We start from the raw sequence: 43176 nt of genomic DNA on the forward strand, positions 1-43176 counted from the left end.
ACAACGTCGCCGCCGCCGAATGGGTTCTTCAGACTGGCCTCGTCGACCCGAAGAAGATCGTCATCATGGGCGGCAGCTACGGTGGCTACATGACCATGATGGGCGTGACCAAGCAGCCCGAACTCTGGGCCGCCGGTGTCGCCGTCGTGCCCTTCGTCAACTGGTTCACCGAGATCAAGAACGAAGACCCGCTGCTGCGCGAGTACGACATCGCCACCATGGGGGACCCCGACGATCCAAAGAATCGGAAGCTCTTCGAGGATCGCTCACCCGCCTTCCACGTTGACCAGATCAAGGCGCCGCTGCTCATGCTCGCCGGCGGACACGACCCGCGCTGCCCGGCTTCCGAGACCCGCCAGGTCGAGCAGGCCATCAAGAAACGCGGCGGCAAGGTCGAGGTGAAGATCTACGAGAACGAGGGCCACGGCTTCTCGAAGGTCGAGAACCAGATCGACGCCTACACGCGCGTGGCGAATTTCCTGCGCCTGCACGTCCCGCCCGCCGACTGTGGCTGCACGCTGCCGTAAAGCACCAACGCAGTTGTGGCGAGGCCTAGCCCGCCCCGAGCAGGTCGAGGAGGCCTCGAACGCGCAGCCCGAAGGGCGGCATTTGTTCGAGCCCAGGCCGTTAGGCCTGGGGGCCGAGCGTTCTTTTTCGTTATGAGCCCGCTTTAGCGGGCGGCACTGACGATCGCCTTCACCAGCCCCGCCATCGTGTACTCCTTCGCTTCGATGGCGGGCTTCAGGCCGGCCTCGCGCAGCGTCCCCGACGTCACCGGCCCGATCGACGCGAGCTTGATCCCCCGCAGCAGTTCCCTACGGCGCACCAGTGCCATGAAGTTCCTCACCGTCGAGGAGCTGGTAAACGTGATCACGTCCGGCAGGCGCTTCGCGCTTAGAGCAGCTCGCAACCGTCGCTCGGAATCTCGCGGGATCACCGTCTCGTACGCCTCCACCACGTCCACCAGCGCTCCGGCGCGCCGCAGCTCCCGCGGGATCACGTCGCGTGCCACTTTCGCGCGCACCAGCAGGACGCGCTTGCCCCGCACCTTGCCGCGCAGGGCCCGCACCACCGACTCGGCCACGTATTCCCGCGGCATCACCGCGACCCGCAACCCGCGCTCCTCGAGCGCGCGCCCGGTCGCCGGGCCGATCGCCGCGATCTTCAGCCGGCGCAGCGCTGCCGGCTTGACTCGCAGCCTACGCGCCCGCGCGAACATCGCTTCCACGCCGTTCACGCTGGTGAGGATGAGCCACTCGTAGCGCTCGAGTTCCTGCAAAGCCTCGTCCAGCGGACGGTAGCTGCGGGGCCGCCGGATCTCGATGCAGGGGATGGTCTGGACGGTCGCGCCCTCGTTCCGCAGCAGTACTGCCAGGCTCCCTGCCTGCTTGCGGGCGCGCGTGGTCAGCACTCGCCGGCCGGCGAGCGGCTTTCGCGCTCTGGTTGCGCGGCTCACGGCTGCTGCGGCACCGCGACGCTTTTTCCGTACACCTGCTCCAGGATCTTCGCCGCGCCCCGCTTCAGCAGCGTCTCTCCGACGCTGCGCCCCAGCTTCTCCGGGTCCGGACCCGTCCCGCCTTCGCGCATCACATTCGTGCCTGCGGGATCCGCTACCACGGCGATCACGTTCACCTCACCATGCTCCACCCGAGCGTGCGCCCCGATCGGCACCTGGCAGCCGCCGCCCAGGCAGCGCAGCACCGCGCGTTCGCAGTCTGTCGCGGCGCGGTCATCCGGCGAATCGAGGAATGCCAGCGCCTCGCTCATCTTGCTGTTCCCCAGCCGGATCTCGATCGCCAGCGCTCCTTGCCCCACCGCGGGACACATCTGGCTCGTCTCGAAGTATCCCTTGATGCGCTGCGTCAGCCCGAGCCGCTTCAGCCCCGCAGCGGCCAGGATGATCGCGTCGTACTGCCCCTCTTCCAGCTTGCGCAGCCGCGTGTCCACGTTCCCGCGCAGCGGGTGGACATCCAGGTCGCCCCGCATCTGCTTGAGCTGCGCCTGCCGTCGCAAGCTGCTCGTCCCGACCTTCCCGCCCTGCGGCAACTCCGCTAGCGAGCCATACTTCACCGAGAGGAACGCGTCCCGCGCATCTTGCCGCTTCGTGATCGCGGCGACCTCGAACCCCGGCGGCAGCTCCGTGGGCAGGTCCTTCAGCGAATGCACTGCCAAGTCGACCTCGCCGGCCGCCAGCGCCTCCTCGATCTCCTTGGTGAACATCCCCTTGGTGCCGACTTGCGCCAGCGCGACGTCGGTGATCTTGTCGCCCGTGGTCTTGATGACCTGGATCTCGACCTCGTGCCCCTTCGCGCGCAGTTCCGCCGCGATGTGGTTCGCCTGCCAGAGCGCCAGTTGCGAGCCGCGCGAGCCGATGCGCATGCGGGCCATCAGCGGCCCTCGCCTGCCTTTTTCTCGGATAGATTGAAGACCCGTCGGATCAGGTCGATCACGGTAGTCGCTTCCGGGTCCTTCGCGGCCGACTTCAGCGTGCTGATAGGCGCGTGCATGATCTTGTTCACGATGCCGCGTGTCATCGCCTCCACCGCTAGCTCCTGCTCCGGCGTCAGCTTGCCCAGCCGCCCGCGCACGCGGTCAATCTCCGCCTGCCGGATGGTCTCCAGTTGCTCTTGCAGTGAGACGATCGTCGGCACCACCGAGAGCGTCTGGAGCCGCGCCTCGAACTTCCGCACCTCTTCCTCGACGATCTGCTCCGCCCGGTCCGCCTCGCGCTTCCGGTCCTCGACGTGCTCCCCCACCACCTGCTGCAGGTCGTCGATGTCGTAGACGAAGATGCCTTCCAGCTTCGCCATCTCCGCATCCACGTCGCGTGGTACCGCGATGTCGATGAAGAACATCGGGCGGTTCTTCCGGCGCTCCAGGAACAGCCTTCCGTGCTCCTTGCGGAAGATGGCGAACGGCGCACCCGTCGACGTGATTACGATGTCCGCTTTGTCGGCGGTCTCGTACAACTGTTCGAACAGGATGGCCTGGCCCTCGAATTCCTTCGCCAGCTTCTCGGCACGCTCGAACGTGCGGTTCGCCACGAAGATGGTTCCCGCGCCGTGCGCGATCAGGTGCCGCGCCGCCAGCTCGCTCATCTTGCCCGCGCCCACCAGGTACACCGCCTTGCCCTGCAGCGAACCGAAGATCTTCTTCGCCAGCTCGACCGCCACCGACGCCACCGACACCGCCGAGCTCCCGACCGCCGTCTCGCTCCGCACTCGCTTCGCCACCGCGAACGACCGCGACACCAGCGCGTCGAGCTGCGAGCTCACCGCGCCGACCGCGCGCGCGGTGGCGTACGCTTCCTTCACCTGGCCCAGGATCTGCGGCTCACCCACTACCAGCGAATCCAGCGACGAGGTCACGCGGAACAGGTGCCGTACCGCTTCCTTCCCGTCTTTCTCGTACAGGCACCCGTTCAGCGCCGAGGCCTCGGCTCCGAACTGCGTCTTCAGGAATCCGCGCAGGTCGCTCGTGCCGTTCGTGCACCGCGCCAGCAACTCCACCCGGTTGCAGGTGGAGAGGATCATCGCCTCCTCCACGCCGGGATGCTTCGCCAGCTTCGCGGTCACCTCCGGCAGGCGCGATTCCGGGATGGCGAGCTTCTCCCTCACCTCGATGGGTGCACTCTTGTGGTTCACGCCGATGAGCCGGAAGTTCATTGCCCCACGAACCTGTGCACGCCGCTCACGTAATTCGCCGCCCACGCTGCCAGCGCCGCCACAAAGGCGAACGCCACCAGGTACGCTGCCTTTCTTCCGCGCCATCCGGAGCTCCAGCGCGTGTACAGCAGCACCATGTAGACCGCCCACATCAGCACCGACAGCACGATCTTCGGGTCCAGGAAGAACCGCGGCCCGAAGGTCGCGCTTGCCACCACCGCGCCCGCGATCAGGCCGAACGTCATGAACGGGAAACCCAGCAGCAGCGAGCGATAGCCGATCTCGTCCAGCGTCTCGAGCGCCGGCAACCACCCCAACAGCCCGCCCGCACGCTTCGCCTTCAGGTTCCGCTCCTGCAACAGGTACAGCACGCTGGCGGCGAAGGCGAAGAACAGCGCCGCGTATCCGGCCAGGATCAACGCGATGTGCACGATGATCCAGCTCGACCGCAGCAGCGCGTTCGTGAACTGCGGCGGCTCCTGCGCGATGTTCGCCGAAAACGTCAGAACGAACACCACCGGGAACACGAAGATCCCCGGCGACGTCACCCGGTACCGCACGTAGATCACGAAGAAGAACAGCATCACCAGGAAGGCGAGCAGCGATTCGGTCTGGTGGATCGTCACCGGCGCGATGTGTCCCACCTGGATGGCGAACTCCGTGATGGCCACGAAGTGGAACGCCAGCCCCAGGCCTGCCAGGGGCATCAGGACCTTCCCCGCGCCCTCGCTGCGGCGGGTCAGCGCGCCCAGGGCGTACAGCATCCCCGCCCCGTAGAAGACCAGCGCGACCTTGAGCCACAGCATCGGCATTACTTGTTCGGCGTCTCCGAGCCTCTCCCGACCGCATCAATCGCGGTCGAGAGCCAGATTATAGGCCAGCCGGTTTCCCGCCTGTGACGTACGTCACAATCGGCTGTTCGGCTGTAACTTGCTGAAAATACCCGCGAATTAATCCACCCCGAGTTGCTCGAGCAGCGCCAGGATGGCGTCGCCGCTGATGGCCAGCCGCCGTCCCTGCTCGCGCATGTCGGGGATCTCGTCGAAGCCCTGGAACAGCCGCATCTTGGCCGCAGCGTACTGCTCGGGCTCGGTCAATGCGCGGCCGTGCGCGTGCGCCCAGGCCTCGGCCGCGTCCTTCTGCAGGAAGACGCTCACCGAGAACATCACCGTGCGGTCGGCGGTCGCGTCGAAGATGAACTCAGTCGCCGGCGCTAAGGGGTCGCCGGCCATCGCCTCGCGCTTCCCGACGAAGTAGTACTGGTACACGTAGCCGGTCTGTCCGGTGTACGCCTTCATGCGGCGCGTGGTCACTTCGGCTGCTCCGTGCCGCTGTTCGCCGGCGAGACCACCCGCCCGTACGGCGACGTCTTGCCCAGCATCGAGAAGTGCCGCCACGCCGCCAGCGCCACCTCGCCTATCGCCGCCTCGGCCGCTCGCTCGTCGCGGTCGTAGGCCGTCATCACGCAGAAGACGAACGGCCGCCCCGGCGCGAAGATCACGCCCGACGAGTTCCGCACCGCCTCCAGCGACCCGGGTTTGGTCGCCGTCTTCGCGTCGTCCGGCAGCGCGCGCGCCGCGTAGTCGTCTTTGTGCGTCGCCAGCATCGCGAAGAACGCATCCGTGTGCGTCTTGTCGAGCAGCTTGCCGCGATAGATGGCGGCCAGCAGCGCCATCATCTCGCGCGGCGTGGCAACGTTCTCTCGCCCCTCGCTCGCGGCCTTCACATCCATCATCTTGCGCCGCAGCGCCGTCTGCTTCAGGCCGAGCGAGCGCAGCATCGCGTTCACGTTCTCCATCCCGACGCGCTCGATCAGCACGTTGGTCGCCGCGTTGTCGCTCACCGCGATCATCATGGTCGCCAGGTCGCGGTTCGTTACCGTCGTCTTCCCCGGCGTCAGCCCAAGCATGATGTCGCTGTCCGCGACCAGGTCTTCCTTGCGGACGACATAGGTGTCGTCGAGCTTCGCGCCCTTCCCCGATTGGTCCTGTCGGTACAGCTCCGCCAGCACCGCGATCTTGATCGAGCTCGCCTGTGCGAACACGTCGTCCGGATGCATCAGGACGGCATCGCCGCTCGTCAGGTCCAGGATCGCGACGCCCATCACGCCATCGAGCGACTCCGCGATGCGCCGCACCTCGCCCTCGAATCTCGCGCGCAGTGCATGCTGCTTCTCGGTGGTCGGCTTCTCCGGACAGCATCCGGGCTCCTGCGCCGTGAGTGCTCCGCCCAGCGCCAGCGCGCACAGCAACACCCGCAGCCTCATTGTCCCCTCGGGTTGAGCCAGATCTCCGGCGGATTCGACTCCGGCCCCGGTGACAGGATGTGCGGCGTCACCATCAGCATGATCTCCGTCTCCTGCACGTCCTTCCCCCGCGTGCTCGTCAGCAGCGCCAGCCCGGGGATCTGCGAGAGCCCGGGCAGCCCGCGCAGCGACTTGGTCTCCGACGCCGCCACGTACCCCAGGATGATCGCGCTCTCCCCCGCCTTCAGCCGCACGCTTCCGTTGTACTCGCGATTCGTCAGCACCGGCACGCTGTTGAACACCTGCCCGCCCAGCGCCTTGATCGACGTTTCCAGCTTCAGGCTCACGTCCTTGGACCCATGCACTTCCGGCGTCGCCTTCACCGTCAGTCCCAGGTCCTCGAACGTGAACGAGGGGAACGGCGCCTGGAACGACTGGTTCTGGATGACCTGTGAGATCGCCGGCGTATTGAAGATGGGCGCAAAGCTCGCGTTCAAGATGGGAAAACGCGAACCGACGCGGAACGTGGCCGCATTCCCGTCGGAGGCGCGCAGCGTCATGTGCTCGAGCGTCCGCACCTGCGACTCGCTGTGGCTGAAGTTCGCCGTGACCGGCGGGATGCTGATGCCGGTCAGCGAAAGTCCGCCGCCGAAGGTCGCGAACGGCTGCGAGAAGATTCCTGTCTGCTGCGACTGCAGCGCTGCCAGGAGCGCGGCCAGGTCGCCGCTGCCCGCCTGGTTGATGCCGCCCGACGCGATCAGCCGGTTGATTAGGTCCTGGATGTTCGGGTTCTGCTGCAGCACCAGCGCCGACGACGGGATGTTGAAGATGCGGAACTGCAGCGGCAGGTCCACGCCCAACTGCCGCAGCAGCCGGTGGTCGACCTCGTACACCTTTACTTCCAGCATCACCTGCGGCTTGCGCTGCGCGGTGACCTCCACCAGCTTCGCGGCCGCGTCAAGCGCGCCCTTCGGTCCGCGCACCTGGATCAGCGAGTGCGCCGGGTGGATGGAGACGAACCGGATGTCGAACAGTCCGCGGAACACGCCCGCGATCTGGTTCATCTCCTCCGCGCTCGTCGCGCCGGAGACGTAGTACGTGCGCACCGACATCCGCTCGTACTGCCGCCGGTTCTCCTGCGAATCGGCCGCCACCAGGATCTCGTCGGCCGCCAGCGGCACCCAGAACGCCTTCGACATCTGCATCGCGGTGGTCATCGCCTGTGCGAACGTGATGCCGTCGGCGTGGAACTTCACCGGCCGCAAGGCGAACGACTGGTCGAACCCCACCCGCACGCCGAAGCGGCGCCCGATCTCCTCCACCAGCGCGCGCGTGTCGCCGCGGAAGTGGATGTCCTGTGTCCCGCCGCGGGGCGCCAGCTCCGTCTCGCTCGACTCCTCCACCAGTCGCAGCGACGCCGCGATCCGCGGCGCGTCGTCCCCCAGGGCGTCGCGCAGTCGCTGCTGCGCGAATTCGTTCGCCGGATCCAGGTCCAGCGCCCCGCGGAACTCCGCCAGCGCCTCCACCTGCCGCTTGTCGGCGAGATAGAGGTTGCCGCGCTGCAGGTGCGCCATCACCAACCGCTGCCGCACGATCTCGTGGGCGCTTGCGTATTCGACATTTGCCGGGGTCAGCCTTTGCGCCAGGGCGAAGGCGTCAAATGCCCTGTCCAGCTTGCCTTGTTGTTCGAACTTCAAGCCTTGGTTGAAGACGTGCTTGGCCTCGCGGATGTCGTCGCTCGAAGGCGTGCAGCCCGTGACGCCCGCGAATTCCCCGGCCGCGCACACCGGCGCCGCCGGCGGGTCGGCCGCCCATCCGAAGACCGCGAGCAGCAGCACAGCGATGAGTAAGCGCAGCGCCATGGAAGCTTCCGATTGTACTCGCCTCAGACCGCAGCCAGCAGCTCCGCGCAGCAGTCGAAGCAGGCGTCCGGCCCGTGTTCGGCGAGCTGCGCCGCGGAGTAGACCCCGGTCGCGAGCGCGATGATAGGAGTATGCGTCGCTCGCGCCGCCCGGATGTCGGCCGGTGTATCGCCCACGATCACGATGTCCGCGTCGTCCCTGCCCAGCCGCCGCCGCGCCTCCGCGATCCCGGCGCGGAAGATGTCTTCCCGCTTCTCGTTGCGGTCGCTGAAGCTGCCGAAGGCGAAGAACGGACGCAGCCCGCCCGCCTCCAGCTTCAGCCATCCGATGCGCTCCAGGTTCCCCGACGCCACACCCAGCAGCTTCCCACGACTCGCCAGCAGCGACAGCAGGTCGGCCACGCCGTCGCAGACCTGGGGCGCCAAGCCACTCGCGTTCCGTTCGACCTCGGCACACATCACTTCCAGCGCCCGCGCGAGCTCGCCGGCGCCGTCGTCCGCGCGCCCCGCATGCGCGAGCACCGCGCGCAGGATCCCCGGGTCGGTGCTGCCGTGCACCGGGACTTCGTCGATGCGCGTCTCGATCTCAAACACCTCGCGCAGCGCGGCATGAAACGCGTCGTAATGCACGCCGTCGCGGCTGTTGAGCAGCGTGCCGTCGATGTCGAAAAGGTAGGCGTCCGCCTCGATCCAACGGTCGGCGCCATTCGTGCGGGAACTCACTTCTTCTGGGATGCTCCGCCGGCCGGTTGCGGCTGGTCCTTCAGGATGATGTGCCGGATGCTCCTTGCCTTTCCGGTGTGCTCGTCGGCCTCGACCAGCACGGCGCACAGCCACGGGTCGCCCGTTGCCGGCGAGAACTTGCCCGGCATGCTGGTGAGGAAGCGCTGCAGCACCTGCTCTTTCTCCACGCCGATCACGCTGTCGTACGGCCCCGTCATCCCGACGTCGGTGCAGAACGCGGTCCCGCCCGGCAGCACGCGCTCGTCCGCCGTCGGCACGTGCGTGTGCGTCCCGACCACCGCGGTGACCCGCCCGTCGAGGTACCAGCCCATGGCCATCTTCTCGGAGGTCACTTCGGCGTGCATGTCCACGAATACGATCTTGGCCTTCGCCTTCTGAAGCAGCGCGTCGACGGTGCGGAACGGGTCATCGTTGTCCACCATGAACACGCGCCCCTGCACGTTGATCACCGCGTACGGCACGCCCCCGCGCGTCTTCCCCTCGAACATGCCCGTCCCCGGGCTCTTCTCCGGATAGTTCGCCGGACGCAGCAGCCGCCGCGCGTTGGGCGTGTCGCCGTTCGTCGACGCCAGGTAGTCGTAGATCTCCTTCTTATCCCAGATGTGGTTGCCGGTCGTGACCACGTCTACGCCCAGCTCGAAGAAGTCTTCCGCGATCTGCGGCGTGATGCCGAAGCCGGCGGCCGCGTTCTCGCCGTTCACGATCGTCAGGTCGACCGCGTGCTCGCGCACCAGCGCCGCCAGGTGCTTGTAGAGCAGGTCGCGGCCCGCCCGGCCGAACACGTCGCCGACGAAAAGGATGCGCACGTCTTGATGGTAGCAGAGCGCTAGCGGAGTTCGGCGGCGCGCAGAAACTCGTAATTCCCCGAGGGATTCAGCCGGATGTTCGCCACCCGCCGCGAGTGCACCGCCACGTTGTCGAAGTACCACAGATCGATGTACGGCAGGTCTTCCGCCAGCACCTGCTGCAGTTCGGCGTAGATTTGCTTGCGCTTCCCCTGGTCGAGCTCGCGCCGCCCGGCGTCGATCAGCGCATCCGCCCGTGGACTCGAGTAGTAGCCGCGGTTCGCGCGCTTGGGCGGCGTGCTCGTCGAGTAGAACACGTACTCGAAGATGTCCGGGTCTTCGTTCCCGCCGATCCACCGCAGCGAGAACAGCTGGAAAGACCCCTTCGTCACGTCCGAGTAGAACGTGGCAAACTCGAACGTCCGGATGTCGAGCGCGATCCCCGCCGCGCGCAATTGCTGCTGCAGCACCGCCGCCATCAGCCGCGTCGATTCCTCCGTCGAGGTCTTGATCGTCAGGTGAAACCGGATGCCGTCCGCGCCGCGCTTGTATCCCGCTGCGTCCAGCAGCGCGTTCGCCTTCTCGGGATCATGTTCGTACTTCGCGACCTCGCCGTTGTATGCCCAGTGCTGCGGCGGCAACACGCTGTCCGCCGGTCGCGCCAGCCCCCGCCACAAGTATTCGATCAGCGGCCGCCGGTCGATGGCGTGCGCGATCGCGCGCCGCACGCGCACGTCCTTCAGGATGGGGTCGCGCAGGTTGAATGCGAGATACGCCAGCGTCGTTCCCGGCTCGGCCTCTACCACCAGCTTCTTCTGGCTCTCGACCGTCTTCACCATGTCGGCAGTGAGCGCGTTGATGGCGATGTCAGCCGAGCCCTTGTCGAGCTCGAGCGCGCGCGTCGTCGTGTCCGGCACGACCGCGAAGCGCACCCGCCGCAGCTTCGGCTTCTCACCCCAGTACTGCTCGTTGCGCTCGATCACGACCTCTTTATCCAGCTCCGCGCGCACGAATTGGAACGGACCCGACCCGACCAGCGACCGGTTGAAGTCCTTGCCGCTGCCGTACGGTACGATCCCCATTGAGCCGTTCGACAGGTTCCAGAGCAGGGGTGCGAACGGTTCCTTCAGGCGAAAGACCACGGTCGCTTCGTCCGGCGACTCCACGGCGGCCACCAGCCGGTACGCCCCGGCGCGGGCGCTGACCACCGTCCCGTTCAGCAGCGAATCGAACGTCCACTTCACATCCCGGGCCGTCAGCCGCCGCCCGTCGTGAAACTTCACGTCCCGCCGCAGGTGGAAGATGTAGGTGAGCGGGTCGGGGATCTCCCAGCGCTCGGCCAGCGCCGGCTGCATGTTGAAGTGCTCGTCGCGCCGCACCAGCGAGTCGAACAGCAGTGTCCCGATCCGCTCGGAAGCCGCATCCGTCCCGATCCGCGGGTCGAGGTTCGCCGGGCTCGACTCGATGATCATGACCAGCGTGTCTCCCTCGGGCTTGCGCGCGCACGCCACCAGCGGCAACAGCACGAGGAGTGGCAGCAGCTTATGCATGTGAGATCTTGCCCAGGATCGCCGGACGCCGCGCCCCGGTGGCGGACGGCAGGTTCGAGGGCTGGTGTTGCCAGGTCTGATAGGCGAGCACCGCGAACGCCGCCGCTTCCTTCGCTTCCGCCGGCATGCCCAGGTCGGCCGAGGTCCGCACCGCCACTCCCAGCGGCTTCAGGCGTTGCGCGAGCATCCGCATCAGGCTGCGGTTCTTCGTCCCGCCGCCGGCGGCGATCATCTCCGCCTTCGTTCCCCGGAAGCGCGGCAGCGCAAAGTGCTCCACGGCGTCTCCGATCGAACGGGCCGTCAGCGCGGTCGCTGTCGCGATGATGTCGGCCTTGCTCGCTCCGCGGCAGCGCTGCAGGAACTGGCCCACGAACTCCCGACCGAATTCCTCCCGGCCCGCAGTCTTCGGCGGACGCTGCCCGAAGAACGGCTGCCGCAGGATGTCGCGCAGCACGCGGTCCATCGCCTGACCGGTCGCGGCGACACGCCCGCCGCGGTCGCAGTCTTCGCCGTACAGCCGCTGCATGCACGCGTCGATCACCATGTTGCCCGGTCCGGTATCGAACGCGATCACCCGCTCCGGCTTCGCGCCTGCCGGGATCGCCGTAAGATTCGCGATCCCGCCGATGTTTTGCGCGATGCGAGCCCGCGTGCGGTGACGGAACAGCATGTAATCGAGGAACGGCACCAGCGGGGCGCCTTTGCCACCTTGGGCCACGTCCGCCGTCCTCAGGTCACTGACCACCGGTACGCCGGTCCGCGCCGCCACCACCGCGCCCTCCCCCGTCTGCCAGGTGCACGCCACGTCGTACCCCAGGAAGCGCTGCGGGTCGCCCTGGTGATAGATCGTCTGGCCGTGACAGCCCACCAGTTGCAGCCCCGCGCCGAACTTCTTGCGCGCCGCGTTCACCGCCTCCGCATACAGCTCCCCCAAGGTGAAGTTCAGCCGGGCAAGGTCCGCCACGCTCGCCGTCCCCGCGTTCATCGTCGCCAGCACCGCAGCCCGCACCTGCCTCGGGTATGGGACGTGCAGGTGCCCTAGCAGCCGGAGCCGGGTCGTTACCCCGCGTCCCAGCAGCCGCACCACTGCGACGTCGATGCCGTCGGCCGATGTCCCGCTCATCACGCCCGCTACGATCAACTCTGCCTCGCTAGTACGCCAGCTGTCGATGCACGATGTCCGTGAACTTCTGCAAGCGCGCGCGCAACTCCCGCACCGTTACCGCGCTCGGCGCCGGTGCTGTCCGCAACCACGCTCGCATCTTCTTCTTATACGCGAGCACGCGCTTCGCCCGCTGTTCCACCAGCGCGGCGAACCTCGCGTCGCGCTCTGCTTCCCGCACCACCGCCTCGAACGTGCCGCTCACGTGCGCCTCGTTATGGCAGACCAAGTAGACGTCCGCGCCCGCGCGCAGCGTCTCGACCGCGGCCTCCTCGATCGGCGCCGCCGCTAGGACCCCGCCCATCTCCAGGTCGTCCGAGAGCACCAGCCCGCGATAGCCCAACTTCTTCCGCAGGACCTCGCCCATCCACTGCGCCGACAGCGACGCCGGCTTGCGGTCACCGGTGACCTCCGGATACGCCGCGTGCGCCACCATCACGAACGGCAACTGCGCTCGCAGCGCGCGATACGGCGCCAGGTCCTCGTCCCAAAGCCGCTTCCACGGCTTCGCGATCGCCGGCAGCTCGTGATGCGTGTCGAGGTTCGCCTCGCCCAGCCCGGGAAAATGCTTCCCGCAGCCGATCACGCGCGCCTCCCGCAGCCCGCGCAGGAACTCCCGAGCGTAGCCCACGGCTTCGCTCGGCTTGGCGGAGACTGCCCGGGACCCCAGCACCGTGCGCGACGGCGCGAAACCCAGGTCCAGCACCGGCGCGAAGTCCGTATTGAATCCCAAGGCCCGGCACTCCTCGCCGATGAGCTTGCCATGCTCGCGGAACAGCTTCTTGTCTCCCGTCGCGAACACATCCGCTGCCGCCGGCGCCGGGTGAACTACACCCTTCAACCGGTCGACCGTGCCGCCCTCCATGTCCACGCACAGGAATGCCGGCCTAGGCATCAGCCTTTGGCAGCCGGTAACCAGCGCGTGCGTCTGCCGCGCGCTCTCGATGTTGCGCGCGAACAGGATCACGCCGCCCGGCTGCGTCTCGCCCACCAGCTTGCGCAGGCGCGGTCCGACGGAGGCCCCGTCGAATCCCATGATCAGCAGTTGTCCGGCGGCGCGGCGCAGAGAGGCGCTCTTCCCTCGCATGTCAGTCGATCTGCTTCTTCAGGTCGTGAAGCAGGTTCAGGGCTTCGAGTGGCGTCAGTCGGTCGACGTCGGCCGCGCGCAACCGGTCGACGACTTTCTGCGAGAGCGGCGTGAAGATGGTCAGCTGGGTCTGGCCCGCGGCGGCGGCCGCCGCCGCCCCGCGCGGCTCCTGCGTCAGCCCGTCAGACACCTGTTGCTCGGCGCTCTCATGCAACGCCAGCACCTCGCGCGCCCGTCCGATGACCTCCGGTGGCAGTCCCGCCAGCTTCGCCACCTCGATGCCGTAGCTCTTGTCCGCCGCCCCCGGCTCCACCCTCCGCAAGAAGACGATCCCGCCCGCCGACTCCTTGACCGACACGTGGTAGTTCTTCACCCCCGGCAGGTGGTCAGCCAACTCCGTCAGTTCGTGGTAGTGCGTCGCGAACAGCGTTTTGGCCCGCGTCCGCGCGTGCAGGTATTCGATCGCCGCCCACGCCAGCGCCAGCCCGTCGTACGTTGCGGTGCCGCGCCCCATTTCGTCCAGCAGCACCAGGGACCGCGCCGTCGCCGTGTTCAGGATGGCCGCCGTCTCGGTCATCTCCACCATGAACGTCGAGCGCCCCCGCGCCAGGTTGTCGCTCGCTCCGATGCGCGTGAACACGCGGTCGATCACGCTCAGCCGCGCCGCCCGCGCCGGCACGAAGCTCCCCATCTGCGCCATGATCGCGATCAGCGCCGTCTGCCGCAGGTAGGTGGACTTGCCGCCCATGTTCGGTCCGGTCAGCACCACGATGCTGTGCGTGCTCCCGTTCAGAAAGCAGTCGTTCGGGACGAACCGCTCCGCCGTCTGCATCAGCTCCTGGCGCTCGACCACCGGGTGCCGCCCCTCGACGATCTCCAGGTCGCCCGACTCGTCCAGCCTGGGCCGGCAGTAGTCGCGCGTCGCCGCCAGGTGCGCGAAGCACGCCAGCACGTCGACTTCGGCCAGCGCCAGCGCCGTCTGCCGGATCCGTTTTGCCTCCGCGCCCACCGCCGCGCGCAACTCCGCAAACAACCGGCGCTCGATCTCGACGATCTTCTCCTGCGCCTCCAGTATCTTGGCCTCGTACTGCTTCAGCTCCGGCGTGGTAAAGCGCTCCGCGTTCACCAGCGTCTGCTTGCGCTCGTAGTCCGTCGGCGCAAGATGCAGGTTGGCCTTCGAGATCTCGATGTAGTACCCGAAGATGGAATTGAATTTGACCTTCAGCGACCCGATCCCCGTCCGCTGCCGCTCACGCTCCTCGATCTGCGCCAGGTACTGCTTGCTGTTGCGGCTGATGTCGCGTAACTCGTCGAGCTCCGCTTCCACGCCCTCGCGCACTACGCCGCCGTCGGCAAAGCTCAGCGGCGGCTCCTCCACCAGCGTCTTCTCGATGCGCTCGCGAACATCCGTCAGCTCGTCCAGCAAGCCGTGCAGCCTCGCGAGCCGCGCCGCCCCGAACTTCCCCACGCCGGCGCGCACGCCGGGGATCTTCCCCACCGACACTGCGAACGCCAGCAGGTCGCGCGGGTTCGCGATCTCCAGGGTCACGCGGCTCAGCAGACGCTCCAGGTCGAGGATGCCGTCGAGTGAGCGCCGCAGCTCTTCCCGGCCGACCAGGTCGCCGGCCATCGCCTCCACCGCGTCGAGCCTGCCGTTGATCTCGGCCGGCGCGATCGATGGCCGTAGCATCCACGCCCGCAGCAAGCGCTTCCCCATCGGCGTCGCCGTCTCGTCGAGCGCGAGGAAGAGCGTTACCTCGTCGCCCGCGCTCGCGAACAGCGGCTCGATCAGTTCGAGGTTGCGCACCGTGACGGCGTCGAGCACCAGGCACTCGGCGCGCTCGTAGTACCCGATGCGGTCGACGTGCGCCAGCGTCCCGCGCTGCGTCGAGCGTACGTAGTGCAGGATCGCGCCCGCCGCCGACGCCGCCGCCGCCCGCCCCGCCAACCCGAATCCCTCGAGCGACAGCACGCCAAAATGGTTCTCGACCTGCGGGATGGCGTAATCCGGCGCGAAGATCCAGTCCTCGAGCGGCGTCTCGGTCAGCTTGGTCTCGCCTGCCGACTGGCGTTCGAACAGCGGCAGCGACGTCCCGAACAACACCTCGCGCGGTCGCAGCTGCTGCAATTCGTCGAGCACGCGCCGCTCCGCGCCCTCGCCCAGGAACTCCGTCGCACGGAACTCGCCGGTCGAAAGGTCGAGCGCGGCGAAGCCGACCGTGTCGCCCACCGTCGCGTACGCCGCCAGGAAGTTGTTCTCCTCCGACGCCAGCGACGCATCCGCCGTCGTTCCCGGCGTCAGGACGCGCGTCACCTCCCGCCGCACCAGCGTCTTGACCTTCTTCGGGTCCTCCATCTGCTCGCAGATCGCGACCTTGAATCCCTTCCGCAACAGCTTCGAGAGATACCCCTCGGCCGAGTGGTACGGCACGCCGCACATCGGCACTGCCTGCCCCTTCTCTTTGTTGCGGGAGGTCAGCGTGATCTGCAGCTCGCGCGCCGCGACCACCGCGTCCTCGAAAAACAATTCATAGAAATCGCCCAGCCGGAAGAACAGCAGCGCGGTCGGATGCTCCTTCTTGATGGCGGCGTACTGCCGCATCAGCGGCGTGGAAGCGGAGATCGGCTCGGTCATGCGCTCGGGCTCGTGAGTGCTGCGGATTATAGTCCCTGGCCCGCGGCCTCTCTGCTGTGGATTTCAGCGCGTTGACGCGGACTCCGCAAGGTGGTCTCCTAGGGTGCCGTCTCCCGCGCTCCCACAATGGAACTGCGCAAAGATCCCATCACGCGCTCCTGGGTCATCACCGGCGACGAGCCGATGGAAACGCCGCGCCAGGAAGGCTGCACCTTCTGCGCCAACTCCCCGCATCCCGCCCAGGTCATCGCGTCGGCGGGCTCTGCGGAAGGCTACGGCTGGAGCGCCCGTGCCGTCGTCCATCCCTCACCCACATACCGCATCGAGGGCGATCCCTCCCGCCGCGGCGACGGCCTGTACGACAAGATGCGTGCCGTCGGCGCCCACGAAGTCCTGGTCGAGAATCCTCGCCACGATCGCCAGATGTGGGACGCCCCAGACGCCGAGGTCGAGAACTTTCTCCTCCTGGTGGCGCAGCGCGTGCAGGACCTGAAGAAAGACCGCCGCTTCAAGTACATCACCGTCTTCAAGAACCACGGCGCGGTCGCCGGCCAGGAGTTCGAGCACCCGACCGCCCAGCTCACCGCCACCACCTTCGTCCCGCGTCGCGTGCTTTACGAGCTTCGCTCCGGGCGCGAGTACTACGCGCAGAAGGAGCGTTGCGTCTTCTGCGACATCCTCGCGCAGGAGGAACGCCAGGCCGTGCGCCTGGTCGAGTCCATCGGCGACTACGTCGCCTCCTGCCCCTATGCGCCGCGCGTTCCGTATGAGACCTGGATCATGGCGCGCACACACGCGGCTTCGTTCGAGCACGGCGTGCTTACCCGCCATCACCCCCTCGGCGATCTCGCCCGCCTGCTCAAGCGCACGCTCCGCCGCATTCGCGCCATCACCGAGGACTTTCACCTCGTGCTGCACACCACTCCCAACACCCTCCACAAATCGGATGTGCTGGAGTATTGGCGGACCATCGACGACGACTACCACTGGCACATCGAGATCCTGCCCATCCTCGCCCGCAAGGCGAAGTCCTACACCTTCAAGGAGGTGTACTTCACCCCGGTCACGAGCGAGACGGCCGCGCAGCGCCTGCGCGAAGCCAATATCGGTTAGCGACTGGTAGGCGCCGGCGAGACCTGCCGGCGCGGAATGCGTCTACTTCTTCCCCGCCATCTCGGCCTCGAAGTCCACCATGGCCTTCAGCTCTTCATACGGCAGGCTCCCGAGCGACGAGATCCGCCGCCCGTTCACGAACACCGTCGGCGTGCCACTCACGTCGAGCTGCCGGCCGAGATCGAACGATTGCTTCACGCGCTGCGACGTCGCCGGCAGCGCCGAGCAAGCCTTCATCGCCGCGCCGTCCGCGCCCGCCGCCGTGGCCAGCTGCATGAGCTTCTCGTCGGCGTTCGCCGCCGTGATGCTCTGCTGCGCCTCGAAGATCGAGCCTGCGAACTTCCAGAACTGCTCGCTGCTCTTCTGCCCAACGCAGTCGGCGTACTGCGCCGCCTTCTGCGCCCAGTCATGGTTCGGCAGCGGGAAGTTCTGGAACACCAGCCGCGCCTGCGGCTCCTCGCTCATCAGTCGTTCCAGGATGGGGTGCGCCGCCTTGCAGTGCGGGCACTGCAGGTCGCTGAACTCCACGATCAGCACGCTCGGCTTCGGCGCGCCCTGCGCTGGACCGTTGGCCTTCGCCGCCAGCAGCGCGCGTTCGTCCTTGAACGGGTCGGCGCCGAACGGCAGCGCCTCGCCTACGATCGCGTGCTCACCGTCCGCGCTCACGTACATCCGCATCCGCTGCGGCGGGTCGCCCGCGAAGGTCACCAGCACATCCGCCATCCCCGGCACCTCCGACGCCTCGATCAGGTCCACCTTCCACTGCAACTGCGGGTTGTAGCCCCAGTAGTGCCGGATGAAGGAATCGACCGTCGCTTCCGTCGGTAGTCCGGTGGCCGCCGGCTGCGGCGCTGCCGCTTTCGGCGCCGCTGGCTTCACCGCCGGTTTGCTCTGCGCGAGCGCGAGACTGCCCAGCAGCACTGCAATCACAAGGATTCGTTTCAAGGGAGTTCTCTCTCGGATGGATTCGTCCTCTAGCCCGACTTCGCGGCCGCGCCCTGGCAGCATTCCAGGATCTCCTGCTCGGTCAGCAGCCGGTCCGACGCCTTGGCGCGCGTGTAGATGCGCTCGACCACCGCGTCTTCCAGCGTGATGCCACGGCTCTCGAGCCAGTGGATGATGTTCGACTTCCCCGACATCGGCCCGACCTCGATCGACTGCTTCAGCCCGAACTCGCTCGCCGGCACGCCCGAGTACACTTCGTCGGCCAGCGCGCGATCGCCCTTCTTCAGCGCCTTGATCACCGCCGACGCATGCACCCCGGTCGCCGTCCGGAAGGCGTCCGCGCCCACCACCGGGTAGTTTTTCGGGATTGGCACGCCGGTGTACTGCGAAACCTTGTCGCAGTACTCCTTCAGCTTCGATAGGTCCTGCTTGTCCCACGGCGAGACGCCCATCAGCTTCAGGTTCACCAGCATCTGGTCCATCTGCGTGTTGCCCACCCGCTCGCCGATGCCGATCGCGCAGGCATGCACGCAGTCCGCTCCCGCCTCGAGCGCCGCGAACGAATTCGCTACCGCCAGCCCGCGGTCGCAGTGCCCGTGCCAGTCCACCCGGATCTTCTCGCCCGACGGCTTCACCACTTCGTCCATCACGAACCGAATGAGCGCCCGCACACCGTCCGGCGTCGCGTGCCCGCACGTGTCGCACACCACGATCGCGCTCGCCCCGCAGCGGATGGCCGTCGAATAGAGCCGCTGCACCGTCTCGGGATCGCAGCGCGACGTGTCTTCGGTCACGTACATCACGTCCAGCCCGAGCGAGCGCGCGTACGTCACCGCCTCTTCCGTCGTCTTCAGCAGGAAGTCGTCGGTCCAGTTTTCGGTGTAGCGCCGGATGGGGCTCGACCCGATGAACGTCGCGCACTCGATCGCCATCCCCACCTTCTGCGAGATCTCCGCCACCGGCGTGATGTCGTTCTTGTGCGTCCGCGCCGCGCAGTTCGGCTTGATCTTCATGCGCGACTCCGCGATCTCGCGCGCCAGCCGCTCCACGTCGCCGTAGGCCCGCGGTCCCGCGCCCGGCAGCCCGATGTCCAGCATGTTGAGCCCGAGGTCCTCCATCAGGTGCAGGATCTCGATCTTCTGCTCGATCTTGGGGTCTTTCACCGATGGCGACTGCAGCCCGTCGCGCAGCGATTCGTCGTTCAGCAGGACGCGTCCCGCGCCCGGCTTGAACCTCGCCTGCTTCGTATTCCAGTCGTGAATGAGGTGGTGATGCTTCACGGCTACTTCTTCCCGAGCGCGTCCGCCTGCTTCGCCGGCGGGTTCGGATGCCCGGTCGCCTGCTGCGTCCCCGCCTTGTCGTCTTTCGGTGCGATCGTCAGCCCGAAATCTGAGATGCTTCCCCGCCCCGCCACGTTCAGACCGCGGAAGTCCGCCGGGTTCGGGAAATACAGCGTCTTGCAGTGCTCGCAGCGGTAGATCTCAGCGTTTTCGCCCAGCGCGGCCGACACGTCTCCGCACTCCTGCTCGGCCACGTCGGCCGCGTAATACCAGCGCTTCAGGTGCCCCGCGCAGATCTTGCCCTTCGCGTCTTTCTCGTTGCACGAGCGCTGCCCCGCCTTCTTCAGCTTCGTCTTGTGCTTGGGCAGTTGGGGAACTTCGACCGTGGAAGTCGCCATCCTTATGCTCTCCGTATCACGCCGATTGTACCCGATGGAATGCTTGTAACCTCGGCTCTGCGCCGCTTCTCCCGCCGCGCTCATCGCGCACAGAGCGCCCAGGCCAAGGCCGCCGGCGGTACCGTTGGCTAGTACTCCACGCCGACCAGGTACAGTCCCTGCGCCGGCGCGGTCGCTCCCGCCGCCGACCGGCTCTTCTTCTTCAGGATCGCCTGCACGTCCGCCGGCTTCAGCGTTCCCTTGCCCACCAGCAGGAACGTCCCGACCAGGTTCCGCACCATGTGGTGCAGAAACCCGCTTCCGCGGACCTCGTAGACCAATTCATCGCCTACTTGGCGAAAGCGCGATACATAGACCGTCCGGACATTCGACCGCGTCTCGCCCGCCCGCCGCTTCTCCGGATCGACCGCCGCGAACGACGTAAAATCGTGCCGGCCGATGACTCGCTTCGCCGCCCGCTGCATCGCCGCGACGTCCAGCGGCCATGGGTGGTGCGTCACATACCGCGCCAGGAACGGTGGGCAGATCGCCCTCCGCCAGATCCGGTACCGGTAGGTCTTGTTCTTGGCCGACCGCCGCGCGTGGAAGCTCGCCCGCGCCTTCTCCACCTTCAGCACGCGAATGCTCGCTGGCAACACGTCGTTCAGCGCGATCACCAGGTTCTCGACCGGGATGGGGCTCTCGATGGCGACGCTCGCCACCTGCCCCAGCGCGTGGACGCCTGCATCGGTCCGGCCTGACCCCTGCGGCAATTCCCGGCAACCCGCGATCCGCTCGAGCGCCGCCGCCAGTTCCGCCTGGACGGTCGGCCTCCCGGGCTGCACCTGCCACCCGAAGAACTCCGAGCCGTCGTAGGCGAGCGTGATTTTCAGGCTGCGGCGCAATCTTTTTTCGTGACTGGCGGGGGCTGGGACCGTCTAAACCACGTCGCTCAGCTTCTCTAATGCTTCGCTGTACCGCCGGGTTTATACTATGCCACTTCCCGGGAAGCTGAACATGCGGTCCCGTGCGCGGTCCTGCCGGTAGAGAAAAAGGAACCGCGGGCGGCCAAACTGCGTATAACTCGTTGACGATTTCGGATTTATACAGTCTGTAAGGATGCTCTGCCGTCTATTCATGGAAAAGTCATCGTCTTTCGTGATGGGAGATAAGGGAATGCCGATCCGTTCCTCGTTCCGCCTCAAATCTTTGGCGCTGGCCCTGGTGCTCGCGCTGCTTGCGCCCATGGCCCTGCCGGCCGCTGCCCAGGAACCCGCACCGCCCGCTCCTTCGGCGAGCGCTTCCGCTCCGCAACGCGTCACGCCGACCATGCAGGATTACTCCAAGCCGCGCTCGCACTTTCCCTTCCTGGTCACGCCCTACGTGGGCCGCGAGGTCCCCGAGCCGGTCTTCGCCAATACCCCGCGCATCGACCAGCTCGTCCGCGAAGGCACGCTTTATCTCTCGATGAACGACGCCATCGCGCTGGCGCTCGAGAACAACCTCGACCTTGCCATCGCGCGCTACAACCTCTCCATCGCCGATACCGACATCCTCCGCACCAAGTCCGGCGGGTCGGTCCGCGGCGTCAACACCGGCCTCGTCCAGGGCACCCCGGGCGGCGGCGTGGGTGGCTTTGGCACCGGCGCGTCCGGCGCGGGCGCGGGCGGCACCACCTCCGGCGCCGGCGGCGCCGGTACCGGCACCGGCGGCATCGTCGCCTCAACCAGCGGCGTGGGTACTGCGGTGGATTCTTTCGACCCCATCCTCAGCTCCAACCTCACCATCAATCACGCCACTTTCCCGCTGGCCAACACCGTGACCACCGGTACCGCGAACTTCCAGCAGAACAGCGGCACCGCCAACTTCACCTATTTCCAGGGTTGGAGCACCGGCACCGCGATGACGGTCAGCTTCCAGAACTCCCGCCAGACGACCAACAGCTTGTTCACCACGCTGGTCCCCGAGCTCTCGTCCGGCTTCCGCCTCACCGTCCGGCAGCACCTGCTGGCCGGCTTCGGCACCGGCCCCAACCGCCGCTTCATCCGCATCGCGCGCAACAACCGTGAGATCTCCGACATCGGCTTCCGCAACCAGGTGCAGACCACCGTCTCCCAGATCCAGAACATCTACTGGGACCTGGTCAACGCCTACGAAGACGTCAAGGTGAAGGAGCGCTCGGTCGCACTCGCCAACAAGACCCTCTCCGACAACAAGAAGCAGGTAGAGATCGGCACGCTGGCGCCCATCGAGATCACGCGCGCCGAATCCGAGGTCGCGACCCGCGAGCAGGAGCTCATCGTCTCGCAGACCAACCTCCAGCTCCAGCAGCTCCTGATGAAGAACGCGATCAGCCGCAACCTGACCGACCCGCAACTCGCCGCCGCGCCGGTCATCCCGACCGACACCATGTCGCTCCCCGAGCAGGAGCCGGTCGTTCCCATCCAGGACCTCATCGGCGACGCCATGGGCCATCGTCCGGAGCTCGCGCAGGCCCGCATCGACTTGACTAACCGCGACATCACCAAGAAGTCGGCCCGCAATGCCCTGCTCCCCAGCATGGACCTCATCGCCTGGTACGGCGGCTCCGGTCTCGCCGGCGAGCAGAACGCTCTGGCGCCCTGCGGCGGCCCACTCGAACCGCCGTGCGCTCCTCGCACCGGCTGGAACAACGCTTTCGCTCGCAACTTCGACAACTCCGCGCCCGACTACGCCGTTGGGCTGAACTTCAATATCCCCATCCGCAACCGCGCCGCGCAGGCTGACCAGGTGCGCTCGGAGCTGGAGTACCGCCAGGCGCAGATGCGCCTGCAGCAGCTTCAGAACCAGGTCTCCATCGAAGTCCGCAACGCGCAGTACGCGCTTCAGCAGAACCGTGCCCGCGTGGCCGCCGCCCAAAAGGCGCGCGACCTCGCCCAGCAGTCGCTCGAAGCCGAGCAGAAGAAGTATCAGCTCGGCGCTTCCACCAACACGCTCGTCCTGCAGGCGCAGCGTGACCTGGCGCAGGCCGAGTCGAACGTCGTGCTGTCGACGTCGGCCTACGAGAAGTCCCGCGTCGAGCTCGACCGCGTCACCGGCCTCACCCTCGACCGCGTCGGTATCTCGCTCGGCGACGCCGAGATCGGTGTCGTCAACCGCATGCCGAACGTCCAGGGCGTCGCGCCCCGCACCGACCTCAACCAGCAACAGAAGTAGTTCGGCTGTTCCCCACGGCCGCCCTCCGGGGCGGCCGTTTTTCTTTGCTGCCCACTTCAAATCCTCAGCCGTCTCTCGTTATAATCTCTGCCGTCTCCCATGGAATGCACTGACCTGATCCGTCTGCGCACCGAAGCGCAACAGCTCCGCCAGGAACTCGAGGACCGCCGCGCCCGCGCCCGTGAGCGCAGCATCCATGAGCGCACCGCGCGTCCCAATAACATGGACTACGAAGGCTTCCTGCAGCGCCGCATCCAGCGCGCTTCCAACGCCATCCAGGCCCACGTCGCCCAGCACAACTGCCAGGAATAGTGCCGCTGGAACTCCGCGACGACGCCTGGCATCCAATCCCCTGCGTCATGGGATTGATCCTCCGCTCCTCCGCCATCCACGCCGTCGGCTGCTACACCACCGCTCCCATCGCCAAGGGAACACGGGTCGTCGAGTACACCGGCCCGCGCCTCCCCGCCTCGGCCTGCGAGAACCTCTACGCTGCCGACGAGGTCACGTACCTCTTCGGCATGCAGGACGGCAACACCGTCATCGACGGCCACGGCACCGCCGCCTTCGTGAACCACTCCTGCGACCCTAACTGTGAGACCGAGGAGATCGACGGCCACGTCTGGATCGTCGCCCTCCGCGACATCGCCCCCGGTGAGGAGCTCACCTACGATTACAACCTCTACGACGGCGACGACCTCGACGACGCGCCCTGCTCCTGCGGCGCAAGCAAATGCCGCGGCACGATGTACGAGCCCGCCGAGATCGCTCGCTTGAAAAGGCTCGCGCGCGCGAAGGAGAGACCCGCCACCCGCGCCAAAAGAAAAAAGCCGCACAACCGTGCGGCTTAAATCTCCCGAAAGAGTCATGCTGAGGAGCGTCGCGAGCGCGCGTTTTCTCCAGCGCGCGAGCAGCGACGACGCATCTTGGCCTTACGCGGTCGCCGTCGCCTTGAACGAATTGACCGCCTTCTCCTCGCTGTCGAAGACCTCGAACACCGTCACCAGCTTGGTGATCTGCAGCTGGTCGCCCACGCGCTGCGTCAGGTTCGCCAGCCGGATGTCGCCACCGGCGGCCCGCGCCGAAGTGTAGAGGCCCACGAGCGTTCCCAGCCCGCCCGAATCGATGTAGCTCACGCCGCCCAGGTTCAGCACGATGTTCTTCTGCGTCGTCAGCAGGTTCTTCACCTGCTCGCGCAGGCTGGCGGCCTCTTCCCCGAACACGATCCTGCCGTTGCAGTGCACGACGGTCACGCCGTCGACCTGTTTGGTGGTGATCTTCAAGCTCATCTCCTACCTCCTGCCGACAAGGGGTGCGGCAGTCCGGACGCAAAGCCTATTCCTCCACCGCGTGTTTTTGCAAGCCACATCCCAGGAAAATGCCGGCACAGCACTAACGTATAATCTGGTTTCCCGCATGAGCTACCAGGTCCTGGCGCGCAAGTATCGTCCGCAGAAGTTCTCCGACGTCATCGGGCAGGAGCACGTCACCCGGACGCTGAAGAACGCCATCGCGCAGGGCCGCATCGCCCACGGCTACATCTTCTCCGGACACCGCGGCATCGGCAAGACGACCGTCGCGCGCATCCTCGCCATGTCGCTCAACTGCAAGGCGGGCGACCACCCGCAGGCCGAGCCCTGCGGCGTCTGCGATTCCTGCCGCGAGATCCGCGAAGGCGCCGTCGGCGCCATGAACGTCATCGAGATCGACGCCGCCACCAACCGCGGCATCGACGAGGTCCGCGGCATCATCGCCACCTCCGAAGGCCAGCCCGCGCGCGGCGACCGCTTCCGCATCTTCATCCTCGACGAAGCCCACCAGATCACCGAGGCCGCCTTCAACGCCCTCCTCAAGACCCTCGAGGAGCCGCCGCCCTGGGTCGTCTTCATGCTGGCGACCACGCAGCCTGAAGACATCCCCCAGACCATTCGCTCGCGTTGCCAGCACTTCAGCTTTCACGCGGTGAAGTTCGCCGACATCGTCGGACAGCTCCGCGACATCGCCAAGGCCGAGAAGATCAAGGCCGACGACGACGCTCTCGCCGTCCTCGCCGAGGCCGGCGACGGCTCGATGCGCGACGCCCTCTCCATCATGGACCAGGCCATCGCCTGCTGCGGCACCACCCTCACCGCCGACCTCGTCCGCTCGCTCGTCGGCGCCGTCTCCACCGAGATACTCGAGCAGGTCATGGACGCCGTCGCCCGCAGTTCCGCCGATGACGCTCTGCGTCTGGTCGACAAGCTGGTTTCGGAAGGCCAGAGCCCCACGCATTTCGCCCGCCAGCTCGTCCGCTTCTTGCGCAACTCGCTTGTCGCCAAGGTTGCCGGTGGCGATTCCCCGCTGCTTCAGATCTCCACCGACGAGCGCAGGCGTGTCGCCGCCCTCGCCGAACGCTTCTCCGAAGAAGATCTCGCGCGCTTTCTCAACATCATGCTCCGCACCGCCGACGAGCTCGGCTACCGCCAGGAGCAGCGCTTCCACCTCGAGCTCGGCATTCTGAAGATGGTCCACGCCCAGCGCCTCCTCCCGCTTGAGCAGTTGCTCAGCGCCGCCAACACGGTTGTGGCGCGCTCGCCCTCGAGCGCGCACGCAAACGTCGCGCCTTCGACCGGTGTAGCGCCCTCGACCTCGAGGGCGCCCGCCGCCACCTCACGCGCGCCCGAGCCGCCGCGCCTCTCCCCCTTCGAGCGTGACCGCGCTCGCAAGGGCGAAATGTCTTCCGCCAACGAAGTTGGAGCCCGGCCGCCGTCGGCCGCGCCCGCAGCCGCTGCCGTCGCAGTCGCCGAAGCGCCCGACCTCTCGCCCGACTCTCTGCGTGACCGCGTCGTCGCCGCGCTCGAATCCGCCGGCCAGCGCACCCTCGCTTACATGCTCAGCGAAGGCGAGTGGCTGCTCACCGGCAACGAATTGCTCATCAACGTCCCCAAGTCGCCCGCCGTGGTGGACATGGCGCTGGGCCCAGAACCCAAGCGTTTGCTGACCTCCGCCCTCGCGGAAGCCGCCGGCCGTCCGCTCCGCTTCAAGGTCGTCGGCGTCGGAGCCAACGGTGGCAACGGCCACACCAACGGCAACGGCGCCGCCGCCAAGCCGCCCGCTTCGCCGCGCGGCCGCGTCGCCGACGAGCCCGTCGTCCGCCGCATGCAGGAAAAGTTCGGCGCCGAGATCCGCAGCGTCATCGACCACAAGAACAGAAAGTAGGAGTCGTATGGCTGGTTTCGACCTTCAGCGCCTGATGTCGCAGGCGAGAGAACAATACGAGTCGCTGCAGAAGAAGATGGCCGAGACCGTGGTCGAGGCCTCCGCCGGTGGTGGCACCGTGAAGGTCCGCATGAACGGCCAGAAGCAGCTGCTCGCCATCACCATCGATCCCGAAGCGGTGAAGTCCGGCGACGTCGAGATGCTCCAGGATCTGGTGCTGGCTGCCGTCAACGAGGGCGCACGCCGCGTCGAAGACGAGATCAAGTCCACCGTCGGCGGCCTGCTCGGCGGCCGGGGGATCCCGGGCCTCTAGGTTTCGGAGGGGCGCGGCTTCAGCCGCGCCGTAGCAGACGGTTGCAGGGTCCGCGCGAACGGGGCGCGGCGCAGCGCGAGGGAGCGCCACAAACGAAAATGTCGAAATTCGCCGAACCCATGGCGCGCCTCATCGAGGAGCTCAAGAAGCTCCCCGGCATCGGCGGAAAATCCGCCCAGCGGCTCGCCTTCCACATCCTGCGCTCCTCCGACGACGACGCCCACGCCCTCGCCGAGGCCGTTCGCGACGTCAAGGAGAAGCTCCGCCTCTGCTCCGTCTGCAACAACATCACCGACGTCGACCCCTGCACCTACTGCACCAGTCCCACCCGCAACCAGCGCCTGGTGTGCGTGGTCGAGGAACCCACGAACATCGCCGCTATCGAGAAGACCCGCCACTTCAACGGCGTCTATCACGTGTTGCATGGCAGCATCTCGCCCCTGCACGGCGTCGGCCCCGAGCAGCTCCGCATCTCCAACCTCACGCGCCGTATCGATAAGGGCGAGGTCGACGAGGTCATCATCGCCACCAACCCGACCGTCGAGGGCGAAGCCACCGCCGTCTATCTCTCGAAGACCATCAAGCGTCCCGACGTGAAGGTCACGCGCATCGCCATGGGCATCCCTGTCGGCTCCGACATCGAGTACGCCGACGAGGTCACCATGCTGAAGGCCATGGAAGGCCGCCGCGAACTATAGTTCCTTCCGCTGTCGAAAAAATGAAAACAGGAGGAGAAGAGGAGGGAGGAGGACCTTTTTGCTTTTTCTTAGCACTACAGCCCTTGTCGCTCACGAAAGAGGAAAATGCGGGGAACACTTCACCTCCATTCCCTCTTCTTGAGTAAGAATGCTCGCGGTCCCAACACACAAAAGAAGAGAGTCCCTCCTCTCCTCCCCTCCTCCTGTTTTCATTTCGCTCGCGCAACGAAAATGGCCGCTCACGCGGCCACTCGGTACTCGTCACTCGGTACTCGGTACTAGCTCTTCAGCTTCGCCAGCAGGTCCGCCGGATGCACCGGCTTCGCCAGGATCTCGAACTCGTGCCCCTGCTTGCGCGCGTTTTCCAGCAGGTCGGCCGTCGCCGCCTGCCCTGAGAACAACAGGATCTTCGTCTTCGGCAGGAATTGCCGGATGCTGATCGCCGCCTCGATCCCATTCATGTCGGGCATGATGACGTCGGAGATGATCAGGTCCGGCCGCACCGCTCTCGCGTGCTCCACCGCTTCCGTTCCGGAATAGACTGCCGAAGCCTCGTACCCGCTTTGCCCCAGGATAACGGCCAGGGTATCCGCGATCACGCGGTCGTCATCCACCACCAGGACCTTCGGTTTCGTCTTCGCTTCTGCCACTCATCCTCCCGCGAAATCACCTACCACTTTGTAGCACATCGCAACCCCATGCCGCCGCCACTGCGGCTCACACAACCCCTCATGCGCGCGTTGCGCTCCAACCCACTGGCGGCCCAGGAGGCGCGTTCCCATGCGGAAACCGGCAGCTCTCATCCTGACCTTCCTGTTCCTTGTCTCCATGACCTGGTCGCAGACGACCTCGGCTCCAAGCAATCAGACGACCACAACCGCGAATCCCGAGACCGGGTCGCAGCAGACCGCCGCTCCGCAACCTTCGACCGAAGACCCGCGCGCCGGCCAGGCGCCTCCGCCGCAGGACACCACGCCCCCGCAGGAACCCTCCACTGGTCCGGTGCTCGAGCACCGCGCGCCGGAAAGCACTGCGAATCCCGCCGGCGTCGTCACCGTCCCGGCTGGTACCGAGATCAAGGCCACTCTCGATACGCCGCTCTCCAGCAAGACTTCCAAGCCGGGCGACCGCTTCACCGCTACGCTCAATCAGCCGCTGATGGCCACCGACGGCCACATCGGCATTCCGAGCGGCTCGCGCATCAACGGCGAGGTCGCGCAAGCCGAGTCCGGCAAGGTGCTGCCCAGCGCTCGGGGCAAGGGCCGCCTCAACCTGCGCTTCCGCGAGTTCGTGTTGAACGACGGCACCCGCATCCCGCTCACCGCCACGCTCGTCTCCGTGCGCGACACCAGCGGCTCGCGCCCCGGCAATACCGACGAAGAAGGCCAGGTCGAGTCGCGCACCTCCGGCACCGAGGTCGCCAAGAACGTCGGCATCGGCACCGCGGTCGGCACCGTCGCCGGCCTCATCTTCGGCTCCGCTCTCAAGGGTCTCGCCATCGGCGCCGCTGCCGGCGGCGGCTACGTGCTTGCCGCCAAGGGCAAAGACGTGAACATCCCCGCCCACAGCGGCCTCGTCCTGCGCCTCGACCAGGTCATCAGCGTGCCCGCCTCACCGCCACCGCAGCAACCAGTGACTCCGCGGTAAGACTTAAAGTATCGCTTGAACTACAATGGCCGCCCTCCCGGCGGCCTTTCACTGACTCGGTACTCGGTACTCGCTACACGATCTTCAGCGTCGCGCACGCCTTCCTGATCTTCTCCCGCTCCTCCGGCTGCAAGTCCAGGAACTGGAACCCGTAGCGGTTCTCGTTGCGGCAGTGCCGCACGCTCGCCTTCACCTTCAGCGGTTGCAGGCTGATGGGGAAGCGAAATTCCAGGACCACCTTCTGCCGCATCTCCAGCTTCCCTTCCGCCACGATGACGCACGCGCCGCCCAGCCCGATGTCCACCATCCGGCCCAGCATCGGCTCGCGCTCGGAAGGCGTTAGCGACGAATGCACGCGCGTGACCAGGTCGGTGGCGAAGCGCGGAAAGCTTCGCGCGATCCGCCACTTCCCCGTATCGAGTGCCGAACTACTCGCCATCCTTCGGCTCCGCCTCGTCGCCCAACGCCGGGAACTGCCCCGTGCTCTCGCCCGGTTCGTGCGGCGTGTCACTGTGCTCGGTATTCATCGCGTGCGCCGCGTCCATGCTGATGGTGTCTTCGTGCGACGCCGCGCGCACCCAGCGCATCAGGGTCCGGCGCTGCTCGGGGCTTATCTCGTGGAATTGAAAGCCGTGCGTGAAGCCGTGACGGTTGCGAACCTCGGCGCGCAAAAGCAGTGGCTCCTCCAGCCCTTGCAGCGTCAGCTTCGCGTCCCCGGCCGTTCCCGGCTCGACCTCGCCCGCGAGCACCGCGCCAAAACCCGCCTCGCTCACGTTGATGCAGCGCCCGCGCACCACCCGGCCACCGCTCTTGTCGAGCGTGATCGTCACGCGGTTGTCGGCCTCGTGCCGCGGCAGCCGCCGCGCGATGTCGCTTCGCGATGACCCGGTCGCGTCCACGAGCGCTCCTGTCTCTCCTGCGGGGGACGGCGAATCATACTGCCTTTTTGACCTCATCCGTCAGGCGTTTCCGTCGCCCGCGAACGCCGCATGTGCCAGCTCGTGCTCCCGCCGTTCGTGCTCCGCCAGCGCTTGCAGCAGCCCTGCGGAAGCCGCGTGCACGGCCACGTGATTCATCCCGGGCTGCGCGACCGTCCGGCACAGCCGCCCGAGGGCTTCCTTGATGCCGGCGTGCTCCTGCCGCAGCCCCGCGATCTCGTCCCGCCGCTCCGGCAGGCACCCGACCAGCGACTCGAAGAATCCTTGCGGTTGCTCTTCTTTCAGGAAGTGGAGCGCGAGCGCCTCGACCAGTTGCCCGAGCACGTCGGTCAGCTCGCGCATGTCCGTGCTGGTGCGCAGCCGTTCGAGCATGCGGCGGATCTCGACGTGGTCCTGCTCCACGACTCTTTCCGAACGGAGCAGCGCCTGTTGCGCGTCCGAACGCGGTCCCGCCTGCTTCTCCGACATGGTCCGCTCCTGACCTGTCCACCGAACGATGAAAAGTGCGCCGATTATATGGTCCGCGCGCCGAAAAGACAGCGACTAAGTGTCGCCCACCACCGTGCCGCCGGTGATCTGCTGCGTCGGGGCCGCGGCCTCCGCCTGCTGCGCCACGATCAGCCGGCGCGCGTGCGGACGGATCCTCGGCAGCGCCATCCCGAACGCCGCCCCCGCCGCGATGCACGCCACCCCGCCCAGCGCCACCGCCATCGGCGCGCTGATGTGCTGCGCCAGCGTACCTGAGAGCAGCGCGCCCAGCGGCGCCATCCCCATGAACGTCGCCGCGTAGATCGCCATCACCCGCCCGCGCAGCCGGTCCGGCACCATCGACTGGATCAGCGTGTTCGACGACGACATCTGCACCATCAGCGCGTAGCCCGCGCACAGCAGCACCACGCACGAGAGCCACACCATCCGCGACTGCGAGAACAGGATCAGCGCCACGCCGAAGCCGCTCGCGCCCAGCATGATCCACCGCCCCAGCCCTTTCACTTCTCGCTTCAGCGCCAGCGACACCGCGCCCGCCAGCGCTCCCACACCGGCGCAGCCCATCAGCAGACCCAGACCGCGCGGCCCGGCCTTCAGGATCTGGTCCGCGAACACCGGCATCAGCACCGAGTACGACATCCCGAACAGGCTCACCACGCCCAGCAGGATCAGCAGCGCCCGCACTGCCTTCTCCCCGGCCACGAAGCGGAAGCCTTCCTTGATCTGGCTCAGCGCCGACGGCATCTGCGAGTGCCGCTGCCGGCGCTCCATCTTCATCATCACCAGCCCGGTGATCACCGCGAGGTAGCTCACTGCGTTCGCGAAGAAGCACCAGCCTTCCCCGATGGCCGCCACGACCAGGCCCGCCACCGCCGGTCCGACCACCCGCGCGCCGTTGAACATCGACGAGTTCAGCGCAATCGCGTTCATCAGGTCATCGCGGCTCACCATGTCCACCACGAACGCCTGCCGCGTCGGCATGTCGATGGCGTTCACGATCCCCAGCCCCGCCGCCAGGATGATCACGTGCCAGATCGTCACCACGTGCGTCAACGTCAGGATCGCCAGGATCATCGCCTGGATCCCGCTCAGCGCCTGCGTCCACAGCAGGATCTTCCGGCGGTCGTAGCGGTCGGCCAGCACGCCGCCCAACGGCGCCAGCAGGAACACCGGGATCTGGCTCGCGAACGCCGCCACTCCCAGCAGCAACGGCGAGTGCGACAACCGGTAGACGAGCCACGCCTCCGCCACCGTGTCCATCCACGTGCCGATCAACGAGATCAGTTGTCCGGAGAAGAAGAGCCGATAGTTCCTGTGCCGCAGCGACCTCAGTAGTGCGGGTGGCTCCATGTCTTTTCGATGCTAGCAAACCTGGTGACGACCCAACACTTCGCGCGTCTGTTACACTCTCGATTCTTCCGGAGGGCTCATGCGCAAGTCCGTACTCGTTTCCGTGCTGCTCGCCGCCGCGCTCGTCGCGGCACAGGACCGCGACTTCTCCAAAGTCGAGATCAAGGCGGAGAAAGTCTCCGACGGCGTCTACATGCTGACCGGCGCCGGCGGCAACATCGGCGTCTCTGTCGGCGAAGACGGCATCGTCATCATCGACGACCAGTTCGCCCCGCTCGCACCCAAGATCCAGGCCGCGCTCAAAGGCATCTCCGACAAGCCGGTGCGCTTCGTCCTCAACACCCACTACCACGGCGACCACACCGGCGGGAACGAGCCCTTCGCCCAGTCCGGCTCCACCCTCATCGCGCACGACAACGTTCGCAAGCGCATGGCCGCTGGCACCGAGATCAAGCGCTTTGGCGCGCCGACCCCGCCCGCGCCTAAAGACGCCCTGCCCATCATCACTTTCGACGATTCGCTCACCGTCCACCTCAACGGCGAAGACATCCAGGCGCTGCACTTCCCCAACGGCCATACCGACGGCGACTCGGTCATCTTTTTTCCCAAGGCGAACGTCGTTCACATGGGCGACGATTTCGTCCGCTACGGCTTCCCCTTCATCGACACCGAGAACGGCGGCACCGTCTCCGGCCTCGTCGCCGGCTGCGAGAAGGTCCTCGCCACCGTCCCGGCAGACGCCAAGTTCATCCCCGGCCACGGCCCCCTCTCCACCGCCGACGACGTCCGCAAGTTCATCCAGATGATCAAGGACACCCGCGCCGTCGTCGCCGCCGCGGTCGCGAAGAAACAGACTCCCGACCAGATGAAGCAGGCCAAGCTCCTCGCCCAGTGGGAGGACCCGTACGGCAAGGGCTTCATCAAGGCCAACGACTGGATCGACGCGCTCTACGACGACGTCACGCACTCGAAGACCGGCAAGGAAACCTACAAGCCGCACGGCCACGGCAGCGAGCGGCCGAAACCCTAGCCCGGAGCGCTGGCGCTCACGACCGGAGCGCTGGCGTCCCGCCGGCAGGGGTGGCGGCGTCCTCGCCGCCACCCGCGAAAGAATGAAGCCGAGAATGCTCCCGCACCATCAGAGGTTCCATGAACACTGCACCGTCCCCCTCTCCTGCTCAGCCGTCAAAGGCCAGGCTCATCACCGGCTGGGTCCTCTGCCTTATTCCCGCCGCCCTGGTCTTGATGGGCGCCGTCATGAACCTCACTCGTATGCCGCAGGCCGTCGAAGGCGCCAAGCAAATGGGCTTCCCTGACAGTGCAGTGCTGACTATCGGTGTGCTCGCCCTCGTCTCATCGCTGCTGTTCCTCATCCCCAAGACCGCCGTCTTCGGCGCCATCATGATGACCGCGTACTTCGGTGGCGCCGTCGCCACGCACGTCCACATCAACGACGGCAACTGGCCCACCGCGGTCGTCTGCGGCGTGCTCACCTGGGTCGGCCTCGCGCTCCGCGAACCGCGCCTGCGTGCCGTGCTGCCGCTCCGCTCCTAGCGTTGACCGATTTCCGCGCGCGCCCGTATACTGATTCAGGACGCGCATCTGCGTTTCTGCGCTAAGCTGTATCCGGGGGCGGTTAGCTCAGTTGGTTAGAGCGTCTGCCTTACAAGCAGAAGGTCGCAGGTTCGAGTCCTGCACTGCCCACCATCCGTCCCGTACCCCTTCCTGCCCAAGCTAGAAGGAGTGGAGGTTCCGCAGCCTCCCACGTCTACGGTCAATATGCGGGGACGTAGTTCAGTTGGTTAGAACGCTGCCCTGTCACGGCAGAGGCCGCGGGTTCGAGTCCCGTCGTCCCCGCCATTCTTTTTTGAAAATCGCACCTTAGCCGCCCGCGTGCCTCTCCATTCAGGGGTAAAATCTCCTGATTCGCGGTAAGGCTCTGGCGCCGGCCAGCCGTGGCGGCAGGGTGAAATTCTTACCGCTAGGCATCCTTTGTAGCTGCTCGTGAAACCAACCAGAGCAGCGGTCGCCGGCAACCCGGGAGCCGCCGACACCCTATCCACCCGGGCAGTCCTTAGAACCTTCGAGCGACGGGAGAAAGCTCCATGCGAGCCATTCTGTTTGTCGACGACCATGAAGTCCTGGCGCGTCTGAGCTGCGAGATCTTGGAGATGCATGGCTACCGCGCCGTCTCTGCCTACAACGCCCAGGATGCCCTCCGCAAGTTCGAGGAAGAAGACTTCGACATCCTCGTCACCGACTTCCGCATGGATGGGATGAACGGCGTCGAGCTGGCCCAGAAGATCCACGAGAAGAGCCCCCAGATCCCGGTCATCATCGTCACCGGCTACGGCCCCATCGATGGCGGCAAGGACGTCAACGCCTGTCTGCAGAAGGAAGAGCTCTTCCCCGCTCTCCTCGACAAGATCAAGCTCTACCTCGGCGAGAAGCCCGGCAGCACCACCATGGAGACCGTCCCCAGCGATCACTCCGTCCGCCGCCCCGCCAAGGCCGTTTAGGGCTTCCCAACGAAGTGGTAGCCCGGCCGCCCTCGGCCGGGCTTTTTCTTGTGGGTAGGCGCCGGCGACTCGCCGGCGCGCTGATTGCTTGTCGCTTGCCGCTTATTGCTATCCTGTCGCGGTGCGCCGCCTCATCATCAACGCCGACGACTTCGGCCTCACTCCCGGCGTCAACCGCGCCATTCTCGAGGGCCACACCCGCGGCGTCATCACCTCGGCCACGCTCATGGCCTGCTCCGCCGCCTTCGACGAAGCCGTGACTCTCGCCCGCGCCACACCGTCGCTCAAGGTCGGCTGCCACGTCGTGCTTACAGACGGCTCGCCGCTCTCCGCAAGCTCGAAGACCCTGCTCGACCCCAAGCACCCCGCCGAGCTCTACCGCAGCTATCCCGCTTTCGTCCGCCGCGCCCTTGCCGGCGTCTTCTCCGCCGAGGACCTCGAAAGCGAAGCCGCCGCCCAATTCCGCAAGCTCCAGACCGCCGGCCTCCAGCTCACCCACTTCGACACCCACAAGCACTCGCACATGTTCCCCCGTGTCCTCGCGCCGCTCCTCCGCGCCGCTCGAGCCTGCGGCATTCCCGCAGTCCGCAACCCGTTCGCGCCCATCAAGCCGCTGGCGTACGCCAGCCTGCTCCGCCGTCCCAGGCTCTGGAAGCGCTACACCGAGGTGAAAGTCCTGCGCCGGTACGCCGATCGGTTCCGCCGCGCCGCCTCGGACGCCGGCCTCGCCACCACCGACGGCACCTTCGGCATCGTCGCCACCGGCGCTCTCGACCATCGCCTCTTCGAGGCCATCACTGGCTGCATTCCCGAGGGCACCTGGGAGTTCGTCTGCCACCCCGGCTACAACGACTCCGCGCTCTCCGGCGTCCGCACCCGCCTCCGCGCCTCCCGCGAGGCCGAACTCCACGTTCTCACTTCGCCCGCCGCCCGCGACCTCCTCGCCGCCCGCGACATCCAGCTCATCTCTTATGCCGACCTTGCCCCCGTGTCGTGAGGTCCTTTGTGCGTAGTTCGTGTCCTTCGTGTTCCGTTTTTCTCGGTACTCGGTACTTGGTACTCGGTACTCGGTACTTGTCCTCTACAATCTGAATCTTCCCGGCCCCACGCTCATCCATACCTTTCGCATCCGATGAAGATAGGGATCACCTGCTACCCCACCTACGGCGGCTCCGGCGTCGTCGCGACCGAGCTCGGCATGGAGCTCGCCGCGCGCGGCCACGAGATCCACTTCATCACCTACAAGCAGCCCATCCGCCTCAACACCCAACACGCCAACATCCACTTCCACGAAGTCGACGTCTCCAACTATCCGCTCTTCGAGTACCCGCCCTACGACCTCGCGCTCGCCACCCGCATGGCCGAGGTCGCCGACGTCCACCAGTTGGACCTCCTTCACGTCCACTACGCCATCCCGCACTCGGTCTCCGCGATGCTCGCCCGCCAGATGCTCGCCGCCGCCCGCCCCTCGCGCCGCCTGCCTTTCGTCACCACGCTGCACGGCACCGACATCACCGTGGTCGGCGCCGACCGCTCCTATCTCCCCATCACCAAGTACTCCATCGAGCAGTCCGACGGCGTCACTTCCATCTCGAGCTACCTGCGCGACCGCACCATCAGGGAATTCGAGATCCAGCACCCTATCGAGGTCATCCACAACTTCGTCAACTGCGATCTCTACATGCGTTACGCCGACGCCAAGAGACTTCGCCGCGAGTATGCGAAAGACGACGAGCGCGTCCTCGTCCACCTCTCGAACTTCCGCCCCGTGAAGCGCGTTCCCGACGTCATCGAGATCTTCGACCGCGTCCAAAAGAAGCTCCCCGCGATGCTGCTCATGATCGGCGACGGCCCCGACCGCTCCCAGGCCGAGTGGCTCGCCCGCCGCAAAGGCATCCAGGAACGCGTCCGCTTCCTCGGCAAGCAGAACGAGATCAACCAGAAGCTCCCGATGGCCGACCTCATGCTCATGCCGAGTGAGCTCGAGTCGTTCGGCCTCGCCTCGCTCGAAGCCATGGCCTGCGAGGTCCCCAGCGTCGCCACGCGCGTCGGCGGCGTGCCCGAGGTCATCGACCACGGCTCCACCGGCTTCCTCGCGGATGTGGGCGATGTCGAGACGATGGCCCGCTATGCCATCGACTTGTTGTCGGATGAGAACACGTTGCGCGAGATGGGCAAGGCCGCGCGCCGCGCCGCGCAGTCGCGCTTCTGCGCTTCCAGGATCATTCCGCAGTACGAGCAGTTCTACCGCACCGTGCTCGAGCGCGCCTCGTAGATCGCCGTCGCGGCGTTCGCGACCGGCCCGGAATCGAGCGACTCCAGCACCGGAAAGTCCAGCGTCACCCGCGTCCCGCCCTGTCCATCGCGCTCCCCGATCCCCAGCCGCGCCGCTTCCCCGTACAGCACCTTCAGCCGCTCGGCCACGTTCGCCATCCCGATGCCCGATTGCGAGGTCGGCGCGTCCGGCGTCACGCCCACGCCGTCGTCTTCCACCTCGATCAGCACGTGCTCCCCGCGCAGGCTCGAGCGCAGCGTGATCGAGCCGCCGTCCACCTTCGGCGCCAGCCCGTGCTTGATGGCGTTCTCCACGATGGGCTGCAGGATCATCGCCGGCACCACCACGTCCAGTGACGCCGGGTCGAGTTCCTTGTTCACGCGCAGCTTGTCCCGCCCGAACCGCACCACTTCGATGTCCAGGTAATCGTCGATGAACTCGATCTCCTCGCGCAGTTGCACGAACGCCTCGTTGCGGCTCAGGATCCGCCGCAGGATGTTCGCCAGCTTCACGATCAGCTCGCGCGCCGAATCCGGGTCCACCCGCACCAGCGACTGGATCGAGTTCAGCGTGTTGAACAGGAAGTGCGGGTTGATCTGGCTCTGCAGCGCTTCCATGCGCGCCAGCAGCAGCAGCCGCTCCTGCTCTTCCAGCTTCATCTCGATGCGCGTCAGGTTCCAGATCTTCAGCGGGATCGCGACCACCGCGATCGTCGTCGCGTAGTGCGCCAGCAGCACCAGCCACTGCTGCCGCGGGATCTCGAGCGTGAAGATGCGCCCCGGCAGCGCCCGCCCCAGCTGCATCTCGACGAACGTCAGCGCGATGATCACCAGGAAGAAGGAGGTCTGCCAGTCCAGTCGCGGCCGCCGGATGTTCCGCTTGATCCAGCGGTACACGCTCACGTCCAGGAACGGCGAGAACGACCAGATCTCCTCGTGGTCGGTCGCCAGTTTCCGCAGCATCCCGCACAGCACGCCGACCGCCGCGAAGAACGGCACGGTCGCGTACTCCTGGTTGATGAGTGCCGGCAGGCCCACGAGCGCGCCGTACAGCCCGCCCGCCAGCGGCCCGCCCATCACCCCCATGATGATCACGCTCTCGAACGCGATGTCGGCGGCCAGGAAGTTGCGCACGTTCTGACGCACCCAGATCCCCAGTCCGATCGGCACCGCCATGAACGTGATGAACCCGATCGTCTGCCCCAGCGTCCGGTCTTCGCGGAACAGCAGCCGCTTGAACTCCTTCGACCGCCCCACCGCGCTCGCCACCGCCGCCGCCACGCCCAGCTTCACCAGCAGCGTGATCAGGATGAGCTTCTGGTCCATGACCCCGAGACTCTAGCACGCCAACGGAGTTGTAGCGCGCTCGCCCCCGAGCGCGCCCTATAATCCATATATGCTCAAGAAGGTAGCCGAAGCCGACTTCCCCACCCGCTGGGGACACTTCCGCATCCTCGGCTTCGAGGCCTTGGTTGGCGACGACCGTCGCAAGGAGGAAGCTGTCGCCCTCGTGCTCGGCGACCTCAAGAAGGCCCCGCCGCTCGTCCGCATCCACTCGCAGTGCCTCACGGGCGACGTCTTCGGATCGCTCCGCTGCGACTGCCGCCAGCAGCTTGAGCTCGCGCTCTCCCAGATTGCGGCCGCCGGCGCCGGCGTCCTCGTCTACGAGCAGCAGGAAGGCCGCGGCATCGGCCTGATGGCCAAGCTCCAGGCCTATGAGCTCCAGGACCAGGGCCGCGACACCGTCGAAGCCAACGTCGAACTCGGCTTCAAAGCCGACCAGCGCGAGTTCGCGCTGCCCGCGCAGATCCTGGAGGCGCTGGGAATAAAGGAAGTAAGGCTGCTCTCGAACAACCCCGACAAGGTCGCCGCCCTCAACCGCGCCGGCGTCGCCGTCGTCGAGCGCGTCCCCTGCGAGGTCGAGGCCCACTCCGCCTCAGAGAACTATCTCAAGACCAAGAAAGAAAAGCTCGGCCACCTCTTCACCACACGGTAGTTTATGGGTCATGCTGAGGAGCGTTGCGAGCGAGCGCTTTCGTCAGCGAGCGAGCAGCGACGAAGCATCTGAGGTCGCCTAATAGAGGAGCCGCTCCATCTCTTTCCGATTTCCCACCGGCAATCGTTTCAGACTGGCCCTCGCCAGCGCCCGATAAACTTCCACCGCTCCCCGCACTTTCCGCAATTCCTTCATGTGACGCTTGATCGTCACCAGGTCGCCGCGGCGCATCGGCCCACTGAACGCCGCCGCCGCCCCGCCGTGGAAGTAGTTCTCCAGTGTCCGCCGCAGGATTGCCCGCACCACCTTGGCGGTCTGCGCCGGCTCTAGCCCCGCCGCCTTGCCCACCTGCTCCGCTTCGCTCAGCAGCATCACCAGCAGCGGCGACGAGAACGACCCCAGCGCGTGATACAGCGGTTTCTTCGCCTTCTGGATGGCGAACGCCTCCCCGCCCAGGTCCCCGGCGATCTGCCGAGCGACCCTGGCAGCCCGGACATCGCCTTCGATCGCGAACGTCAGCCCGCGCAGCGCCGGCGGTTTCGCCCCCGCGAACGTCATCATCGGGTGCAGCGACCCCACGCTCGCGCCGCGCGCGCGCAGCGCGCGCAGCTCGTCGCTCGCCAGCGCGCCGCTCGAGTGCAGCGCGATCTTCCCACGCCACTCCCGCCCGCGCGCCAGCGCGCGGGCAACTTCTGCGATCGCCGCATCCGGCACGCACAGCCACAGCACGTCGGCGTCGAGCTTCGCCGTGCTGATTTCCACCGCCCGCGCTCCGGCGCTCCGCGCCACCGCGCGCGCTCGCGCCCGCGAGCGCGCCGGCTCCCGCGACGCCACCTCGGTCACGCGATATCCCGCGCGCTTCAGCGCCGGCGCCAGCGCCCGCGCCAGCGCCCCCGCACCGATCAGCGCAATACTCGGCTTCCGCATCCGCGTCAGACTATCAAATCGCCTCTCGCCTTTCCCCTTTGCGTTTTGCCTTTCTCTGTGTCTCTGTGTCTCTGTGGTAGGTTTTTGATTTATGCCGAAAGCCAAGGTCCTCTCCCGCCGCGTCGCCTACCGCGGCCCGGTCTTCTCCGTGACGACCGAGCGCGTCCGCGAGCCCGGCGGCATCTCCGCTCGCCGCGACGTCGTCCGCCACCCCGGCTCGGTCGTCATCCTCGCCCTCGACTCCCGCCGCCGCGTCCTGCTCGAGCGCCAATACCGCCACGCCGCCAACGCCTTCCTCTGGGAGCTCCCTGCCGGACGCATCGATCCCGGCGAATCCGCCCTCGCCGCCGCCAGGCGCGAGCTGCTCGAGGAGACCGGCTACACCGCGCGCCGCTGGCGCCGCGTCCTCTTCTATTACGCTTCCCCCGGTTTCCTCGACGAGACCATGGCCGTCTATCTCGCCACCGGGCTCACCCGCGGCCGCCCCCGCCCCGAAGCCGACGAAGCCATCCGCACCCGCTTCTTCCCGCTCCGCCAGCTCGCCCGCGCCGCCGCCCGCGGCAAGCTGCGCGACGGCAAGACCATCTCCGCCGTTCTCGCGCTCGCTTCTTCTGCAAGGCCCTAGCCCACCTTAGCCCTCCAAATCGCGCCAAACCCGCATTTTCAGCGGCTTTTCACGTCTCCGCGCCATTGACATATCGCATTACCACTGTAAAAATACTCGTCAACAGCTCCAAATCAGGTTTCCACGACTGCAAGCCCAGGGGTTCCTAGCAAGCGAGGGTTTTTCCTCAGCTCCAACGGGTGTCTGGACCGTTTGAAGCCTTACGCACGTGCACCGGTCTGCACTCGGGCCTCCTTCTCCGCTCTTTCGGCGGGAAGGCGGCGCACGCCATGGCTTGGTGCGGGAGGAAGAAAGCAAGTGGCTCGTTTGAAAGGCAAAGTGAAGTGGTTCAATAATGCCAAGGGTTACGGATTCATCGGCCGCGAGGATGGCGGCGCGGATGTCTTCGTGCACTACAGCTCGATCCAATCCGAAGGCTACAAGAGCCTGCAGGAAGGCGACGATGTCGAGTTCGAGATCGCGCAGGGCCAGAAAGGTCCGCAGGCAGAGAACGTGGTGAGGCTCCAGAGCATGTCCGAGCAGTAAGCCACCACCGCGAACCCTTCGCGCATCACTCCGTACCTAGCGCAGAAACCTGGCTCCCGTAGCTGGGTTTTTTATTGCTGTGGACTGTGGACAGTGCACGGTGGAGAGCAGCGCGCCGACCTCTGTCCACCGTCCACTGTCCACGGTAGACTTTTTCCCGTGCCCACCTTCGACAACAAGCAGCTCGCCAACATCTTCTACGAGACCGCCGACCTCATGGAGGTCCGGAACGACGACCCCTTCCGCATCCGCTCCTATCGCCGCGCTGCCGAAGCCATCGAGTCCTATCCCAGCCAGATCTCCGAGCTCATCTCCGAACCCAAGCGCCTGCTCGAGATTCCCGGGATCGGCAAGGGCATGCTCGCCAACCTCCAGCAGCTCTTCTCTGAAGGCAAGCTCGCACTGCGCGAAGAGCTGCTGCAGAAGTACCGCCCCTCGATGCTCGAGCTGCTCAAGATCTCCGGCCTCGGCCCCAAGACCATCGCCCTCATCTGGGACGCTTTCCAAATCTGCGACCTCGACGGCGTCGCCAGGCTCGCTACCGAAGGCAAGCTCCGCGAGCTGCCGCGCCTCTCGGAAAAGACCGAGCAAAAGATCCTCAAGTCCATCGCGAACTACCGCCGCATCTCCGGCCGCTTTCATCTCGACGAAGCCGACCAGACCGCGCAGAAGCTCATCGCGCACATCGCCGGCGCCCCTGGCGTCGAAAAGGTAACGCCCGCCGGCTCGCTCCGCCGCGGCCGCGAGACCGTCGGCGATCTCGACCTGCTCGTCACCGGCAAGATCTTCGCCGGCAAGAATGGGAAGTCCGCCGCCCAGCGTCAGGCCGTCATCGAGCAGATCCTCCGCTCACCCGGACTGTTCGAAGTCCTCGCCCAGGGCGACAACAAGGTCAGCTTCAAGCTGCGCACCGGCATGCAGGTCGACGTCCGGCTGCTCCCGCCCGACTCCTTCGGGGCCGCGCTTCAGTACTTCACCGGCTCGAAGAATCACAACGTCACGCTCCGCCAGCGCGCCCTCAAGCAGGGCCTCACACTCAACGAGTACGGTCTCTTCACCGTGAAGGGCGAGAGGCGTGTCGCCGGCGCGACCGAGGAAGAGGTCTACAAGAAGCTCGGCCTCGACCTCATCCCGCCCGAGCTGCGCGAGAACTGCGGCGAGATCGAAGCCGCCGCCGAGCACAACCTGCCGCGCCTGATCGAGCAGCGCGACATCCAGGGCGACGTCCACGCCCACACCGTCGAGACCGACGGCAAGAACTCCATCCGCGAGATGGCCGAAGCCGCCCGCGACCGCGGCTACAAGTACTGCGCCATCACTGACCACTCCAAGAATCTGGCCTTCGCCAATGGGCTCGACGACAAGCGCGCCCTCGCCCACATCAAGAAGATCCGCGACGAAGCCAGAAAGCTCGACGGCATCACCGTCCTCGCCGGCATCGAGGTCGACATCCTCGAGCACGGCGACCTCGACCTCGCCGACGACACCCTCGCGCAGATGGACATCGTCATCGCCAGCGTCCACTCCCACTTCGGCCAGGAGCCCGCCAAGATGACCGACCGCCTCCTCAAGGCGCTCTCCAATCCGCACGTCTCGGTCATCGGCCACCCCACCGGCCGCATCCTGCTTCGCCGCGACTCTTACGGATTCGACCTCGACGCCGTCCTCCGGGCGGCTGCCACCAACAAGATCGCCATGGAGCACAATGCCTATCCCGACCGCCTCGACCTCTGCGACACCCACCTCAAGCGTGCCAAGGAACTCGGCGTGAAGATCGTCGTCAACACCGACGCGCACCACACCACGCACTACGACAAGCTCCGCTACGGCATCCTCCAGCTCCGCCGCGGCTGGCTCACCAAGGACGACGTCCTCAATACCCTCCCGCCCTCCCAGTTCGCCAAAGCCATGAAGCGCGTGCTCTAGATTGGATGTGGGTAGGCGCCGGCGACTCGCCGGCGCGTGTGCCGCGCTCGCCCCCGAGCGCGCATCTGCGTAGACTCTAAGCGGCCATCCTGCATCTCACGTTGTGCACGAGGAGCGTATGCCCGAGCAGCCCCAACCCACCCCCATTCCCCCCGTCACTCCCCCGCCCAAGCAGCAGCACGACGCCGGTCACGTCCCCATCACCGAAGAGATGGACAGCGCCAAGTGGACGTTGCCGCCCATCGTCCCCGTTCTCATTGCGCTCGGCGCGGTCGCCATCATCGTTGCGATCGTTTCCTTCGTGAACCGCCCCACGCCCGCCGCCTCCGGCGAGATCACCGACATCCAGGCCGTCGAGATGACCGGCGCCAAGGGCGACAAGACCACCCTGGTCGCGATCAATGTGAAGGTCCACAACACGACCGACCGCACGCTTTATATCAAGACCGTCTACGGCGAGCTCACCACGCCCGACAGATCCGAGCCCATCAAGGACGAGGCCGCCTCCTTCGTCGACTTCGACCGCTACTACGTCGGCTATCCCGACTTGAAACAGAACGCCATCGACCCGCTCAAGCCGGAGACCAAGATCCGCCCCGACACCGACGCTGCCGGACGCATCGTCGTCATGTTTCCCGTCTCCAGGCAGCAGTTCGACGCGCGCAAGTCCATTGCCGTCCGCCTCGACCTCTACGACCAGCGCCCCGTCGTCATCACCAAGTAGCCGAACCTGTAGCGCCCTCGCCCCGAGGTGCGCAAAAAAACGCTAGCCCCAAAGAGGAACGGCGCCTTTCGGCGCCGTTCTCCGCGACCTCTTCTGTCCTCAGCGTTCTCTGCGTTTCAGGCTTTCCTACTCGGTACTCGCTACTCGGTACTCCCTACTGAGCCGGGAACGGCGCGCTCTTCGGCGTCGCCAGGTACCCGCTGATCTTGTTCTTCTCCACCGACATCACCACGATCTCGTAGAGCTGCCGGTCGCGCCCCGTGATGAGCTGCATCGGCTCGAACGCCGTCCGGTCCTTCTTCTCGATCGTCCGGTCGTCCGCGATCACGTTCAGCGTGAACTTGCTCTTCTTCGGGTCCGCCTTCTTCAGCTGCAGCGAAATG

45 protein-coding genes and 2 tRNA genes are annotated in these 43176 nt (G+C 66.5%); 21 read left to right on the top strand and 26 right to left on the bottom strand.

The genetic code is table 11. The features are described from left to right. Nucleotides 1–527, top strand: a 527-nt coding sequence (locus VLA96_05105; GenBank protein ID HSE48567.1) for a prolyl oligopeptidase family serine peptidase, incomplete at its 5' end; no start/stop codon positions are given. A 143-nt stretch (nt 528–670) separates the two neighbouring features. On the opposite strand, the gene VLA96_05110 is transcribed toward VLA96_05105, so the two are convergent. The 13 genes from VLA96_05110 to mutS form a co-directional block, all read right to left on the bottom strand. Beyond that, entirely contained in the window at nt 671–1456 is a 786-nt protein-coding gene (locus VLA96_05110) for a uroporphyrinogen-III synthase (GenBank protein HSE48568.1), read from the bottom strand. After that, a complete protein-coding gene (gene hemC / locus VLA96_05115; protein ID HSE48569.1) occupies nt 1453–2388 on the bottom strand; it encodes a hydroxymethylbilane synthase in 936 nt (311 codons plus the stop codon). The genes VLA96_05110 and hemC overlap by 4 nt, the downstream gene beginning before the upstream one ends. Then, nucleotides 2388–3665, bottom strand: a complete 1278-nt coding sequence (gene hemA, locus VLA96_05120) for a glutamyl-tRNA reductase (GenBank protein ID HSE48570.1) — start codon at nt 3663–3665, stop codon at nt 2388–2390. The genes hemC and hemA overlap by 1 nt, the downstream gene beginning before the upstream one ends. Further along, nucleotides 3662–4477: a cytochrome c biogenesis protein CcsA gene (gene ccsA / locus VLA96_05125; protein HSE48571.1), complete on the bottom strand. Its 816-nt coding sequence runs from the start codon at nt 4475–4477 to the stop codon at nt 3662–3664. The genes hemA and ccsA overlap by 4 nt, the downstream gene beginning before the upstream one ends. A 138-nt stretch (nt 4478–4615) precedes the next feature. Next, complete coding sequence (locus VLA96_05130) at nt 4616–4978, bottom strand: hypothetical protein (protein ID HSE48572.1); 363 nt, start codon at nt 4976–4978, stop codon at nt 4616–4618. Next, nucleotides 4975–5931, bottom strand: a complete 957-nt coding sequence (locus VLA96_05135) for a serine hydrolase (GenBank protein ID HSE48573.1) — start codon at nt 5929–5931, stop codon at nt 4975–4977. The genes VLA96_05130 and VLA96_05135 overlap by 4 nt, the downstream gene beginning before the upstream one ends. Further along, complete coding sequence (locus VLA96_05140) at nt 5928–7772, bottom strand: hypothetical protein (GenBank protein HSE48574.1); 1845 nt, start codon at nt 7770–7772, stop codon at nt 5928–5930. The genes VLA96_05135 and VLA96_05140 overlap by 4 nt, the downstream gene beginning before the upstream one ends. Before the next feature lie 23 nt (nt 7773–7795). Beyond that, nucleotides 7796–8494, bottom strand: coding sequence for an HAD family hydrolase (locus VLA96_05145; GenBank protein HSE48575.1), 699 nt, complete (start codon nt 8492–8494; stop codon nt 7796–7798). Next, complete coding sequence (locus tag VLA96_05150) at nt 8491–9321, bottom strand: TIGR00282 family metallophosphoesterase (GenBank protein ID HSE48576.1); 831 nt, start codon at nt 9319–9321, stop codon at nt 8491–8493. The genes VLA96_05145 and VLA96_05150 overlap by 4 nt, the downstream gene beginning before the upstream one ends. Before the next feature lie 20 nt (nt 9322–9341). Further along, entirely contained in the window at nt 9342–10850 is a 1509-nt protein-coding gene (locus tag VLA96_05155; protein ID HSE48577.1) for an ABC transporter substrate-binding protein, read from the bottom strand. Further along, the gene (locus VLA96_05160) at nt 10843–11991 is read right to left on the bottom strand and encodes an anhydro-N-acetylmuramic acid kinase (protein ID HSE48578.1); all 1149 of its coding nucleotides are present in this window, start codon (nt 11989–11991) and stop codon (nt 10843–10845) included. The genes VLA96_05155 and VLA96_05160 overlap by 8 nt, the downstream gene beginning before the upstream one ends. A 10-nt stretch (nt 11992–12001) precedes the next feature. Continuing rightward, complete coding sequence (gene nagZ, locus VLA96_05165; GenBank protein HSE48579.1) at nt 12002–13099, bottom strand: beta-N-acetylhexosaminidase; 1098 nt, start codon at nt 13097–13099, stop codon at nt 12002–12004. Nucleotide 13100: 1 nt separating this feature from the next. Continuing rightward, nucleotides 13101–15734, bottom strand: coding sequence for a DNA mismatch repair protein MutS (gene mutS / locus VLA96_05170; protein HSE48580.1), 2634 nt, complete (start codon nt 15732–15734; stop codon nt 13101–13103). A gap of 126 nt (nt 15735–15860) precedes the next feature. Here mutS and VLA96_05175 point away from each other — a divergent pair, with 126 nt between their 5' ends. Next, the gene (locus VLA96_05175) at nt 15861–16847 is read left to right on the top strand and encodes a hypothetical protein (GenBank protein ID HSE48581.1); all 987 of its coding nucleotides are present in this window, start codon (nt 15861–15863) and stop codon (nt 16845–16847) included. A 42-nt stretch (nt 16848–16889) separates the two neighbouring features. On the opposite strand, the gene VLA96_05180 is transcribed toward VLA96_05175, so the two are convergent. From VLA96_05180 to truA, 4 genes are all read right to left on the bottom strand, one after another. Further along, nucleotides 16890–17792, bottom strand: coding sequence for a thioredoxin domain-containing protein (locus tag VLA96_05180; GenBank protein HSE48582.1), 903 nt, complete (start codon nt 17790–17792; stop codon nt 16890–16892). A 29-nt stretch (nt 17793–17821) separates the two neighbouring features. Then, complete coding sequence (locus VLA96_05185) at nt 17822–19072, bottom strand: LeuA family protein (GenBank protein HSE48583.1); 1251 nt, start codon at nt 19070–19072, stop codon at nt 17822–17824. A gap of 2 nt (nt 19073–19074) precedes the next feature. Beyond that, nucleotides 19075–19470, bottom strand: a complete 396-nt coding sequence (locus tag VLA96_05190; GenBank protein ID HSE48584.1) for a hypothetical protein — start codon at nt 19468–19470, stop codon at nt 19075–19077. A 128-nt stretch (nt 19471–19598) separates the two neighbouring features. Then, nucleotides 19599–20354, bottom strand: coding sequence for a tRNA pseudouridine(38-40) synthase TruA (truA, locus tag VLA96_05195; protein HSE48585.1), 756 nt, complete (start codon nt 20352–20354; stop codon nt 19599–19601). A gap of 271 nt (nt 20355–20625) precedes the next feature. Between truA and VLA96_05200 the strand changes: the two genes are divergently transcribed. The 3 genes from VLA96_05200 (at nt 20626) to VLA96_05210 (ending at nt 23495) form a co-directional block, all read left to right on the top strand. After that, nucleotides 20626–22644, top strand: coding sequence for a TolC family protein (locus VLA96_05200; protein HSE48586.1), 2019 nt, complete (start codon nt 20626–20628; stop codon nt 22642–22644). A 99-nt stretch (nt 22645–22743) separates the two neighbouring features. Next, entirely contained in the window at nt 22744–22956 is a 213-nt protein-coding gene (locus tag VLA96_05205; GenBank protein HSE48587.1) for a hypothetical protein, read from the top strand. Nucleotides 22957–23003: 47 nt separating this feature from the next. Then, nucleotides 23004–23495 carry an SET domain-containing protein-lysine N-methyltransferase gene (locus VLA96_05210; protein ID HSE48588.1) on the top strand — a complete coding sequence of 164 codons (492 nt, stop codon included), beginning with the start codon at nt 23004–23006 and terminating at the stop codon, nt 23493–23495. A gap of 81 nt (nt 23496–23576) precedes the next feature. Here VLA96_05210 and VLA96_05215 read toward each other — a convergent pair whose 3' ends face one another. Then, a complete protein-coding gene (locus VLA96_05215; GenBank protein HSE48589.1) occupies nt 23577–23933 on the bottom strand; it encodes an STAS domain-containing protein in 357 nt (118 codons plus the stop codon). Nucleotides 23934–24060: 127 nt separating this feature from the next. Between VLA96_05215 and dnaX the strand changes: the two genes are divergently transcribed. The 3 genes from dnaX (at nt 24061) to recR (ending at nt 26853) form a co-directional block, all read left to right on the top strand. Beyond that, nucleotides 24061–25842, top strand: a complete 1782-nt coding sequence (dnaX, locus tag VLA96_05220) for a DNA polymerase III subunit gamma/tau (protein ID HSE48590.1) — start codon at nt 24061–24063, stop codon at nt 25840–25842. A gap of 7 nt (nt 25843–25849) precedes the next feature. Beyond that, nucleotides 25850–26155 (top strand): YbaB/EbfC family nucleoid-associated protein, encoded by a 306-nt coding sequence (locus VLA96_05225; protein HSE48591.1) that lies wholly within the window; start codon nt 25850–25852, stop codon nt 26153–26155. Nucleotides 26156–26253: 98 nt separating this feature from the next. Next, nucleotides 26254–26853, top strand: coding sequence for a recombination mediator RecR (gene recR, locus VLA96_05230; protein ID HSE48592.1), 600 nt, complete (start codon nt 26254–26256; stop codon nt 26851–26853). Between the two features lie 278 nt (nt 26854–27131). Here the strand turns inward: recR and VLA96_05235 are convergent, their stop codons facing one another. Then, nucleotides 27132–27503, bottom strand: coding sequence for a response regulator (locus VLA96_05235; GenBank protein ID HSE48593.1), 372 nt, complete (start codon nt 27501–27503; stop codon nt 27132–27134). Nucleotides 27504–27633: 130 nt separating this feature from the next. Here VLA96_05235 and VLA96_05240 point away from each other — a divergent pair, with 130 nt between their 5' ends. Next, a complete protein-coding gene (locus VLA96_05240; protein HSE48594.1) occupies nt 27634–28500 on the top strand; it encodes a TrbI/VirB10 family protein in 867 nt (288 codons plus the stop codon). 73 nt (nt 28501–28573) lie between these two features. Here the strand turns inward: VLA96_05240 and VLA96_05245 are convergent, their stop codons facing one another. The 4 genes from VLA96_05245 to VLA96_05260 form a co-directional block, all read right to left on the bottom strand. Further along, nucleotides 28574–28939 carry a PilZ domain-containing protein gene (locus tag VLA96_05245; GenBank protein HSE48595.1) on the bottom strand — a complete coding sequence of 122 codons (366 nt, stop codon included), beginning with the start codon at nt 28937–28939 and terminating at the stop codon, nt 28574–28576. Further along, a complete protein-coding gene (locus VLA96_05250) occupies nt 28929–29399 on the bottom strand; it encodes a PilZ domain-containing protein (protein ID HSE48596.1) in 471 nt (156 codons plus the stop codon). The genes VLA96_05245 and VLA96_05250 overlap by 11 nt, the downstream gene beginning before the upstream one ends. Before the next feature lie 60 nt (nt 29400–29459). Further along, nucleotides 29460–29906, bottom strand: coding sequence for a hemerythrin domain-containing protein (locus tag VLA96_05255; GenBank protein HSE48597.1), 447 nt, complete (start codon nt 29904–29906; stop codon nt 29460–29462). A gap of 75 nt (nt 29907–29981) precedes the next feature. Further along, the gene (locus VLA96_05260; protein HSE48598.1) at nt 29982–31277 is read right to left on the bottom strand and encodes an MFS transporter; all 1296 of its coding nucleotides are present in this window, start codon (nt 31275–31277) and stop codon (nt 29982–29984) included. 79 nt (nt 31278–31356) lie between these two features. Here VLA96_05260 and VLA96_05265 point away from each other — a divergent pair, with 79 nt between their 5' ends. The 7 genes from VLA96_05265 to bshA all read left to right on the top strand — a co-directional run bounded on the left by VLA96_05265 (nt 31357) and on the right by bshA (nt 36071). After that, nucleotides 31357–32307 carry an MBL fold metallo-hydrolase gene (locus VLA96_05265; protein ID HSE48599.1) on the top strand — a complete coding sequence of 317 codons (951 nt, stop codon included), beginning with the start codon at nt 31357–31359 and terminating at the stop codon, nt 32305–32307. A gap of 119 nt (nt 32308–32426) precedes the next feature. Beyond that, a complete protein-coding gene (locus VLA96_05270) occupies nt 32427–32831 on the top strand; it encodes a DoxX family protein (protein HSE48600.1) in 405 nt (134 codons plus the stop codon). A gap of 76 nt (nt 32832–32907) precedes the next feature. Then, a tRNA-Val gene (locus VLA96_05275) sits at nt 32908–32984 on the top strand. Nucleotides 32985–33060: 76 nt separating this feature from the next. Next, nucleotides 33061–33137, top strand: a tRNA-Asp gene (locus VLA96_05280). 245 nt (nt 33138–33382) lie between these two features. After that, complete coding sequence (locus VLA96_05285; protein ID HSE48601.1) at nt 33383–33796, top strand: response regulator; 414 nt, start codon at nt 33383–33385, stop codon at nt 33794–33796. Between the two features lie 121 nt (nt 33797–33917). Then, entirely contained in the window at nt 33918–34793 is an 876-nt protein-coding gene (locus VLA96_05290) for a ChbG/HpnK family deacetylase (GenBank protein HSE48602.1), read from the top strand. Between the two features lie 135 nt (nt 34794–34928). Next, the gene (bshA, locus tag VLA96_05295) at nt 34929–36071 is read left to right on the top strand and encodes an N-acetyl-alpha-D-glucosaminyl L-malate synthase BshA (protein ID HSE48603.1); all 1143 of its coding nucleotides are present in this window, start codon (nt 34929–34931) and stop codon (nt 36069–36071) included. Here bshA and VLA96_05300 read toward each other — a convergent pair. After that, on the bottom strand, nt 36041–37396 hold the full coding sequence (locus tag VLA96_05300) for a histidine kinase (GenBank protein ID HSE48604.1): 1356 nt from the start codon (nt 37394–37396) through the stop codon (nt 36041–36043). The genes bshA and VLA96_05300 overlap by 31 nt on opposite strands. A 70-nt stretch (nt 37397–37466) precedes the next feature. On the opposite strand from VLA96_05300, the gene ribA reads away from it, so the two are divergent. Next, nucleotides 37467–38066, top strand: coding sequence for a GTP cyclohydrolase II (gene ribA, locus VLA96_05305; protein HSE48605.1), 600 nt, complete (start codon nt 37467–37469; stop codon nt 38064–38066). A gap of 78 nt (nt 38067–38144) precedes the next feature. Here the strand turns inward: ribA and VLA96_05310 are convergent, their stop codons facing one another. Next, entirely contained in the window at nt 38145–38993 is an 849-nt protein-coding gene (locus VLA96_05310) for a DUF2520 domain-containing protein (GenBank protein HSE48606.1), read from the bottom strand. Between the two features lie 91 nt (nt 38994–39084). Between VLA96_05310 and VLA96_05315 the strand changes: the two genes are divergently transcribed. From VLA96_05315 to VLA96_05330, 4 genes are all read left to right on the top strand, one after another. Continuing rightward, nucleotides 39085–39618, top strand: a complete 534-nt coding sequence (locus VLA96_05315) for an NUDIX hydrolase (GenBank protein ID HSE48607.1) — start codon at nt 39085–39087, stop codon at nt 39616–39618. A 297-nt stretch (nt 39619–39915) separates the two neighbouring features. Next, nucleotides 39916–40143 carry a cold shock domain-containing protein gene (locus tag VLA96_05320; GenBank protein ID HSE48608.1) on the top strand — a complete coding sequence of 76 codons (228 nt, stop codon included), beginning with the start codon at nt 39916–39918 and terminating at the stop codon, nt 40141–40143. Nucleotides 40144–40302: 159 nt separating this feature from the next. Next, the gene (gene polX / locus VLA96_05325) at nt 40303–42069 is read left to right on the top strand and encodes a DNA polymerase/3'-5' exonuclease PolX (GenBank protein ID HSE48609.1); all 1767 of its coding nucleotides are present in this window, start codon (nt 40303–40305) and stop codon (nt 42067–42069) included. A gap of 118 nt (nt 42070–42187) precedes the next feature. Beyond that, nucleotides 42188–42793, top strand: a complete 606-nt coding sequence (locus VLA96_05330) for a hypothetical protein (protein ID HSE48610.1) — start codon at nt 42188–42190, stop codon at nt 42791–42793. Between the two features lie 154 nt (nt 42794–42947). On the opposite strand, the gene VLA96_05335 is transcribed toward VLA96_05330, so the two are convergent. Then, on the bottom strand, nt 42948–43176 hold a 229-nt coding region (locus tag VLA96_05335; GenBank protein ID HSE48611.1), incomplete at its 5' end, for a hypothetical protein.

This window comes from Terriglobales bacterium, assembly GCA_035457425.1.
Classification (GTDB): domain Bacteria; phylum Acidobacteriota; class Terriglobia; order Terriglobales; family Acidobacteriaceae; genus JACPNR01.

What these genes read in the sequence shown, in the direction of transcription:
- VLA96_05265 (HSE48599.1), top strand. Translation starts at nt 31,357, where the DNA reads ATGCGCAAGTCCGTACTCGTTTCCGTGCTGCTCGCCGCCGCGCTCGTC.
- VLA96_05270 (HSE48600.1), top strand. Translation starts at nt 32,427, where the DNA reads ATGAACACTGCACCGTCCCCCTCTCCTGCTCAGCCGTCAAAGGCCAGG.
- VLA96_05215 (HSE48589.1), bottom strand. Translation starts at nt 23,933, where the DNA reads ATGAGCTTGAAGATCACCACCAAACAGGTCGACGGCGTGACCGTCGTG.
- VLA96_05240 (HSE48594.1), top strand. Translation starts at nt 27,634, where the DNA reads ATGCGGAAACCGGCAGCTCTCATCCTGACCTTCCTGTTCCTTGTCTCC.
- ccsA (HSE48571.1), bottom strand. Translation starts at nt 4,477, where the DNA reads ATGCCGATGCTGTGGCTCAAGGTCGCGCTGGTCTTCTACGGGGCGGGG.
- VLA96_05135 (HSE48573.1), bottom strand. Translation starts at nt 5,931, where the DNA reads ATGAGGCTGCGGGTGTTGCTGTGCGCGCTGGCGCTGGGCGGAGCACTC.
- VLA96_05300 (HSE48604.1), bottom strand. Translation starts at nt 37,396, where the DNA reads ATGGACCAGAAGCTCATCCTGATCACGCTGCTGGTGAAGCTGGGCGTG.
- VLA96_05285 (HSE48601.1), top strand. Translation starts at nt 33,383, where the DNA reads ATGCGAGCCATTCTGTTTGTCGACGACCATGAAGTCCTGGCGCGTCTG.
- recR (HSE48592.1), top strand. Translation starts at nt 26,254, where the DNA reads ATGTCGAAATTCGCCGAACCCATGGCGCGCCTCATCGAGGAGCTCAAG.
- VLA96_05155 (HSE48577.1), bottom strand. Translation starts at nt 10,850, where the DNA reads ATGCATAAGCTGCTGCCACTCCTCGTGCTGTTGCCGCTGGTGGCGTGC.
- VLA96_05205 (HSE48587.1), top strand. Translation starts at nt 22,744, where the DNA reads ATGGAATGCACTGACCTGATCCGTCTGCGCACCGAAGCGCAACAGCTC.
- VLA96_05210 (HSE48588.1), top strand. Translation starts at nt 23,004, where the DNA reads ATGGGATTGATCCTCCGCTCCTCCGCCATCCACGCCGTCGGCTGCTAC.
- ribA (HSE48605.1), top strand. Translation starts at nt 37,467, where the DNA reads ATGCTCAAGAAGGTAGCCGAAGCCGACTTCCCCACCCGCTGGGGACAC.
- VLA96_05140 (HSE48574.1), bottom strand. Translation starts at nt 7,772, where the DNA reads ATGGCGCTGCGCTTACTCATCGCTGTGCTGCTGCTCGCGGTCTTCGGA.
- hemC (HSE48569.1), bottom strand. Translation starts at nt 2,388, where the DNA reads ATGGCCCGCATGCGCATCGGCTCGCGCGGCTCGCAACTGGCGCTCTGG.
- VLA96_05315 (HSE48607.1), top strand. Translation starts at nt 39,085, where the DNA reads ATGCCGAAAGCCAAGGTCCTCTCCCGCCGCGTCGCCTACCGCGGCCCG.
- VLA96_05200 (HSE48586.1), top strand. Translation starts at nt 20,626, where the DNA reads ATGCCGATCCGTTCCTCGTTCCGCCTCAAATCTTTGGCGCTGGCCCTG.
- VLA96_05330 (HSE48610.1), top strand. Translation starts at nt 42,188, where the DNA reads ATGCCCGAGCAGCCCCAACCCACCCCCATTCCCCCCGTCACTCCCCCG.
- VLA96_05255 (HSE48597.1), bottom strand. Translation starts at nt 29,906, where the DNA reads ATGTCGGAGAAGCAGGCGGGACCGCGTTCGGACGCGCAACAGGCGCTG.
- VLA96_05190 (HSE48584.1), bottom strand. Translation starts at nt 19,470, where the DNA reads ATGGCGACTTCCACGGTCGAAGTTCCCCAACTGCCCAAGCACAAGACG.
- nagZ (HSE48579.1), bottom strand. Translation starts at nt 13,099, where the DNA reads ATGCGAGGGAAGAGCGCCTCTCTGCGCCGCGCCGCCGGACAACTGCTG.
- dnaX (HSE48590.1), top strand. Translation starts at nt 24,061, where the DNA reads ATGAGCTACCAGGTCCTGGCGCGCAAGTATCGTCCGCAGAAGTTCTCC.
- VLA96_05260 (HSE48598.1), bottom strand. Translation starts at nt 31,277, where the DNA reads ATGGAGCCACCCGCACTACTGAGGTCGCTGCGGCACAGGAACTATCGG.
- VLA96_05245 (HSE48595.1), bottom strand. Translation starts at nt 28,939, where the DNA reads ATGGCGAGTAGTTCGGCACTCGATACGGGGAAGTGGCGGATCGCGCGA.
- hemA (HSE48570.1), bottom strand. Translation starts at nt 3,665, where the DNA reads ATGAACTTCCGGCTCATCGGCGTGAACCACAAGAGTGCACCCATCGAG.
- VLA96_05225 (HSE48591.1), top strand. Translation starts at nt 25,850, where the DNA reads ATGGCTGGTTTCGACCTTCAGCGCCTGATGTCGCAGGCGAGAGAACAA.
- VLA96_05175 (HSE48581.1), top strand. Translation starts at nt 15,861, where the DNA reads ATGGAACTGCGCAAAGATCCCATCACGCGCTCCTGGGTCATCACCGGC.
- mutS (HSE48580.1), bottom strand. Translation starts at nt 15,734, where the DNA reads ATGACCGAGCCGATCTCCGCTTCCACGCCGCTGATGCGGCAGTACGCC.
- bshA (HSE48603.1), top strand. Translation starts at nt 34,929, where the DNA reads ATGAAGATAGGGATCACCTGCTACCCCACCTACGGCGGCTCCGGCGTC.
- VLA96_05310 (HSE48606.1), bottom strand. Translation starts at nt 38,993, where the DNA reads ATGCGGAAGCCGAGTATTGCGCTGATCGGTGCGGGGGCGCTGGCGCGG.